Annotated in this window: 44 protein-coding genes and 3 pseudogenes; 22 read left to right on the top strand and 25 right to left on the bottom strand. The window is 65.1% G+C overall.

Annotation, left to right across the window (positions count from 1 at the left end):
• From ADT71_RS33165 to ADT71_RS07305, 3 genes are all read left to right on the top strand, one after another.
• On the top strand, window positions 1–291 hold a 291-nt coding region (locus ADT71_RS33165), incomplete at its 5' end, for a hypothetical protein (protein ID WP_231635681.1).
• A gap of 8 nt (window positions 292–299) precedes the next feature.
• Window positions 300–503, top strand: coding sequence for a hypothetical protein (locus ADT71_RS33160; protein WP_231635680.1), 204 nt, complete (start codon window positions 300–302; stop codon window positions 501–503).
• Window positions 504–530: 27 nt separating this feature from the next.
• Window positions 531–1844: a peptide MFS transporter gene (locus ADT71_RS07305; RefSeq protein WP_054435982.1), complete on the top strand. Its 1314-nt coding sequence runs from the start codon at window positions 531–533 to the stop codon at window positions 1842–1844.
• Window positions 1845–2090: 246 nt separating this feature from the next.
• Here the strand turns inward: ADT71_RS07305 and ADT71_RS07300 are convergent, their stop codons facing one another.
• Entirely contained in the window at window positions 2091–2759 is a 669-nt protein-coding gene (locus ADT71_RS07300) for a helix-turn-helix domain-containing protein (RefSeq protein WP_054435981.1), read from the bottom strand.
• 209 nt (window positions 2760–2968) lie between these two features.
• Here ADT71_RS07300 and ADT71_RS07295 point away from each other — a divergent pair, with 209 nt between their 5' ends.
• The 4 genes from ADT71_RS07295 (at window position 2969) to ADT71_RS07280 (ending at window position 6107) form a co-directional block, all read left to right on the top strand.
• Window positions 2969–3865, top strand: coding sequence for a LysR family transcriptional regulator (locus ADT71_RS07295; protein WP_054435980.1), 897 nt, complete (start codon window positions 2969–2971; stop codon window positions 3863–3865).
• A gap of 128 nt (window positions 3866–3993) precedes the next feature.
• Complete coding sequence (locus tag ADT71_RS07290) at window positions 3994–4971, top strand: alpha/beta fold hydrolase (protein ID WP_054435989.1); 978 nt, start codon at window positions 3994–3996, stop codon at window positions 4969–4971.
• A 24-nt stretch (window positions 4972–4995) separates the two neighbouring features.
• On the top strand, window positions 4996–5625 hold the full coding sequence (locus ADT71_RS07285) for a pyridoxamine 5'-phosphate oxidase family protein (RefSeq protein WP_054435979.1): 630 nt from the start codon (window positions 4996–4998) through the stop codon (window positions 5623–5625).
• On the top strand, window positions 5625–6107 hold the full coding sequence (locus ADT71_RS07280) for a nuclear transport factor 2 family protein (RefSeq protein WP_054435978.1): 483 nt from the start codon (window positions 5625–5627) through the stop codon (window positions 6105–6107). Before ADT71_RS07285 ends, ADT71_RS07280 begins: the two co-directional genes overlap by 1 nt.
• Before the next feature lie 9 nt (window positions 6108–6116).
• On the opposite strand, the gene ADT71_RS07275 is transcribed toward ADT71_RS07280, so the two are convergent.
• The gene (locus tag ADT71_RS07275) at window positions 6117–6527 is read right to left on the bottom strand and encodes a hypothetical protein (RefSeq protein WP_054435977.1); all 411 of its coding nucleotides are present in this window, start codon (window positions 6525–6527) and stop codon (window positions 6117–6119) included.
• Window positions 6528–7154: 627 nt separating this feature from the next.
• On the opposite strand from ADT71_RS07275, the gene ADT71_RS07270 reads away from it, so the two are divergent.
• Together ADT71_RS07270 and ADT71_RS07265 are read left to right on the top strand one after the other, a co-directional pair.
• Window positions 7155–7475: a hypothetical protein gene (locus ADT71_RS07270; RefSeq protein WP_054435988.1), complete on the top strand. Its 321-nt coding sequence runs from the start codon at window positions 7155–7157 to the stop codon at window positions 7473–7475.
• Window positions 7476–7511: 36 nt separating this feature from the next.
• Complete coding sequence (locus ADT71_RS07265) at window positions 7512–7988, top strand: cysteine hydrolase family protein (RefSeq protein WP_197282935.1); 477 nt, start codon at window positions 7512–7514, stop codon at window positions 7986–7988.
• Between the two features lie 195 nt (window positions 7989–8183).
• On the opposite strand, the gene ADT71_RS07260 is transcribed toward ADT71_RS07265, so the two are convergent.
• The 7 genes and pseudogenes from ADT71_RS07260 to ADT71_RS33145 form a co-directional block, all read right to left on the bottom strand.
• Window positions 8184–8561 carry a hypothetical protein gene (locus tag ADT71_RS07260; RefSeq protein WP_369818196.1) on the bottom strand — a complete coding sequence of 126 codons (378 nt, stop codon included), beginning with the start codon at window positions 8559–8561 and terminating at the stop codon, window positions 8184–8186.
• Window positions 8562–8652: 91 nt separating this feature from the next.
• On the bottom strand, window positions 8653–9789 hold the full coding sequence (locus ADT71_RS33155; protein WP_231635679.1) for a hypothetical protein: 1137 nt from the start codon (window positions 9787–9789) through the stop codon (window positions 8653–8655).
• Window positions 9786–11447, bottom strand: coding sequence for a M14 metallopeptidase family protein (locus ADT71_RS33150; protein WP_231635678.1), 1662 nt, complete (start codon window positions 11445–11447; stop codon window positions 9786–9788). The genes ADT71_RS33155 and ADT71_RS33150 overlap by 4 nt, the downstream gene beginning before the upstream one ends.
• Window positions 11448–11583: 136 nt before the next feature.
• Window positions 11584–12861: a M20/M25/M40 family metallo-hydrolase gene (locus ADT71_RS07250; RefSeq protein ID WP_132469203.1), complete on the bottom strand. Its 1278-nt coding sequence runs from the start codon at window positions 12859–12861 to the stop codon at window positions 11584–11586.
• Window positions 12862–12876: 15 nt separating this feature from the next.
• Window positions 12877–14784, bottom strand: a complete 1908-nt coding sequence (locus tag ADT71_RS07245; RefSeq protein WP_231635677.1) for a TonB-dependent receptor — start codon at window positions 14782–14784, stop codon at window positions 12877–12879.
• Window positions 14785–14790: 6 nt separating this feature from the next.
• Window positions 14791–14916, bottom strand: a pseudogene (locus ADT71_RS35515) (TonB-dependent receptor plug); the annotation flags it as partial.
• The gene (locus ADT71_RS33145; RefSeq protein WP_231635676.1) at window positions 14862–15227 is read right to left on the bottom strand and encodes a hypothetical protein; all 366 of its coding nucleotides are present in this window, start codon (window positions 15225–15227) and stop codon (window positions 14862–14864) included. The pseudogene ADT71_RS35515 and the gene ADT71_RS33145, both read right to left, overlap by 55 nt.
• Before the next feature lie 328 nt (window positions 15228–15555).
• On the opposite strand from ADT71_RS33145, the pseudogene ADT71_RS07235 reads away from it, so the two are divergent.
• The 4 genes and pseudogenes from ADT71_RS07235 to bdcA all read left to right on the top strand — a co-directional run bounded on the left by ADT71_RS07235 (window position 15556) and on the right by bdcA (window position 19957).
• Window positions 15556–16217 (top strand): annotated as a pseudogene (locus ADT71_RS07235) (response regulator).
• Window positions 16217–17758, top strand: coding sequence for a sensor histidine kinase (locus ADT71_RS07230; protein WP_082370207.1), 1542 nt, complete (start codon window positions 16217–16219; stop codon window positions 17756–17758). The pseudogene ADT71_RS07235 and the gene ADT71_RS07230 overlap by 1 nt, the downstream one beginning before the upstream one ends.
• A gap of 66 nt (window positions 17759–17824) precedes the next feature.
• Window positions 17825–19138 (top strand): dicarboxylate/amino acid:cation symporter, encoded by a 1314-nt coding sequence (locus ADT71_RS07225; protein WP_054435974.1) that lies wholly within the window; start codon window positions 17825–17827, stop codon window positions 19136–19138.
• 105 nt (window positions 19139–19243) lie between these two features.
• The gene (bdcA, locus tag ADT71_RS07220) at window positions 19244–19957 is read left to right on the top strand and encodes an SDR family oxidoreductase (RefSeq protein WP_054435973.1); all 714 of its coding nucleotides are present in this window, start codon (window positions 19244–19246) and stop codon (window positions 19955–19957) included.
• Window positions 19958–20007: 50 nt separating this feature from the next.
• Here bdcA and ADT71_RS07215 read toward each other — a convergent pair whose 3' ends face one another.
• From ADT71_RS07215 to ADT71_RS07185, 7 genes are all read right to left on the bottom strand, one after another.
• Window positions 20008–20730: an energy transducer TonB gene (locus tag ADT71_RS07215; RefSeq protein ID WP_165913243.1), complete on the bottom strand. Its 723-nt coding sequence runs from the start codon at window positions 20728–20730 to the stop codon at window positions 20008–20010.
• 52 nt (window positions 20731–20782) lie between these two features.
• Window positions 20783–21289, bottom strand: coding sequence for a biliverdin-producing heme oxygenase (locus ADT71_RS07210; RefSeq protein ID WP_231635675.1), 507 nt, complete (start codon window positions 21287–21289; stop codon window positions 20783–20785).
• A 101-nt stretch (window positions 21290–21390) separates the two neighbouring features.
• A complete protein-coding gene (locus tag ADT71_RS07205) occupies window positions 21391–22167 on the bottom strand; it encodes an outer membrane protein (RefSeq protein WP_231635684.1) in 777 nt (258 codons plus the stop codon).
• The gene (locus ADT71_RS07200; RefSeq protein WP_231635683.1) at window positions 22119–24401 is read right to left on the bottom strand and encodes a TonB-dependent receptor domain-containing protein; all 2283 of its coding nucleotides are present in this window, start codon (window positions 24399–24401) and stop codon (window positions 22119–22121) included. The genes ADT71_RS07205 and ADT71_RS07200 overlap by 49 nt, the downstream gene beginning before the upstream one ends.
• A complete protein-coding gene (locus ADT71_RS33140) occupies window positions 24344–24934 on the bottom strand; it encodes an STN domain-containing protein (RefSeq protein ID WP_231635674.1) in 591 nt (196 codons plus the stop codon). The genes ADT71_RS07200 and ADT71_RS33140 overlap by 58 nt, the downstream gene beginning before the upstream one ends.
• Window positions 24935–25053: 119 nt before the next feature.
• Complete coding sequence (locus ADT71_RS07190; RefSeq protein WP_165913241.1) at window positions 25054–26055, bottom strand: FecR family protein; 1002 nt, start codon at window positions 26053–26055, stop codon at window positions 25054–25056.
• Window positions 26039–26647 carry an RNA polymerase sigma factor gene (locus ADT71_RS07185; RefSeq protein ID WP_054435967.1) on the bottom strand — a complete coding sequence of 203 codons (609 nt, stop codon included), beginning with the start codon at window positions 26645–26647 and terminating at the stop codon, window positions 26039–26041. Before ADT71_RS07185 ends, ADT71_RS07190 begins: the two co-directional genes overlap by 17 nt.
• Window positions 26648–26892: 245 nt before the next feature.
• Between ADT71_RS07185 and ADT71_RS07180 the strand changes: the two genes are divergently transcribed.
• From ADT71_RS07180 to ADT71_RS07160, 6 genes and pseudogenes are all read left to right on the top strand, one after another.
• Entirely contained in the window at window positions 26893–27417 is a 525-nt protein-coding gene (locus tag ADT71_RS07180) for an RNA polymerase sigma factor (RefSeq protein ID WP_231635673.1), read from the top strand.
• Window positions 27386–27982, top strand: a pseudogene (locus ADT71_RS33135) (FecR domain-containing protein); the annotation flags it as partial. The gene ADT71_RS07180 and the pseudogene ADT71_RS33135, both read left to right, overlap by 32 nt.
• Before the next feature lie 99 nt (window positions 27983–28081).
• Window positions 28082–28420, top strand: coding sequence for a hypothetical protein (locus ADT71_RS33130; protein WP_231635685.1), 339 nt, complete (start codon window positions 28082–28084; stop codon window positions 28418–28420).
• 91 nt (window positions 28421–28511) lie between these two features.
• Window positions 28512–31553: a TonB-dependent receptor gene (locus tag ADT71_RS07170; RefSeq protein WP_054435965.1), complete on the top strand. Its 3042-nt coding sequence runs from the start codon at window positions 28512–28514 to the stop codon at window positions 31551–31553.
• Between the two features lie 75 nt (window positions 31554–31628).
• Window positions 31629–32594, top strand: coding sequence for an alpha/beta hydrolase (locus ADT71_RS07165; protein WP_054435964.1), 966 nt, complete (start codon window positions 31629–31631; stop codon window positions 32592–32594).
• Between the two features lie 45 nt (window positions 32595–32639).
• The gene (locus tag ADT71_RS07160) at window positions 32640–33701 is read left to right on the top strand and encodes a pectinesterase family protein (RefSeq protein WP_369818197.1); all 1062 of its coding nucleotides are present in this window, start codon (window positions 32640–32642) and stop codon (window positions 33699–33701) included.
• 22 nt (window positions 33702–33723) lie between these two features.
• Here the strand turns inward: ADT71_RS07160 and ADT71_RS07155 are convergent, their stop codons facing one another.
• From ADT71_RS07155 to ADT71_RS07125, 8 genes are all read right to left on the bottom strand, one after another.
• On the bottom strand, window positions 33724–35049 hold the full coding sequence (locus ADT71_RS07155) for an MFS transporter (protein WP_054435963.1): 1326 nt from the start codon (window positions 35047–35049) through the stop codon (window positions 33724–33726).
• Window positions 35050–35132: 83 nt separating this feature from the next.
• On the bottom strand, window positions 35133–35927 hold the full coding sequence (locus ADT71_RS07150) for a hypothetical protein (RefSeq protein ID WP_132469193.1): 795 nt from the start codon (window positions 35925–35927) through the stop codon (window positions 35133–35135).
• A 44-nt stretch (window positions 35928–35971) separates the two neighbouring features.
• Window positions 35972–37201, bottom strand: coding sequence for a Ca2+-dependent phosphoinositide-specific phospholipase C (locus tag ADT71_RS07145; protein ID WP_369818195.1), 1230 nt, complete (start codon window positions 37199–37201; stop codon window positions 35972–35974).
• A 25-nt stretch (window positions 37202–37226) separates the two neighbouring features.
• Window positions 37227–39161 (bottom strand): TonB-dependent receptor, encoded by a 1935-nt coding sequence (locus tag ADT71_RS07140; protein WP_231635672.1) that lies wholly within the window; start codon window positions 39159–39161, stop codon window positions 37227–37229.
• Entirely contained in the window at window positions 39077–39511 is a 435-nt protein-coding gene (locus ADT71_RS33125) for a hypothetical protein (protein ID WP_231635671.1), read from the bottom strand. Before ADT71_RS33125 ends, ADT71_RS07140 begins: the two co-directional genes overlap by 85 nt.
• 87 nt (window positions 39512–39598) lie before the next feature.
• A complete protein-coding gene (locus tag ADT71_RS07135) occupies window positions 39599–40786 on the bottom strand; it encodes a TetR family transcriptional regulator (protein WP_054435961.1) in 1188 nt (395 codons plus the stop codon).
• Window positions 40787–40858: 72 nt separating this feature from the next.
• Window positions 40859–42529, bottom strand: coding sequence for a cation acetate symporter (locus ADT71_RS07130; RefSeq protein ID WP_132469244.1), 1671 nt, complete (start codon window positions 42527–42529; stop codon window positions 40859–40861).
• Between the two features lie 50 nt (window positions 42530–42579).
• Window positions 42580–42960 (bottom strand): DUF485 domain-containing protein, encoded by a 381-nt coding sequence (locus ADT71_RS07125; RefSeq protein WP_231635670.1) that lies wholly within the window; start codon window positions 42958–42960, stop codon window positions 42580–42582.
• A gap of 120 nt (window positions 42961–43080) precedes the next feature.
• On the opposite strand from ADT71_RS07125, the gene ADT71_RS07120 reads away from it, so the two are divergent.
• A complete protein-coding gene (locus tag ADT71_RS07120) occupies window positions 43081–44202 on the top strand; it encodes a zinc-binding dehydrogenase (protein WP_054435985.1) in 1122 nt (373 codons plus the stop codon).
• A gap of 383 nt (window positions 44203–44585) precedes the next feature.
• On the opposite strand, the gene ADT71_RS07115 is transcribed toward ADT71_RS07120, so the two are convergent.
• Window positions 44586–46451, bottom strand: a complete 1866-nt coding sequence (locus ADT71_RS07115; RefSeq protein WP_165913240.1) for a methyl-accepting chemotaxis protein — start codon at window positions 46449–46451, stop codon at window positions 44586–44588.
• 940 nt (window positions 46452–47391) lie between these two features.
• On the opposite strand from ADT71_RS07115, the gene ADT71_RS35265 reads away from it, so the two are divergent.
• Both ADT71_RS35265 and ADT71_RS07105 read left to right on the top strand, forming a co-directional pair.
• A complete protein-coding gene (locus ADT71_RS35265) occupies window positions 47392–48084 on the top strand; it encodes a cold-shock protein (RefSeq protein WP_054435959.1) in 693 nt (230 codons plus the stop codon).
• Between the two features lie 306 nt (window positions 48085–48390).
• Window positions 48391–49722, top strand: a 1332-nt coding sequence (locus ADT71_RS07105) for an RNA polymerase sigma factor region1.1 domain-containing protein (RefSeq protein ID WP_304437735.1), incomplete at its 3' end; no start/stop codon positions are given.

Raw genomic sequence — 49722 nt, 5'->3', positions numbered from 1 at the left:
GACGGCAGGGTGGGAAAACGGCAAGGTCACGCGCGTATTCTACGAACCGGTCGCGCCGTTCATGGTCTGGACCCGGTTCCCTGGTATCGCGACAGCGCATGGCTTCTGCCGCTTTCCGGCGCCGCGCTGGCGATCATCCTGCTCACCGCCCTCGCTTGGCCGATCGGCGCCACGCCCGCAAGCGCCATGGCGCAAAGCAGACGCTGGCAGGCCGCGACCTCATCGCCTGCCGCGCCGTCGCAGCCGGTGCGTGGCTGGTTCCGCTTCTGCTCGGAAGCTGGGGCTTCGTGATCGCCCGCGTGACCAAACTCGTCACCCCCGGTGCACTGATCCTGTTCAACCAGATCGTCGGTGCGCCGCTGTTCCTCGGTTTCGCTGCCCTCACCGCCTGGAACATGCTCCTCGTCTGGAAAGGGAAGCGGGGCTGGTTCCCGAAAACGTGGAGCGTGCTGCTCCTCCTTTCCGCGCTGACCATTCTCTGGCTGGCCGTGGCGACCACCTGATAAGCTTCGGCGCCGACTGGTAAGGTCATGCACGCAAAACCTGCACCCACGGCGGCGACGCGCAACTGGTTCGGCCAGCCACCGGGGCTGACCGTCCTGTTCCTCACCAACATGTGGGAGCAGTTCTCCTACTTCGGCATGCGCGCACTGCTGGTCTACTACATGACCCGGCAACTCATGCTGAGCCAGGGGCAGGCCTCGTTCGTCTACGGCGCCTATACGGCCTGCGCCTATTTCACGCCCATCGTGGGCGGGATGATCGCGGACCGCTGGCTGGGCAAGCGCCGCGCAGTCACGCTGGGTGCCACGATCATGGCGACCGGGCATTTCATGATGGCGTTCGAACCGCTGTTCTACGTGGCGCTGGCAACGATCGCGCTGGGCAACGGCCTGTTCCTGCCCAGCCTGCCCAGCCAGATCAACGACCTCTATGCACCCGGCGATCCCCGGCGCGGCTGGGCCTACAACGTCTATTACCTCGGCATCAATATCGGCGGCTTTCTGGCGCCATTGATCTGCGGCACGCTGGGCGAGATCTACGGCTGGCACTACGGCTTCGGCGCGGCCGGGATCGGTATGTTCGTGGGCCTGCTCATCTACCTCGCAGGCCAGCGCCACCTGCCGCCCGAGCGGTCACCGCAAGCCGGAGCAGACGAGAGCGAGACCGTAACCGGGCCGGCCGACTATCGCCGCACATGGTTGGTCCTGGCCGCCGTGGGCCTTTGCGTGACCGTATTTCGCGGCGCCTACGAACAGGTAGGCAATACCGTTGCGCTCTGGGCCGACAGCGGGATCGACCGTCGCCTCGGCAGCCTGACCATTCCGATGACATGGTTCCAGTCGCTAAATCCCCTGCTGGTCATGATGCTGACGCCGCCGTTACTCTCGATGTGGCGGCGGCGGGCAGAGCACGGCCGAGACACAGCGCCAGCACGGCGCATGATGCAGGGCGCGTTGATCGTCGCCATGGCCTATGCTCTGCTCGCGGCCGTTGCCTGGCAGGCGGGCAGCGGGAAGGCGGACTGGCTTTGGCTGGTGCTGTTCTTCGCGCTGTTCACGGCGGGCGAACTGTTCATCCTGCCGACCGGCCTCGGCCTGTTCGCGCGCCTCGCCCCGCCGCGCCTCGGGGCGACCACCGTGGCGGCTTGGTACCTCGCGATCTTCGCCGGCAGCCTTGGCGCAGGTCTGGTGGGAACGCTGTGGAGCCGCATGGGCCATGGCACCTACTTTGCCCTGCTCGCCGTGATCGCCGTGATCGCCGCAGTGCTGCTTCGCCTGCTCGACCCGGCCGTTCGCCGCGTCGCAGAGGAACACCGCACGGGAGGCCCGACGGATGCATGAGAGATGTCCCGAATAGACCCAGGACATCGACAGGCGCCCCCTCGTCATCCCCCGGCCTGTCTGCTGTTCCCCGGAGATACGGCCGGCATAATCGAGGCTTGCGGCAAATAGCTTGGCGCATGAACTGAGGGCGCTGGAATATGCCTATATTTCAAGGCCAATCGTCGCAACTTAGGCCATTTTTGTAAGTGCCGAAGCGACGCCCAGAATAGCGCCGCTCATGAGTTTACGGTTCAGGCCGGCGCCTCATTCCTTGCGCGAGGCCCGCTTTTTCTGCGCCGTTTCATCGCCGGAAGCCGTTTTGCGCTGCGCCTCGTGGATCAGGCTGGACAAGTCCTCCTCGGCGCTGGACATGACACTGACGATCGTCGTCTCCTTGTGCCCCGGCGCGCAGACATAGGCGTGACCCATGCCGGAATCGATGTAGATCGATTCTCCCGCCTTCAGTTCCAGCGGCTCGTAGAACTCGGTGTGGACAGTGATCGCACCATCGACGACGAAGATGAACTCCTCGCCCGAATGCCGCAGCAATTGGCCGAATTCGCCAAGAGACTGCGCATGGATGCGGGAGATCACCGGCACCATCCGTTTCTGGCGCAGTTCGGTGCAGAGGTAGTAGTATTCGTAGTTGGGCGTATCGACCCGCACGGCCCGGTCCAGCGTTCCCACGCTGCGACGCCCCATGATCGTTGCCGGCGCGCCTTCTCCCTCGGCGAAGAGGTCGGCGATGCTGATGTTCAGCCGCTCGCCCAATTGCTGGAGCTTGTCGTAAGTCAGCGAGAGGCGGTCGTGCTCCACCTTGGACAGGGTGGAAACGGGAATGCCGCAAAGCTCGCTCATTTCCTTGAGAGTCCAGCCATTCCGCGTGCGCAAGTCGGCGATTACCGCGCCCAAGCTTCTACGACCGCCTGCCATCCAAATCGCTCCCGCTCAAAAGCCCATCTAGGCGCATTTTGTCCTAATTGGAAATTACCCCTTATCATCCGCCAGTAGTATTAGACAACGGAGAGGTTGCCGACCGGACATGCATATCCGGGGGGCGCACCTATCCAGTCTTGCACGCGGCATTGACCGTAAAGGCCATTTCCGCGCAACGTCCTGCTCTTTTCCAAAGGGGGGATGGGTTGGACCGCTGGCAGGCCATGAAGATCTTCGTCAGGGTGGCGGAAGCAGAAAGCTTTGCGGAGGCCGCCCGGCAGTTGCGCATCAGCCCACCCGCGGTCACGCGGGCGATATCCAGCCTGGAAGACCAGATCGGGGTCAGGCTGCTCGCGCGGACGACACGCTCGGTAAAGATGACCGAGGCAGGACGGCGATACTTCGAAGACTGCCGCCGCATCCTTGCCGACATTGCCGATGCCGAAGCCTCCGCCGCCGGTTCGCACGGCAATCCCACGGGCGCGCTCATCGTCACCGGGCCGGTCATGTTCGGGCGGATGCACGTGCTGCCCATCCTGCTCGAATATCTCGACCGCTTTCCAAGCGTGACCGGGCAGACCCTGTTCGTAGACCGCCCGGTGAACATCGTGGAGGAAGGCATCGATGTCGCGATCAGGATCGGCAACCTTCCGGACTCGGGCCTGAGCGCCACGCGGGTCGGTTGGGTCCGCCGGACGATTTGCGGAGCCCCGTCCTATTTCGAAAGGCATGGCGTCCCCCGCTCCCCGGCCGATCTTGCGCATCACCGGGTCATCATGCCGACCGGTGCCTGGGTATCCCCCGAATGGCACTTCGGTGCGGATAGCCGCACCAGCGTCACCGTCCACCCGCGCCTGCTCTGCAACACTAACGAAGCCGCCATTACGGCGGCAGAACAGGGATGGGGAATTACCCGCGTGCTGTCCTACCAGGTCGCTCCGGCACTGGCGGCAGGCCGTTTGCAACCGGTACTCGAAGACCATCTGGAAAGCCCGATCCCCGTTCACGTCGTTCATGCCGCAGGGCGACACGCTACCGCCAAGGTACGGGCCTTCGTCGATCTCGCAGTCGAGAGACTGCGCAGCAACAGCCTTCTTCTCTGATCCGATTGTTCCGAATCATGAAATAATGACTTCCAAATCCAGCGAATTAACGCGGGTGATCGCAGCAATTACATCTTTCACCAGAGGCTGACGCAGATCGCGCAGCGGCACTGAACAAGGTGGAAGACATGACCAAGCGACTGATCCTTTCCCTGATGCTGGCGACTGCCGGTATCGCCGCGCCGGCGAGCGCGATGGCTGCCCCCACGCAGGATATCGCGGCGACGAGCATCGCGCCGGCAACCGTCCACTACCGCTCGGCGACCATCGACGGGGTGAAGATGGCCTACCGGGAAGCCGGTCCAGCCGATGGACCGGTCGTGCTGTTGCTGCACGGTTTCCCCACCAGCTCGCACATGTTCCGCAACCTCATCCCGCTGCTCGCCGATCGCTACCATGTGATCGCGCCTGACTATCCCGGCTTCGGACAGAGCGATGCGCCCGATCACGAGCAGTTCACCTACAGCTTCGGCCATTACGCCGAGATGGTGGATGCGCTGATGGGGCAGCTCGGTGCGCAGCGCTATGCCATGTACGTCATGGATTATGGCGCGCCGGTCGGCTACCGGCTGGCGATCAAGCATCCCGAGCGGGTCAGCGGGCTGATCATCCAGAACGGCAATGCCTATGACGAAGGGCTCGGCGCCTTCTGGGACCCGATCAAGGCCTATTGGAAGAGCGGATCGGCCAAGGACCGCGCAGCGCAGGCCTGGCTGGTGACGCAGAAAGCGACCATATTCCAGTACACCGACGGCGTCAGCGACCTGTCGCGCATCAGCCCGGACAACTGGGTGCACGACCAGGCCCTGCTCGACCGCCCGGGCAACAAGGATATCCAGCTCGACCTGTTCTACGACTATCGCACCAATGTGCCGCTCTATCCGCAGTTCCAGCAGTTCTTCCGCGAGCGCAAGCCGCCGACGCTGATCGTCTGGGGCAAGAACGACACGATCTTCCCCGAGCCGGGCGCCCATCCCTACTTGCGCGATCTGCCCGAGGCGGAACTCCACCTTTTCGACACCGGGCATTTCGCCCTTGAGGACAAGCTGGACGAGATGGCCCCGCTCATCCGCAACTTCCTCGACCGCAAGGTTGCGCCCCGCTGACCGCCCTCACATCGGAGACACATCATGTCTTACGGATTTCTGGATATCGCCATGACGCCCAGCGTCCGCGCGGCCCAGGCGGAAATGGGCGCCGACCGGCAGTGGGCCCACTTCGAGGGCGACCGCGAATTCGACCGCTTCACCAGGAACGAGGCCGCCTTCATCGCCGCGCGCGACAGCTTCTACATGGGGTCGGTGTCGGAGGACGGCTGGCCCTATGTCCAGCATCGCGGCGGCCCCGCCGGGTTCCTCAAGATGGTGGATGAACGGACGCTGGCATTCGCCGACTATCGCGGCAACCGCCAGTATATCAGCACGGGCAATCTCGCGGCGAACGACCGGGCCTGCCTGATCCTGATGGACTACCCCAGGCGCATGAGACTCAAGATCTACGCGCACGTCGAAAAGCTGTCGCTTGACGCGGATGCGGCGCTGACCGATCTCGTGCTGGACCCCGGCTACAAGGCGCGGCCGGAACGGATTTTCCGGCTGCGGCTGGAAGCGTTCGACTGGAATTGCCCGCAGCACATCACCCCGCGCTTTACCGAACAGGAAATCGAACAGGCGCTGAGGCCGCTGCATGAGCGCATGGCCGAGCTGGAAGCGGAGAATGCCGCCCTGCGCGGCAGGCTGGAGGAGCAAGGAGAAGCATGATGGACGATACCCTCGCACAACACCGCCCGCCGCTGCCGCCTTTCACGCTCGAAACCGCGACAGAAAAGGTACGCCTTGCCGAAGACGGCTGGAACAGCCGTGACCCCGGCAAGGTCGCGCTGGCTTATACGCCCGACAGTGTGTGGCGCAATCGCGCCGAATTCGTGAACGGCCGCGCGGCCATCGTCGCGTTCCTGGCCCGCAAGTGGCAGCGTGAGCTCGACTATCGGCTCATCAAGGAACTATGGGCCTTTCACGATAATCGCATCGCCGTGCGCTTCGCCTATGAATGGCATGACGACAGCGGCAACTGGTTCCGGTCCTACGGCAACGAGAATTGGGAGTTCGACGAAGGCGGGCTGATGCAAAAGCGCTTCGCCTGCATCAACGACGCTCCGATCTCCGAAGCCGACCGCCGGTTCCGCTGGCCGCTCGGCAGGCGGCCGGATGAACACATGAGCCTTAGCGAACTCGGCATGTGACTGGCTTTCCTAGCGGCAAGTCACATTGCCGCGGTCCAGCTCCCTGCCCAGCAATGCACCGCCGCCCGCAGCGGCCAGCGATTCAAGCGTCCGGCCGCCGGCCAGCTTCGCAAGGATCGCGCCGCCCACGGCGCCCACGACCAGTCCCGTCGTGCCGTCGCTGCGGCGGCAGTAGGCGCGGCCGTCACGCCCCCTGAACACGGTATCGCGGCGCGAGAGGCGGCGCTCCCCGTTCTTTCCCGGGGCATAGGCCCTGGACGGCTCCCAGTCGCGGCGATCGCCGTGCCAACCGCGATCGAGGTTCTCCGTGCGGCCGTGCCGGGCATCGTCTTGCGGGTTCCAGCCCTGCGCCTGCGCGCCGGGCGCTGCGAAACCCAGTCCGAGCATGGCGGCGCACGAAAGGATCTTGAATCGTTTCATCGCATAGTCCTGAAAATCGAAGCGCCGGGGTGAAGGTGCACGAGCGGGCCGCGCGAGCACGGCCCTCTCCGTTGCGAACCGTCCAGACCTTCCGGGCGGACCTTGGTCCGCTGCGACCCGGAAGGCTCGGTGGTGGAGCGGGGAGCAAGGCCTCGGACTATCGCTGACGTGCTCATGCACCTTCACCCCAGAGACACCGCCGGAGAGCTTCATCCTCACGGAAAAATCTATCTCGGCCTCATGGGAAACGACCTGGGGATCGCGGACCGGGCTGAGGCTGGAAGCGGCGTTCCGCTACGTCGGCCCCTCGCGGCTTGGCGTCGGCTCCTACCTCGACATTCCCCAGGGCGATTATCTGGCCGGCGACCTTGCCGCACGCCTTGACCACGACAGGCTGGGCCTGTCGCTGACGATCGCCAACGTCACGGATTCGCACGGCAACACCTTCAGTTACGGCAACCCGTTCGGCGTCGGGCAACGAGACCAGATCACGCCGCTGCGCCCCCGCACGATCAGGATCGGAATGACCCGCGCGTTCTAGGCTTACGACCTCGGCGGCGTGGACGAGTTCCGCTTCGCCCGATTAGCGTGATGGTGTTCGGCCGTAACCATGCTAGAGGCCTCGAAATGCTTCACAACAACAGGCTTGCCGGTTCGGTCATCGTTGACGGGCTTCAATATGACTGGGAACTCCGACGCGAGCCGCAGTGGAGCGATTTCGACGGCTGGAGGGGCATGACCGTGTCCCTGCTACAGAAGAACACCCAGCGCGGCGCACTGCTGGAATTCCCGCCGCCGAAGCGCCTTCTCAAAGGCCTGCAACGGGGTCGTCTCCAGATCAGCGACGCGATCGTCACACGGGGAATCCGCGCTGCCCTGATGGCCGGATGGGAGCCGGAATCCCGAGGAAAACCGATGGTCTTCGTGGTCGACGCCGACGGGAACTAGGGTAGCTTTTTTACGCGGCGCCCGTTAGTCCGGTTCATGGAACAGGCCCTTCTCGTCATCGACATACAGCCAAGCTTCAACCCGCCCCAATGGCTGGTCGAAGGCGCAGCGCAACTCGCGCGCACCATGCGCTCCGTGGCGACGGTCGAGCGGCATGACGAAACCGTCACGCCGTTCTGGAAGCAGTTGGGATGGAAACCGGCGCCCGATGATCAATCGCTGGTCGAAACCGGCAGACTATTCGTAAAGCACGGCTACTCGCCGCCGCCGGAACTGATCCGCCATCTGAAAGACGAAGGGGTCGAGCGCGTGCTGGTGTGCGGCATCCAGGCGGATACCTGCTGCCTTGCCGCGGGCTTCATGTTGTTCGACGCCGGCCTGCATCCCACGATGCTGAAGTGGCTGACGGTCGGATCCTCGCTGGACCGGTCGCCGCGCTGGGAGCCCGGCTTTGGCGGCACCACTTCGGCCAAGGCTCGGTACTGGAATCGCCACAGGAACTCGAAGCCCTGATGCACGGCTAGCGCCGCGCGGCCCGCCATTGCCGGATGGTCATGCCGTTTCCTGAGGACCGGCGATTCCTGAATGGCAATATGGGCCATCGCGGGGTCGGCGTGGAGCCGTGCCCCGGATCACGTCCCGGGTGCCGGTGTACTTCTATATCTCGTTGATATCATAGAATTTTTCCTGAGCGGTGCAGCAGGTTTTTCATCCCCCTGGGCAGCGATCACTGATAGCGCAGGGTCTTCTCGAAACCCTCGTTGCCTTGGTCATCCTGGCCACCTTTCGCAGTTGCCCGCGAACATGCCGCTCGAACCGGGCATCGTCGTAGATGCCAGTGACCCGGTACTCGTCCTGAGCGATCAGTTCCTTCAGCCGCTGCGCGAACGCGGCCTGCTCGTTCGTGCAATCCGCCCCCTTCAGGGCACGGCAGACCCATTCCTCGGCAGCAGCCTTGTCATAGTCGTCCTGCGCCTCGTAGCCGCGCCTGTCCGCCGCAGCCTGATCCAGCTTCGAAGCCTCGAACCGGCGCTCCAGCCATTTGCGGACCTGTTCGCCATCCCATGCCTTCGACGGACTGTTCATCATATTCTCCAAACCTCGCCCGCCATAGCGCAAACCGATGGCACAAGCGAAGCCCGCAAGCCGCAAATCCGCATGAACTGCGCGGCCGGGGTCAGTTCCCCGGAACCGGCCCAGCATCGCTGCCCGACAGCAGCACGCCATTGAACAGGAACTTGAAGGTTGCGAAAGGCTGGCCTCGCTGGGTCACTTCCGGGCCCATCAGGAAGACCCGCCCCTTGCCGAGCCCGGCCTCGACGATGCCCGCCCCGCCGTTGAGCAGCTTCTGGCCCCAGGCCCAGCCGGAAACGAGCGGGTCGTCCTTGTCGAACCAGCTCACCTTGCGCACGGCGGGCCCGTCGGCGCGGAACACCGGGTTGTTGTTATAGAAGAGGTTGACCGTGGGCGCGACACCGAAGGCCAGAGGATCGCCGCTGTCGACTTGCGCGCTCAGGATCGATCCCGGGACGTAGAACGTATTGGCGGACACCCTCTTCGGCTTGCCGTCGCTCCCGCGCGGGGCAAGCAGGTTCGTGACGGGAACGCCGATCTGCTCGCCCATGCGCGTGGCATTGCCTACCGCGATGACGGTGCCGCCCGCCCTTGCGAAAGTGGCGACTTGCGGGAAGGTCTTCTCCGGCGTGATCGTGCCGAGCATCTTGCGATAGGCTGCCGGGATGGTTTCGGCATCGGGCTGCGGGCGCACGGGACCTTCCTCCCGGCCGAGCACGTCGCTCTGGAAGACGAGCACATCGTATTTCGCTTTCAGCCCACCCTTGTCGAGCGCCTGTGGGTAGACCAGCTCGTAAGGGAATTCGTACTGCTCGAAAATCCAGCGCGTCCAGCCCGAGGCCATCGAGCCGCCGTATATATCGACGAGCCCGATCTTCACCGGCCTGATCGCAACCGCCTCTCCCCCTGGCCTGGCCGCGACGGCATGGGCATCGAGCCCGAGCGGGGCGACAGCGGCGGAGACGATGGCCTTCGCGCCGGCCGATGCGGGAATCCACAAGGCACCCGGGGCGAGCGTCTGCCCGTCCACGCTCAGGCCCTCCTTCATCCAGAACACCGGCAACCCTGCCTTCAGCAGACGATTGGTGAGCGTGAAGCTGTTGTTCACCCCGTGATCGACGATCCAGCCCGCCCCGCCCGAGCCCAGCACCCGGCCCGGTGGCGGTGCGGCGATCTCTTCCGGCACGAGCGGGAACGCGGGCGGCGGCGCATCGAGCACGCGGTCGAACGCGACGTTCATCTGCAGGGCCAGGGTATAGCCGGTGATGTCATAGGGCTTGATCGGCGGCCGCCGGCATAGGCGAAGTCCTGCGGATGGTCCTGCGGCTCAAACATGTCGAGCACGTGCGGACGGAACGCCTGATCGCTGCGCACGACATAGCTGCCCGCAGGATAGCTCCTGCCCTCGAAGGTGAAGGCGGACGGCGCCTGCTGCACCTCGATCCCGGTCTTGATGAGCGCATTGAGGAAACGCACCGTCGTCGGCATGTCCTGCTGCCGGTCCGCCGGTATGATGTAGGCGCGCGGCGCGCGTTTGTCGGGGGCGTTGAGCACGGTCTTGTAAAGGCTGGCGGGCACGACCTTCTCATTGCCCCAACCGTAGCTGCCGATCTCGTCCGCCCCCGGCGGCGGCATCGTCCTGGCTGCTTCCCGTACCGCATCCAGCCGCCGGGGGGTGACGACCCATCTGTCGGTGCTGCCCTTGGCGATCTGGTTCCGGCCCATGACATAGCGGTTGTACTGGATCGTTTCCCGATAGCGCGAGGTATAGTCGAGTATCGCCCGGTCCATCTCCTTCACGTAGTCCAGCGATTGCTGGAAGTGCCAGTCCTGCGGGGCGATCGGCAGAACCTCGTCCTGCCTTGGCAACTGGTTTTCGGGAACCAGCGGGATCTTCATCGGAGTGGGATTGCCGATGATCTCGGTCAGAATGCCGATCTGGTTGTGGAAGTAGCCGATGGTGCGGATGCCGCCGTTGAACCAGGTCGAATATGGCGCGGCGGAACGCATCGCCGAGCCGCCCATGCCCTTCGCCACCAACCGCGCATGCATCATCTGGCCGACCACGTCGGTCTGGTTGATGACCAGCGGCTCGTTGTTGAAGTTGTAGGGATCGCGGAACGGCGGAATGAACACCACCGCGCCCAGCGGCCCTGTCTGGTGCTGGTTGTAGAGGATCTGCGGGAACCACTCGCGATAGCCGGCGCGGTTCATGTTGGTCGTCTCGGGCTGGGTCGAGGCGAAGCTGTCGCGGTTGTTATCGTGGCCGATGTACTTCTGGTAAAGCACCGGAATCGAGTCCGTCGTCAGCTTGTGCGGATCGGCCATGTACCAGTCGGCGACGAGTTCCAGCCCGTCCGGGTTGGCGAAGACGAACAGCATGATGTCGTCGCCCAGCAGGCGCAGCGTCTCGGGATCGTTGCGCGTCAGCATCTCGTGGATGATCTGGACATGGCTCTGCGCGTTGACGATCTCGCTGGCGTGGAGCCCGGCGTCCATCCACACCATCGCCTTGCCCTCTGCGGCAAGCGTCTTCGCCGCTTCGTCGTCAAGGCCCTTGGCCAGCGCCAGCTGCTGCGCGATGCGGCGGTACTTGTCGAGGTTGCGGATGTTGTCCGGCGCGGAGACGACCGCCATGTACTGCTCGCGCCCCTCGGCAGTCTTGCCAATGGATACAAGCTTGATGCGATCGCTTTCCCGGGCGACCTGCATGAGCCAGGCTGAAATCCTGGTGTAGTCGGCCAGGAAGTAGTCGGCGCCCACCGTTCCGCCCACGACTTTCTCGGGCGCGGTGACGGCAGCACTCGTCGGCGGCGCATCCTGAGCCAGAACCGGCCCCGAAAGCACGAGCGGGAGCGAAAGACACGTGGCGGCAAGCAACAGGTTGCGACGGGACATGGCGTTACTCCGGATCGGTGAGCAGGCAAGGGACGGCGGCGCTTCGAGAAGCGTGGCCCGAGCGGGTTTCGAAATCTGCGCGAACGAGGGAAAAAGCCGGCGGGCCGCTGGAAAAGGCCCGCCCCGTCAGGATGGGTCAGCGTGCTTCGGCGAGGGCCAGGACCGTTGCCAGACCGACCGCCATGTTCTTCAGGTCCTCGGGCGGGTTCATCTTCATGCCCTCCTCCAGCGAGTGGGCGCGGAAAGTCTCGAACCCGGAACCGAGCGTCACCGCCTCGATCCCCATGCTCATCGGGATGTTGCTGTCCGTTGACCCGGCGCCGTATCGCGGCTCCACCCCCGCACCCCGGGCGACGGCAGCGGCGATCTTCACGATCCGGGCGTCCTGCGCGGTGGTACCGACCGGGCGGTCCCCGATCAGCTTGGCGTCATAGGATATCTTGCCCTTCGCAACCGAGCGCGCGGCATTCTCCGCATCCACTGCAGGCTGCAACAGGGCCAGGAACTGCTTTTCCTCCGCATCCAGTTCAGGTTTTCCGTTGGATCGCATGTCGATGGTCATGGCGGTGGCGAAGGGGATCGAGTTGACCGAAGTGCCGCCCTCCAGGATGCCGACGTTGTAGACGGTCTTGGGCTCCACCGGCGCCTTGATCTTGCCGAACGCGACCATGGCATTGGCCATCGCGAAGGCTGGGCTGACGATCCCGAAGTCCCCCATCGAATGCCCTCCGGGACCATTGAACGTCACCTTGTAGCGGCGCGACCCGGTGCCGGCATTGGTGATACGGCCGGGTTCGCCCGGCTCGAACGAGATGAAGTACTTGATCCTGTCCTTGTACTTGCCCTTCTGGAAAAGATAGCGCGATCCGCGCAGGTCGCCGGGCCCTTCCTCGCCCACGTTGCCCATGAACAGGATGTCGGCCCTGGTGGCGTAGTCGGCATGCTTCATCGCGCGAATGAAGGCGAGCAGGACCGGCAGGCTGGAAGTATCGTCGCCGATGCCAGGTGCGTAAAGACCATTGCCCTCGCGCCGCACTTTCACATTCGTGCCGCCGGGGAACACGGTATCGAGATGCGCGGTGACGACGATCAGCGGACCGCCACCCGTCCCCTTGCGCAGACCCATGACATTCCCGACCTCGTCACGCTCCACGTCGGTCAGGCCCTCGGCCTTGAGCATCGCCATGTAGGCGGCGCCGCGCGCGTCCTCCTTGAACGGCGGAGCTTCGATCTCGGTCAGGGTAATGATGTCCTGGATGATCCTGTCGTAGTCGGCCTCGAGCGAGGCCCTGGCCTTGGCGAATTTCGCCCCGCCGAGCAGCGTGGCGGCAGCCTTGTCCTCCGCGGTGGCCGCGTGAGCCCCCGGTGTGGCCAGCGCGAGCGCGGCAGTTGCCGCCAGCAATGTGATACGCATCCCAAGTCCCCTGGATTAGAAGTTGCTGTATATCGTCGCGCCCATCGTGCGCGGTGCGGTGGTCGCCCAGTAGTCGGGCACGCCCGACGCGCTGGAGATCGTGTTCACGCCGATCTTGTCGAACAGGTTGCGCACATAGAGGAACATGCCCAGCCGGTCGTTCTGCACGCCGACGCGCAGGTTCACCATCGAATATTTCCCGAACTCCCGGTAGAGCGCATTGGTAGGCCGGATCTGCGAGGTCATCTTGCCGGTATAGGTCCAGTCGGCGCGCAGCAGCCCCGTGAAGTCGTTGAAGGCCGGGAAGCTGTATTCGGCGCCGGCGCTGGCCGTGGTGCGCGGGATCAGCGGCAGGATATCGCCCTTCCGGCCCGCGGCCGTCACCTCGGCGCTGATCTGGTCGGAGGTCAGGCGCGGCTTGAGATAATGGAACGCGGCGTTGAGGTAGAGGCCGGAGAACGGCGTTGCGCTCGCTTCCACCTCGACGCCTTCGATGCGTGCCGAACCGACGTTGCCGATATAGGAGAAGTTCCCGTACGTCGCCTGGACCGAGGTTTGCAGGTTGTTCCAGTCGATCCGGTAACCGTCGATATTGAAGGTCAGCCTGCGACCGAACCACTGGGTCTTGAAGCCCGCCTCATAGTTCCACAGGGAATCCGCCGCGTAAGTCTGCGCCGATTCCGGGATGCCCGGCGTCAGGTTCGCACCGCCGGGGCGGAAGCCCTGCGAAGCGGTGGCGTAGAACATGATGTCCGGCGTGAGCTTCAGGTCGACATTGAATTTCTTGATAAGGCCATTGGCGTCGGCAGTAACTTCCCGATAGGCGCTGGGCGCCTGGCCGTTGAAGTAGTTGTAGCCCAGGTTCTCGCCGCCAACGGTCTTCTTGTAGTCGTAATATCGCAGGCCCGCCGTCACCGTCAGCGGCTCGAAGATCCGGTAGCTGATTTCGCCATAGACGGCGGACTGCTTCACTTCGTCCGTCACATAGCGCGAGCCGAGATCGACGACCGGCTGCTGCGGCTCGCCCGTGGCGGGGATGCCCGCGAACACCAGCGTGTCGACGCGGTCGTTGCGGTCCTCCCGGAACAGGCCGACGGTATAGCTGAACGGCCCCTTCCCGCTGGAGCTGAGCCGCAGCTCATTCACGAAGTTGCGCACGAAACGCGGCTGGTAATTGCCGATCGGCTGCTGTGCGGCCGCCCAGTTCTGATAGTCCTGCCGTAGCTGCGCCGATGTCAGCCCGCCGGCATCGGCCGCGCATGTGCCGGAGCTGGTCGTCGCCCCGGCGCTCGTGCCTTGCAGCAGCGAGCCGGCGTATGTGTTCTGGAACAGGCCGCAGTAGCGGTTGGAAGCGGCGATGCTGGCATAGTTGTCCGAATTGTCGTTGGTCTGCCGCACATCCCAGCGATAGAACGAATTGTTCAGCGCCAGGGTGCCCACAGGCGTTTCCCACTTCGTTTCCAGCGCATAGAGCTGCAACTTGTCGTAAGCCGGCGAAGCCACCTTCTGCGCCGAGATGAACGCGCCCTCCGAGGGTGCCCACTGCGAAGTCCCGCCGAACTTCTGCGTTTGCAGGATCGTCATGAAGTTCATGCTCAGGTTGCCGGTGGGCTGGAAGCCCAACTGGAAACGCCCGCCTTCGAGCACCGAGCGGTTGAGGTCCTTGCGGCCGATCGTCGGATCGTCGACATAGCCCGGATTCTGCTGGCGATAGAGCACCAGCCGTGCGGCCAGCACGTCGTTCACGATAGGTACGTTGACCGCGCCTTTCAGCGAATAGCCGAACTCGCCGTGCTCTACCGCTTCGGCTCCCATCTCGGCAGCGCCCTCGTACTTGGCGAGATCGGGCTTCTTGAAGATCACCCGCAGCGTCCCGCCCATCGAACCCGACCCGTACAGCGTTCCCTGCGGCCCGCGCAGCACCTCCACCCGCTCCACGTCGAAGAGGTTGAGGTTGGGCGTTACGCCCGAAGGATCGGAACTGGTGCCCGACGGTCCGGTCAGCGGCGTCTCGCCATAGTAGAGGCCGACCGTGCTTTCGCCGGCAGTCTGGATGCCGCGGATCGAGATGCGCGTGCGGCCGGATTCGCCGCGATGAGGTTGAGACCGGGAACCTGCCGCACAATGTCGGCGATGCCGGTGGCGCCGAGGTTCTGAAGCGACTTTTCCGATAGCGCGGTGATGGCGATCGGAGTGTCCTGCACGCGCGAGGCGCGGCGCAGGGCGGTGACGACGATATCGCCCACCCCTTCGGGCGCAGCCTGCTGGGGCGCCGCGGCATCCGCCCCCTGCGCCTTGGCGACACCCGGCAGCGCCAAGGCGGAAACAGATAGGAAAAATGCAGCGCGACCGTAGTGAGTGGCCATGATTGCCCCCTGTTGCAGCCGATCCACGCCCCGCCCGCGCCGTCGCCGGTAATGGGCGATCTTCTGCGCGGAACGGACTGGATTCGGTTCGTTGTCGAGGTTTCCCCTCCCGACACAGGGAAGCTGACGGCACCCACCTGTCACGAAGCTGTCATTGCATGCTGCGCTGCAAAAAGAATCTTGCCCATCGCGACAGGTTGATGACAGGTTCGGTTCACAGAGTGCCGAATCAAACGGAAGAAAGTTGCGCCGGATCAGGGCCGGCGCCCATGACAACAAGACGGCCAACCGGAAGAGGATGCTGCAACTCGTACGAGGGAGTGAGTTGTTGCGTATATTGATCGTGGAAGACGACGAGCGTCTGGCGCGTGGGATGGATGCCTCGATGAGTGCGGCGGGATTTGTCGTCGACGTTGTCGGCAGCGGCGAGGAAGCGCTCGATGTACTGGCCGCCGAAACCTACAACGCGACCATCCTCGACCTCGGCCTGCCGGACCTGGACGGGCTGGAGGTGCTCCAGTCGCTGCGGCGAAGGGGCAATGCCACGCCGGTCCTCATCCTCACCGCGCGCGACGCCGTGAGCGACCGCATCGCCGGGCTGGACCGGGGCGCGGACGATTATCTGTCCAAGCCGTTCCATCCGCGCGAACTGGAATCGCGCCTTCGCGCGCTGATCCGGCGCAGCCAGGGCACGGCGGACCCGGTGCTGCGCGTCGGCGGCCTCAGCCTCGACCTTCGACCCGCGTGGTCGAACTCAGGAGCGCCGTGGTGGACCTGCGGCGGCGCGAACTGGCCGTCCTGGAAACCCTGATGGGCCGCCCTGGCAAGGTCGTCACCAAGCAGAGGCTCAATTCCGAGGTATTCAACTTCGCCGATGCGGTCGCGCCCAACGCACTGGAAGTCTATGTAGGCCGCCTGCGCCGCAAGCTCATGCCGGACGGCCCGACCATTCGCACGATCCGCGGCCTCGGCTACATGTTGGAGGCCTGATGGCCTCTCTGCGATCCCGTCTCACCGCAGCGGTCATGGTGCCGCTGCTGGCTCTGGCGGTGACCTTCGGCGGCATAACCTGCTGGATGATCCAGCGTTCCGGGGCGATGACCTCCGATCGCATCCTCGTCGGTTCGGTAAGAGTCCTCAGCCAGGCCACCGATGCAGACGATACCTTGCGCGATCGGTTGCTGCCGCTTGCGGTCCATCTGCTGCAACGCCGCTCCGCCCCCGTCACTCACTACAGCATCTGGGACGGCGACCGGCTGCTTGCCGGGGAACGCGACCTGGCGCCCCCGCCTCAGTACGATACCCGCACCGGCAGCACGACCAGACGCCTGCCCGCCGCCAGCTTCCCGCGCACGTATCGCAATACCCCGCTCACCGGCGGCTATGTCGACCCGCGCGATGCCGGCGGCGTGATCCAGCCCGCCTACCTTCGTGACGGCCGCCTGCGCGACAAGCCCGTGCGCATCGCCACCGAAATCCGCCGCCTCCACCGCAACGGTCGCGCGGTGGTGGTTCAGGTGGCAGACTTCGTGGACGATCGCTGGGCCTACCAGCAGACCTACTTCCTGCGCGTGCTGGGCGCGGGCGTGCTGATCGCGATGACGGCGGTGCTGCTGTTCTACTGGGCGATCACATGGGGGCTCAGGCCCTTCGCCTCACTTGCCGGGCAGATCGAGACCGCGCGCCGCGAACCACCGCCGCAGTTCCGGCTCAGGCTGGAGGAGAACGCCCCGCGCGAAGCCCGTTTGCTGGCGAATTCGTTCAACGCCCTCCTTGCCCGCACCGAGCGCGCCGTGGATTCGCTGCGCCAGTTCACTGCCAATGCCTCGCACCAGATGCGCACCCCGCTCGCGGTGGTCCGCATCCATCTCGACGTGCTGGAACGCTACGGCCCCGGTTCGCCGCGCGGGGCGACCGCGCTTCAGGATATCGGCAATGCCGTGCTTTCGCTGGAGCGCCTGCTGATGCAGCTCATCGCGCTTGCCCGCACCGAGGAACAGGGCATTGCCGAGGACGCGAGCTTCGATCTTGCCGCCGTCGCCGCCGATCTCGCGCGGCCCGGCGCGCAGCCGGGAGCAGCCAGTCTCGACATCGGCTTCGAGGGGGCTGATGACGGCCCTCTCCGCGCAGCCGGCCATCCCGTGCTCGCGGCCGAGATGATCGGCAACCTGCTGGACAACGCCGTGCGCTACAACCGCCCCGACGGCACCGTTACCGTGCGCGTGCTGCGCCGCGCGGGGCGCGCCCGCGTCGAGGTGGAGGACGATGGCCCCGGCATTGCCCGGCAGGACCGGGAGCGCGTGTTCGAACGCTTCTATCGCGCGCCGACAGAGAACGGGGCGACCGGCAGCGGCCTTGGCCTTTCCATCGTGCGCGCCCTTGCGGAGCGCATGGGCGCGCATGTCCAGCTTGAACCGGGAGCGGGCGGACGCGGCGTACTGGCGAGCATAGACTTCGCGCGCGCGCCGGCATCCGCAGCCACCGAAATCGAACAGGAAGCGCAACACTTCGCCCTCGCGACAGCTTGCTGACAGGGTTTTCGCTCCAGCATCAGCGCCATGAGCCAAGCGCTTCCGGGCGCGGCAACAGGATCACCGATGTCCGCAAAACCTCCTTCGATCAACCCGATGATCGAGACAGCCAACCCGTCCCTCCCGCCTTCCGGCATCCGGCCGCGCAACCGGTTCAAACCGCATCTGCAGGTGTGGCTGCTGGGCGGCTTCCTCCTCGGCATGGGCGGCGGCACGCTGGCCGGGCTGTTCGCCGGAGATTCGCCCGCCACGGCGCTGCTGATGCACTGGTTCGTCAGGCCGGTGGAGCAGGCGTTCCTTTTCGCGCTGTTCCTGCTGATCGTGCCGCTGCTCGTATCCGCGATCGTCAGCGGCATAGCGCGAATCCGCAACATGGCGGGAATGCGGCAACTGCTGGTGTCGACGCTGGCGCACATGCTGGCCGCGTCCGTCGCCGCCGCGCTCATCGGGCTGGCCATGGCCAACCTCTTTCGCCCGGGCGACGTGGTGCCTGCCGAGATCGGCCAGCAACTTCTGGCGGCAAGCCATGCCCCCGCTTCGCCGGGCATGATCGACACGCTGTTCTCCTACGCCGCGGTCGAGCGGCCCATAAAGATCGTCATCATCGCATCGGTACTGGCCGGCATGGTCCTGACCTTCCTGCGCACGCGGCGGACCGGCCACGTTCTGGCGACCAGCGAGCGGGTGTTCGATGCCGGTATGCACGTGCTCGCCCATGTGGCGCGGCTCGCGCCCGTTGCGGTCACCTGCTTCATGTTCGACCTGACGCTCGTGTTCGGCTGGCACTTGCTGCTGTACCTCAGCGCCTATGTTGCGGTGGTAGTGGCGGCGCTCCTGCTGCAGATCGCGCTGACATTCTTCGCCGTCGTCTGGATGCGCGGCGAAGTGACGCCGCTGGCGTTCCTGCGCGGCGTGCAGGAGCCAGCCGTCATCGCCTTCTGCACATCCTCCTCCAACGCCACCCTGCCGAGCGCGCTGCGGGCCGCCGAGCTTGACTTGCGCCTGCCGCCGCGCGTCGCCCGGCTGGTGCTGGGCACCGGAACCATCGCGAACCAGGGCGGCACCGCGATCTACACGGCCGTGACCGTCCTTTTCATTGCCCAGTTCTTCGGCATGGACCTTTCGCTCGGACGGCAGGGCCTTGTACTGGTGGTCGCCGCCCTGGCGGGCATGGGCACGATCGGCGTCCCTGCCGGCTCGCTGCCGACCGTCGCCGCCGTCCTCGCGCTCACCGGCCTCCCGGCAGAAGGCATCGGCCTTGTCATCGGAGTGGACCGGCTGCTCGACATGTTCCGCACGATGGTCAACGTGGTGGGAGACATCGCCATCGCCACCGCAGTGTCGCACGACCGGCGCAAGCGCAGCCTGCCGAAGATGTAGCAGACTGGCGCGTTCTTGTGTTGACGGAATGGATTTCCAAGCCGCTTATCTTGCGGCTCTTCCCCGGAACCAAGGCATCCCATCGCACTCGAAAGGAATTTCGTAATGGCTCGCTTCACTGGAAAGAAGGCGCTCGTCATCGGCGGCAGCCGCGGCATCGGCGCCTCGATCGTCCAACGCCTGGCCGGGGAAGGCGCATCGGTGACATTCACTTACGCCGGATCGCGGGACGCGGCCGAGGCACTGGCCGCGGAAACCGGCTCCACCGCCGTACGATCCGACGCTTCCAACCGCGATGCGCTGATCGCCACTGTCAGCGAGGCGGGCGCGATCGACATCCTCGTCGTCAGCGCCGGTCTTCTGGTCACCGGCGATCCGCTCGAACTCGATCCCGACGCCATCGACCGCATGATCGACGTGAATGTGCGTGCGCCCTACTTCGCCTCGGTCGAGGCGGCACGCTCCATGCCCGAAGGCGGGCGCATCATTGTGATCGGTTCGACCAACGGAGACCGCATGCCGTTTGCCGGAGGCGCGGCCTATGCGCTCACCAAGTCGGCGATCCAGGGCATGGCGCGCGGTCTTGCCCGCGATTTCGGCCCGCGCGGCATTACCGTCAACGTCGTCCAGCCCGGCCCGGTCGATACCGAGATGAACCCTGCCGACGGCGGCATGGCAGAGGCTCTCCACGGCTTCATGGCGCTGCCCCGCCACGGCAAGCCGGACGAAATCGCGAACCTCGTCGCCTGGCTGGCGAGCGAGGAAGCCGGTTTCGTCACCGCGGGGCTCTACACGATCGACGGCGGCTTCGCGGCCTGACCCAAGAGGCGCGGCGCTTTCAGGTGCCGCGCCTGCCGCCATTTCCGGCCTTATTGCGTGAAGAATTCCACCGGAACCGTAAGCCTCTGCGGATCGGGCCTGTCCGCGGGTATCGCAGGCAAGGGCTGAGCCCGGCGGATCGTAGCAAGGGCTGCGCCGTCCAGCAAAGCCGAACCGGACGATCGGCCGATTCTCGCCGAAAGCACGCGCCCCTCGCGGTTCATGGTGAACTGGACATAGGCGATCCCCTGCTCTCCGCGAGATCGCGCCGTCGCCGGATAGCGGCGATATCTTTCCATATGGGAGAGCAGCAGGGCTTCCCACGTCACCTTCGCGTCATTCGCCGCCCGTTCGGCAGGCGGTGCGGGAAGCGATCGCGGGGCGGTGGTTTCCGGAACGGCCTCCGCCACCGAGGCGGGTTCGGCCGGGGGCCGGGCCGGCGATGAGGGGACCGACGGATTGCTTTCCGGCTCCAGCGGCGGCGGGGCCTCACTGCTTTCCGGTTGTGCCTGCGCTTTCTGCTCCACCTGCCTCGGACCTTCCGGCACTTGCATGTCCGGCTCGGGCGGAGCGGCGGGAGGCTTGAATTCGAGCAGCAGCGGCCGGGAGGATTCCGCCGCCGCGGGAACGATCCGCCAGGTCACGAAACCGAGCGCCAGTACGGCAAGGATCAGGAAAGTCGTGCTGCCAAGCCCCATGCACCGGGTCAGCCGGTCCGGCGGCAGGTCGGCATAGCGCGTTCGCCCCGGCGTGGAGTAAGATTCCTCCGCCAACGCGCAGGCTCTTTCGCCGCGCGGCTCCCGGTGGCCGCAGTCGTCCCGTATCTCAGGCGAAGCTGGCATCGGCAAGGGCCTGCACCCGCGCGAAGGCGGCATTGGCTCCGGCAATGGTGCGCGCCTCTTCCCCTTCGGAGAGTTCAACGGCATTCAGCGCGGCCGTGAAGGCGCGCCAATGTGCGGCGGGCCCCTCCGGTGCAGGCGCAAGATGGCGTGCCCCGTGCGTATCCGACATCCCCAGCCTTGCCGCCTCCTTGCGCAGCAGCGCCGCCCCCATGTTCGAACCCTCGGCAACATAGAGCCAGCCCAGCGCGGTGGGCACGTCCGGCTCTGCATCCGGCAGGAAGACCGGCGGCGCCTCTGCCCGGGGGAGCGGAACCTTCAGGTCATGCAGGTCCGCCGCGATCAGCGCCAGCCGCCGCCGCCCGTCCAGCCCCGGCAGCAGCACTCGCAGGCGGGGGACATCGTAAAGCGCATCGATATCGCGGTGAAAGCCATGCTGCATCGTCGCGAAGCGAATATAACCGTCGAGGCTGGCGAAAAAGGCCGCTTCCATGATCGAACGATCCAGCCTGTCATGCGTGGCATGGGTTGCGCCTTTGAGCGGGCGGCGCGGGTATCTTCAAGGGTTCTGGTGGTCATGGGCATGTCCTTCGATCAGAAGCGGTAGCTGACGCCGAGGCGGATATTGTGAAGGTCCGCGTCCGAGCGCACCTTGCGGCCGTTGGCGATGTTCGAGCTGCCCGGGCCGTTGACATATTCCCAGGATACGGTCCCGTCGTCGTGCCAGGTGACGTCGAAGTCGCTATAGGCGATGCTCACGCCTTCGCGGGCCTTTGCGAAGCTGAAGGTCTTCCGCTCGAAGCGGGCGTAACTGTATTCCGCGCGGACCGACCAATGATCGCCGATCGCCCGCTCCACCCCGCCGCCCAGCACGAACCCTTGCCGGTTCTTGCGATCCTCTTCGGCGAAGAGATGCTCCAGCGCGCTGCCGATGCCGCGATTCTGCGCGTCGACGGAACGATACTGGTTGCGGGTCTGCGTTTCGCGCAGCCAGCCGATGCCGCCGGTGCCGTAGATCAGCGTGCGGCCGAGCGAATAGCCCAGCTTGCCGCGCAGGGTGATCATGCGATCCCAGTTGTAGCGCGTGTCCGATTCAAGCTGGTGGTTGTTGCGCAACCACTGGGTCGCGGTGCTTTCCTCCGAAACCGGCACGCCCGACCAACTGCCGAGGTTGCCCGCCGAAATGTCAGCCTCCACGCCCAGCACGAGGTTGCCGGGCAACTGGTAGTTGTAACCGGCGTGGAGCCCGCCCAGCACGTTGCGCATCTTCTGGTCGATGCGGCTGCCGTTCTCGATGTCGGCGGCATTGCCCATGCTGTCGGTCACGCTGCCGCTGGTCTTGCCGAGGCCGTAGCCGAAGTCGGCGCCGATATAGGGCCCGGTCCAGTCGGCAGCATCCTCGTTGGCCCATCCGCTGAACCAGTTCGCCGGCCACAGCGCCGTTTTCGAGCCGAGCTTTCCGGTAAGGCCGATACGGAAGGTCCGCCCCGCGCCGGGATATAGCCCAGGCTCATGGCCTCGGTGTAATAGCGGTCGGTGACGTTATCGAGGCTCCAGTCGAGCGAGAGCGCGTCCGTCACCTTGAACTGCCCGGTCAGGTCCAGCAGCACATAGGGGTTCCACGCGATCGCCGAGATCAGCGGCATGTAGCCGCTCTGCGGGACTTGCGCGCCGACCGCGCGCTTGCCCGTGTAAGTCAGGCGCCCGCCCAGCATGGCGCGCTCGGCCAGGAACTTCTGACTGACCGCGAGATTGGCGGACCACCGGGGCGGGATGTAGTTTGTGGCATAGTCCGAGGCGAGCGAGCTTTCCACGCAGCCCGTGGCCGCGTCCTTGCAAAAGGCGATATGATCGTAATAGGTCGCTCCCGCATCCACCGAGAGGCCGCCGATACGGTAGCTCAGGCTGCCTTCCACGCCCCGGAACTGCGCGCGGTCGATGTTGAACATCTGCATCGCGAAGAACGCCGAGATGTATCGCCGGGCGATATAGCCGTCGATGTCGTTGTCGAACCATGCCAGCTTGACGCCCAGTTCGTCACCGTCCGCAAGAACGCCCTTGCGCGAGTAGTTCATGCCCGCTTCCCAGTTATGGGCCTCTTCCTTGTGCAGGTCGGGGTTGGCGATCATGAAGAAGCCGGTGGTCGCCTCCATCAGCGAGGGCAGACGCGCGGCCTGCTTGTAGCTGGCGAAGAGCTGCAGCCCGTCCACCGGCATGAGCGTGGCACCTAGCGAGAAACTCACCGCGTCCTCGCTGCGATCGAAGATATCGGTGTGGTAAGTGGTGCCAGACTGTTCGTCCTGCAACTTGTACTTCTGGTAGCGCAGGCCCGCATCGAGGCGCAGCCAGGTCATGGGCTCCAGCGCAGCCTGCCCGAACACGCTCGTTTCCCGCCGCGTGCCTTCACGCCCGGGTGCGAGCGAACCGTTGTTATTCCAGCCATCCACTGGGCCGGTCCGCTCCCGCAGGAACGAGGCGCCATAGTCAGCCGAAAGCAGGCCCAGCGGCGTCAACACGCGTGAACCGTTGCCGATGTCCACGCCAAGCCCGTTCACGAAGCGGCGCGTCTGGTCGGTCTGGAGCAACGAGGCCGCGCTTTCGCGAAGGTTCGATATCCAGCCATTCAGCTTCAGGTCCACCAGGTCGGTCGCCGGGTTCCAGCGATAGCGCGCGGTCACGCGGTCGAGGCCGGTGTGCGAGAGCGGATAGGTTTGCAGGACCGTGCCGGAGGCGGAGCCCGTGGAACCGGGATAATTCTCGCCGAAGTCGCTCCAGTAACCGCCGTAGCCCAGTTCGAGCACATGGTCTGCGGCCGGGCGCAAGGTGGCCTTGAGCAGCACCGATTCCGCATCGGTAGAGGTGTTGAGCACTTCCTCGCCGCCAACGAAAGGCGTCGAGCCGTAGCGGTCGTAGAACTGCACCGCACGCTCGCAGAGCGAGGCGAGGCTGCCGGAAGCTGCCCCTGCGGCGCAGAACGCAGAAGGCGTGCCGGTCGCCTCGGGCGCATGCTTGCCGTTGGCGCCGGCATGGTAGTTACCGGTGCGCCGGAACGAATAGCCCGCCACCAGGTCCACGAAATCGCCCTTGCGCGCGAAGACCAGACTGCCGGCGCCGCCCGTGGGCGAGAAGAAACCTGGCCGGTTGCGTTCCCGCGTGGCCGCCAGCGTATCGCCGTTGTAGGACGAGGGCGCCAGCAGCGAGCGGGTCATGTTCGAGCCGGGCTCGGTGCTGTTGTTCGACAGCGAGGCCTTGATGCGAAGGCCCACGGTCTCGCCTTCGGGAACGATGTCGTCGGCGGAAAGAGTCGTCATGCTGACCGACCCACCGATGCCGCCGGCAATCGGATTGCCCATTGAGAGGCCCTTCTCGATAGCGACGTGGCTGATGAAATCGGGGTCCACGAAACTGCGATTGCTGGTGCCCTGATATCCGCGATAGACCGTGGTGCCGTTGATCGCGCCGTCCACTGTCACCGGCACACGGCCCTGCCCCTGAAGGCCGCGGATGTTCACGTCCAGCCCGCCGCTGGTGCGCGCCTCTCCGGAGATCACGCCGGTCGCGCCGCGCAGCATGTCGGCTGGCGACTGGCCGGGATAGGCCTCCAGCGTCTCGCGGGTGATGACGCTGACCGAGCCGGGCGTGGAATAGACGGTGCCTGCCGTGCCATCCCATCCGGCCACCCTGCCATTGCCGCCGCTAGCACCGTCGCCGTTCCCCCACCAGCCGATCCCGAGGCGCCCTCGACACGCAGCGTGCCGAGCTGGACCACACCGGCCTCCGCCTGAAGCGCCCGCTCGACCGTGAAGGTGTTGGCGCTCGTCCGCCGTGCGGTCAGGCCGCTCCCGGCGAGCAGGCGCGAAAGCGCGGCGGCCGGGTTGTGGCGGCCCTTGATGCCCCCGCTCGTGCGGCCTGCCACGAGCGCGCTGTCGTAGACCAGTTCGACCCCGCTCTGCTCCGCGAAATCGTTCAGCGCATCGGCGAGGCTGCCCGCGGCAACGTCATAGCTGCGGGCGGACTGCGCCGCCGCAGGCGTGCTCGCGGCAAAGATGCCGGAGAGACTGGCCGAAGCCAACAGCACGGCCTGGACCATTGTCCGCATTTCGCCCTTGCGCGCACGGCGCGCTTTGGAATTGTCCATCGTCATTGCCCCCTTCATTCACCCGACAATCGCTATTGCGACGCATATTCACAAATGAAGACGAAGGCGGCGCGCGATAGGAAACCTCGAACGTTCAAAAAAATTCGCGGCCTGCAGGATTAGTCGTGCAGGATGGTCACCATCCCGCCGATGCGGGTGCTGCGGATGCCCAGCGACCGGCCAATCGCATCGATCGAACGATCGGGATCGTCGAGCCGGAACACCCCGTTGACCCGCCGCTGCGAAAGGCCGTCCCCCAGCACGAGGATGTAGCCGCTGCGATAGCGGCCAATCTCGCGCACGACATCTGCTAGCGGGCGGTTCACCACGCGGATCACGCCGCGAGTCCAGCCGTCGGTATCGTGGACCGACTGGCCCGCGAGGGGCGAGATCCGGTCCCGGCCATATCCCGCCTCCTCGCCCTCGCGGACGAGACGCGAGACGGCGTTCAGGTCGATGCGCACGCTGTGCTCTGTCACGGCCACGCGGGTCTCATCGCCGTCCAGCCTGACGAGGAAGCGCGTACCCAGCGCCGTGACGGTACCCCCGCCTGCTTCGACCACGAAGGGGCGCGCCGGATCCGGCGCCACCGTGAAGGCCGCCTCGCCGCGAAGCAGACGGATGTGGCGGCCATCGGCGAAGTCCACGGCGACGGCACTGTCGGTATTGAGCAGGGCAATCGAACCATCGGGCAGCGCAAAGCTGCGCCGCTCCCCGGTGTTCGTGATGGCATCGGCACGCAGGCGCAGTGCAATGTCCGCCGATTGCGTGGCGATCAGCAGCAGGACGCTGGCGGCAACGAGCCCCCGCGCCCATCCCGATGCCTTGTGCACCGGCGCGGAAACGCCGTGCTGCGTCCCGGCCGGGCGCCAGCGTGCGAAGCGCCTGCTCCACGGCGCCGTGCCGCGCACCGGGACCGGCGGCATCGTCGTTTCATCGATCGCCCGCCATGTCCGCTCCACGGCGGCGAAGGCGCGGGCATGGCGCGGGTCCTCGGCCAGCCACTGCGCCAGACGCGCCTCGTCGGCTGCGGACATGACACCCGCGACATGGTCACCGAAAAGGCGGGCGGCTTCCTGCCGCATTTCCGGCGTGATCGTCGTTTCAGGCACGTTCGTCATCATCCGGTTCCAGAGCATCCTGCTCGCGGCGCATCCCTACACCGTCCGACGTCTGCGGCAGCACTTCCGAAACCCGCCCCTTCCAGTTTTCATCGTCCAGCCGCTCGCAGCAATGGGCCATGCCCTGCGCGATGTAGCGCCCGACCATCTGGCGGCTGATCCCCAGCCTTGCCGCAATGTCCGTGATCGACACACCCTCTATCCGGTTCATCCTGATGATCTGCTGGCAGCGCGGCGAAAGTTCGGCCAGCGCCGCGGTCAGCCGAGCCAGCGCCTCGCGGTCGAGCATGGCGGTTTCCGCAGAGGGCACGGGCGCCGCGATGTCTCCGGGCAGTTCATCGCCGCTGGTGATGTGTCTGCTGCGCCGCTTGTCCGAGCGCACCATGTCGATCGCGACATTGCGGGCCATGCGGTAAAGGAACGCCTTCTTGTTGGCGATCGGCGGATGATCGTGGACGGCGTGGATCTTCAGCCAGAGCGCCTGCGCCACATCTTCTGCGCCCTCGTGTCCGACCAGTCCCTGCAAATGGCGCAGCAACGACGGACGTTCGCGCAGCAGCAGCCGGAAAAGGGACAGGGCGTTGGTCGTCACCCGCGCCCCCTAGCTTTATTGCGATCAATTCGCAACTGCACGCAAAGCGGTCGCCCTGCCTGCCCGTCACCAGAATTATTTTCCGTGGCCGGAAGGAATATCGCGCGCCGTGTCTCTTACGTGGCAGAACGGGAATCCAATCTCGGCAAATTCGATATTCGGTTGGGGAGGGCGTTACGCCAGGGGAGGCTGAAAAGGAGTTCGCGCGCAGGCGCCGCATCGCGGTCTGGGTCGCGCGCGAAATCGTGCCCCACGAGGCGCGGGTCCGGCGCTGGCTGGCCCGTTCGCGCCTCTCGCCAGAGGATGTCGACGAGGTGATGCAGGAAGCCTATTGCCGCATAGCCATGCTCCCCTCGGTCGATCACATCGACCGGCCGCTGTCCTACATGTTCGCGATCACCCGCAATCTCATGCTGCGCCGGATGAAGCGCCAGCAGGTGGTCGTTCTGGAAGCCTTCAGCGATGTCGAAAGCTGGTATGACGATGAAGCCCCCTCACCCGAGGATCAGGCGTCCAGCCGCATGAACTACGCCCGCGTGCTGCAGATCATCGCCCGCCTGCCCGAGCGTTGCCGCCGCGTGGTGGAACTGCGCAAGATCGAAGGCTGGTCGCAGAAGGAAATTGCCGCGCACCTGGGGATGACCGAGAAGGCCGTGGAAAAGCAGGTCTGGTCGGGCGTTCGCGCGATCCGCGCCGCCTGGGACGCGGCAGAGGCGGAGAACGAGCAACGCCTCACGGGTGCGGAGCGCCGGGAGGCCCGCCCATGGTGAGCACGCACGATCCCCGATCCCGCGAGCGGGAGGCGGCGCACGATGCCGCCGCCGCCTTCGTGGCGCGCATGGACGGCGATGCGTGGAGCGAAGCGGACGAGGCGCAGCTTCAGGCCTGGCTGGCCGAAGACCCGCTTCGCCAGGGACTGCTGCTGCAAGTACAGGCCCAGTGGTATGCCCTCACGCCCGCCGCCGTGCCGGAAGAAGAATCTGCTCCGCCCGCACAGGACGGCGAGGAAGCCGCGCCTGCCCGCCCTGCGCTGCTGGCGCGGCGCGGGCTGCTGGCGGGCATCGCCGCCTCGGCCGCGGTTGCCGTGACCGGCGTGCGCTGGAGCAGCGCGCCTGCCGTCTACGAAACGAAGCTCGGCGAAATCCGCCGCCTGCCGCTGGCCGATGGTTCGGTCATGACGATGAATTCGGGAAGCGAACTGGTCGTCGACATGGCCGGCGCAGCCGGGACATCGAACTTGCGCAAGGGGAGGCCTGGTTCGAGGTCGCCAAGGACGCCAAACGGCCCTTCGTGGTGGCCGCGGGCGACGTCCGCGTGCGCGCGGTCGGCACCGCCTTCTCGGTACGGCGGCGCGAAACCGGTGTGGAAGTGCTCGTCACCGAGGGCGTGGTCGAAACCTGGAGCGCGGCCCCGGCGGGCGGGCCCGATCTGCACATGCGCCTTGAAGCGGGCGACCGCGCCACGCTCAGCGCCCATGCCGTGATCGACTATGAGGCCGGAATTCCCACCTCGGTCGACCGTTCGCTGGCCTGGCGCAGCGGCATGATCGATCTTGACGGGCGCACGCTTTACGAAGCTGCGAACGAATTCAACCGTTACAACGCCCGCCAGATCGTGATCGCCGACCCGCGCATCGCCCGCGAACAGTTCGACGGCCTGTTCCGCATCAACGACCCGGAAGGCTTCGCCGAAGCCGTGAAGGCCAGCCTTGGGATAACGCTGGATACCAGCAATCCCGACCTCATCAGAATTTCTCTCAATTCTTCGGATTAAAACAAATTCAGGGGAAGGATTTTTCGGAGGAATGACTCTCTGACAATACGGGTTCGAAGAAACCCGCAATAAATATTTGGGGTGGATAATAATGCACAAAAACAAAGTGCGTAATGCGCTGTTCGCGACTACGGCCATCGTCTGCACGATCGCATCGCCGGCGCAGGCCGCGGCGCAGACCAGAGAGTTCGTCATTGAAGCCCAGCCTGCCGAAACCGCCATTACCCAGCTCGGCCGGCAGGGAGACATCCAGATCATCGCCGCCCGCCGGCTGACCCACGAAATCCGCACCAATGCCGTGCGCGGCGAGATGACCGTAGACCAGGCGCTGGCGCGGCTGCTCGCAGGAACGGGGCTTTCGGCACGGCGCACCGGCCCGGCGTCCTACGCCATCGTTGCCGGCAGCCGAATGCCCGCCGGCAATCCCGCCCGCATGACCGTGGCGACCGTTCCAGTGGCTCTTGCACCCGCGCTTTCGGCCGAGCCGCCTGTCGCGCTCTCCGCCAGCACGGATGCCGCCCCCGCCGCCGAAGCCATGCCGACCGCCGAGGAAATCATCGTCACCGGCTTTCGCGGCAGCCTCCAGCGGGCCCAGGACGTCAAGCGCCAGGCGATCAACGTGACCGAGAGCATCATGGCCGAGGACATGGCCAAGATGCCCGACCTCAACCTCTCGGAATCGATCCAGCGCCTGCCGGGCGTGACCATCTCGCGCGAGGGCGGCGAAGGGCGCAACATCACCCTGCGCGGCTTCTCGCCGGACTTCACGCGCACCACGCTCAACGGCATGGAAGTGCCCGCCAGCAGCGACGGGCTCGATTCCGGCGGCTTCACGATCAACGCAGGCCGCGCGTTCGACTTCCACGTCTTCGCCTCCGAACTGTTCAACCGCATCGACGTGCAGAAGACCCAGCGCGCCTCGATCGAGGAAGGCGGCATCGCCGGCACGGTCGATCTCTATTCGGCAAAGCCGTTCGATTCCCCCGGCTTCCACGTCGTCGCCTCGGGCCAGGCCGGCTACAACACGGTCTCGCGGAAGGTCGATCCCCGCGCCACGGTCATGATCTCCGACACGTTCGCGGACGACACCATCGGCGTGCTGCTTTCTGCGGCCTATTCCAAGCGCACCGTCTATCAGGAGGGCTTTTCCAGCGTCCGCTGGACCTCGCCCTTCGTTAACGGCGATAGCTGGGCCGATACCGATCCCGAAGTCTCGGGCACCCCCGAGAACTGCGGCGCGGCGGATTCGCTCGACTGCCTCTGGGCCCCGCGCCTCCCCCGCGCCGACTTCTTCGGCAACGACCAGAAGCGGCTCGGCCTTGGCGGCTCGATCCAGGCCCGCCCGCTCGACGGGCTGAAGCTCACGTTCGACGCGCTCTATTCGCAGCTCGACAACGATCGCTACAGCTACAACTCGATGGAATGGCTGCTCACGCACGGGTCTGCGGGCAACTATGTCGGGCAGACCCCGCTTTCGTTCACGATTGCCCCCGATGGCAAGCAACTGGTCGCCGCCGCGTTCGATGACGTCACCTCATGGTACGAGAGCCGCCACCAGACCTCGACCTCGAAGTTCACCCAGTTCGTCTTCTCGGGCGAATACGAGGCGAGCGACAACCTCACCTTCGACGGCATGATCGGCAAGGCCCGCGACAGTGCCGACCGCAGCGAACTGCGCTTCTACGCGCGTTCGATCCCGCACTACTATTCCTATGACTATACCGGCAGCCGCGACGTGGCGGTGGTGGACTATGGCGACTACGACCCCAACGATCCGGAAAACTACATCAACGCGCTGACCGCGGCCAACCGGCTGAACAAGGTGGTGAAGGACAATTTCACGACCAAGGCCAACGCGAAATTCCAGCAGGGCCGCTTCACCGCGCTGGCCGGCGTCGCCTACAGCCGCCGCATGGTGCGCTATTCCGAAGCGCAGGGCGCGCTGCCGAGCTTCGAGCCTCAGGCCTATATGACCGATTTCCCGATCGGCCACTTCGGCGACGGCGTGGTCTCGGGCGGGCTGCCCACCTTCGCCGTGGTCGATTTCGACGCCATCGCCGGCTCGGGCCTGTTCAACGACGGCTACACCGCCAATGTCGCGGCGGGCTGGAAGGTCGTGGAAAAGACCACGGGCGGTTATGGCGAGGTGATGGGCGATTTCGACATCGGTTCGATGACCCTGCGCCTCGATGCCGGGCTTCGCTATGTCCGCACCGACGTGGAATCCAGCGCGGTCATCGCCAGTTCGCCGGTGGAGGTGAAGCGCCATTACGACAACCTGCTGCCCTCGTTCAACGCCGCGCTCAACCTGACGCCCGAGCTCGTCGCCCGCTTCGCCTATGCCCGCTCTATGACCCGGCCCGGCCTTGCCTCACTCAACATCGCCAGCCCGGTGTTCGAATATACCACGCGCACGGTGAGCAACCTCGGCAGCCCCGACCTCAAGCCCTACCTGTCGGACGACTTCGACCTCGGCCTCGAATGGTACTTCAGCAAAAGCGGCCTGTTCGCGGTAGGGCTGTTCCAGAAGAACATCATCCGCTCGCTCAAGACCTCGGTGATCGAACAGATGGTGCCGCAGGAATACTGGGCAGCGATCTATGCCGACCCGCGCTACGATCCTTCCTACAACGCCGATCCCGCCCAGGTGCCCTACACTTTCTACACAGCGGTCAATTCCTCCGACGGGGACAAGGTGAAGGGCGTGGAAGTGACGCTGAACCTGCCGTTCACGTTCCTGCCGGGAGTCTTCTCCAACTTCGGCATCGCGTCGAACTACACCCATGTCACGGCGCACGATTCCACCGGGCTTTCGCCCAATTCCTACAACTTCACCGGCTATTTCGACACCGGCAAGCTGGGCCTGCGCGTCTCGGTCAACAAGCGCGACGACTATCTGCTGAGCGAACCGGGCGGCAACGGCCATGTGCAGGAGCGCAAGTACGGCCCGACGCAAGTCGATCTCTCGGCCTACTACAACCTGACCGAGCGGCTCAGCCTCAACGTGCAGGGCATCAACATCACCAACGAGCGCGAGCGGATCTACGGCACCGGAGACGGCACGCAGTATCTCACCCGCGAATTCTCCCGCACCGGCGCGCAGTGGTTCGTGGGCGCCAGATACCAGTTCTGACGCTGCAAAAGTTGCTCCCTGGGCCGCCGTCCTCCCCCGGACGCGGCCCCTTTTCCAAATTCGAGAAGCTGAAGGATGCGCGATGCCCAAGCTGTTCCGATCCGGCCTGACGTTCGCGATGGCGCTGATCGCCCTGCCGGGCTCGCGCGCGAGGTGGACGAGAGCTATACCGTGGACCAGCGTTTCGCACAGTATCGCGACGTCTACCCCGGCATCGCATGGCCCGCCGTGACATGGCGCGAAGGGCAATCGGTGCTGTTCGATCGCCCTTACAAGACCCTGGCAGCGCGGACGCTCCATCTCGACATCTTCGGGCCGGCGACAGCCAACGGACAGGGCATCGTGCTGGTCCATGGCGGCGCATGGCGTTCCGGCGCGAAGACGCATTTCTACGCGCTTGCCAACCTGCTCGCTCAGCGGGGCTATACCGTGTTCCTGCCCGAGTTCCGCCTCTCGGTCGAAGCGCCCTACCCCGCCGGGATGGAGGACGTGGCGGACGCACTGGCATGGGCAAAGAGCCATGCCGGCGAATTCGGCATCAGCGCCGATCGCATCGCACTGGGCGGTGCCTCTTCGGGCGGACAGATGGCCGCGCTGCTTGCCTATGCGGGACCGGGCGGCCTTTACGGAGAGACGCGCAAGACAAGGCCCAACGCCCTCATCGACCTCGACGGCGTGCTCGATATGGCCGATCCCGAAGCCCTGCGCTTCGAGAATGCGGCAGGCCCCGATTCCCCCTTCGCCCGCTGGCTGGGCGGCAGCTTCGAGGCGATGCCGCAGCGCTGGCGCGAGGCCAGCGCCGCCAGCCATGTGGGGCCGCAATCGCCGCCCACCCTGATCGTCGGCAGCGGCATTGCCCGCTTCACGGTGGGCAAGGACCGGGTGATCGCCGCGCTTGACCGGAACCACGTGGCGCACCGCGAATTCGCCTTCACCGGCGCTCCGCACGACTTCTGGCTGTTCGATCCCTGGCTCTCCCGCACCGCCGGGGAGATCGACATCTTCCTCCGCCGTCTCGCCCCTGCCGAGAGCCCGAAATGACACGCCTCCGCTTTCTCGCCCTGCCGCTCCTCGCGGCGATCGCACATCCCGCAGCGGCTGAGGCCCCCGCCACCGAACTGGCGGTGCGCCGCGATTGCACGGGAAGCGCCGCGCCCTGCTACACCTCCATCGGCATGCGCTCGGTGCCGCAGCGCGCGATACGAGCGGGCGCTGGATCACGATCCGCGTCAGCGCGGGCGACTATGCGGAAAAGCCCGTCATCGCCCGCGACCGCATCCGCCTCGTGGGCAGCGGGCGCGAGAACACCCGCATCCATTTCGGCGCGTCGCGCAGACCGCCAAGGCCTATCACCGCAACGGCTGGGGCACGCCGGGATCGGCCACGCTCACCATCAATGCGCGGGAGATCGCCGTCCGCGACCTCACCATCGAGAACACTTACGACTATCTCGCCAACGACCGCCTGCCTGATGGCGCCGAGAGCAAGATCGGAAACCCGCAAGCCGCCGCCCTGCTGCTCGACATCGAGAGCGACCGCGTGCGCCTCGACCGGGTGGCTCTGCTCGGCTATCAGGACACGCTGTTCGCCAATGGCGGCCGCGCGCTGATCCGCAAGAGCCTGATCGCCGGCAATGTCGATTTCATCTTCGGCAACGGACAATTGCTGATCGAGGATAGCGAAATCCGCACCCGCACGCGTGCAGCACCCTATACCCCCGGCGAATTCCAGTCCTTTGTAGCCGCGCCATCGACGCCGCTGTCACAGGCCCACGGGATCGTCTTCCATCGCTGCCGCCTGACGCGCGAGACGGGCGTGCCCGACCATGCCGTGGCGCTGGCCCGCCCGTGGCACCCCACCACCCGCTTCGCCGACGGCCGCTATGCCGATCCGCAAGCGGTCGGGCAGGCGCTGTTCGTCGATTGCTTCATGGATCGCCACATCCATCCAGACCACTGGACCGAAATGAACGGCACCGCCCGCGACGGCACGATGACGCAAGTGTTCCGGGCGCAGGATTCGCGTTTCGCCGAGCTGTCCTCCAGCGGCCCCGGCGCACCGGCCCGCGACATCGGCATGCGCTGGAAAAGCCCCATGGGGATCGCGGCGATCCGCCGGGAGATCATGGCCGGAATGCCGCAGGACTGACCGGAAGCCGCCGCTGCGGCCCTTATGCCGGTCGGCCCGGGGACCGGCCAAGGGAGTGGACGAGCAACAGGCAGGCAGAGCCGATAGCGGGAAGGCCGATAGAGGCCGCCAGCACCGGGTTTCCCACGCCGCCACCCGCTGCCGCGCCCTCGCACGCGGAAAGGACGGCCGCCAGCAGCATGGTGCCGATGCCGGAGGCGACTTTGAGCGTGGCGAGAAACAGCCCCACCGGCAGCGCTTCTCCTCCGGCGCCCGAAAACCGGCCGGACTGCACATAGGAGGCCAGAAGCGCCCAGACCGCCATGCTCATGCCCGCCAGGCTCGCGCCAAGCAGGAACAGGCACGCCGTGGCGGCGGGCTGCCGGAAAGCGAGGGCGAACCCGGCCATGGCCGCGATGAAGCCGAGATGTGCCAGCGCGAGGATGTCCCGCGATGAGCGCCACCGCGCGGCGCTCATCCAGAGCGGAAGCGAGACGCCGTGGCCAAGCGTGATCGCGAACAAGGCCCATCCCGGCCATGCGGGCTCGCTCATGGTGGCACGCCCCAGAAACGGCAATGCGCGCATGAAGAACGGCACCAGCGCGCCCTGAACGGCGACGATGCCCAGTATCTGCCGATAGCCGCTGTCTGCAAGCAAGCTGCGTACCATCCGTACCGCGCCGCCTCGTGAAGGTTCGCGCCCGGTCGCGGGGAGATGCCGCGTCACCCCGCGGGCGATGAGCAGAGTTGAAAGATAGATCGTTCCCCCCGCCACGCCGAACGCAACGAAAGCGCGGCGCTGGTCCGAAGGATCGTGGATCGCCAGCACTTGCGCCAATGCCAGCCCGGTGCATCCCGCGCCGAGGGCACTGAATATCAGGCGCAGCGCCGAAATTCCGGAACTGTCCCGTTCGCTCGCCGCCATGCGGACCATCAGCGTGTTGTGGCCGACATCGCAAAGCGTATAGCCGATCCTGCTGCCGATCACGGCGGCCACCACGATGGCCGTTCGCGAAAACGCCGTGCCGCCCAGCACCGGCGCGGCGAAAATCAGCGCGAAGCAGGCGCCGCAAAGCGGTGCCCCGATGCCGATCAGCCGTGCCAGTCCGTCCTGCCTCCCGGTCCGGTCGGTACGGTAGGCTATGGCGAGATCGGCCAGCCCGTCCCACACCATGAGCAAGGTTAGCAACACACCGGCATGAGTGACGGGAACCCCGCCATGCAGCACCAGGAAATAGAGCAGCACGCTTTCGAAGCTGCTCCAGACAAGGCTCTTGCCCATGTTGCCGCTGCTGTAACCAAGCCTCATCGCCGTGGCCGCGCCGGGCCGCGCTGGCGGCGGGATGGAGGATTCGAACGCGGTGGCCATGCAGGTTGCCCTAGCCGCGATTGGCTTCGCTTTTTTGACGCCGTGGAAACAGTGACCCAGCCGCATGAGCGGTGCCCGCGTGCTCAGCCCGGCAGGTCAGACAATATCCGCGCCCGCGCCATCGTGAGCTGGGCGATCACATCGCTGAGCAGGTAGGCGTCACGCCGCCGGGTCCAGGGCTGGGCGGAGCGAGGGTCGTAATCCACCGGAAGCGGCACCTCGCGGGCGGCGGCGGCCGCCATGCCGTTGGCGCGAGAGACCAGGATGCAGCGCTTCACATGATCGCGGTGCCCGACGACGGCGACCTTGCCCAGTGCCTGCGCCGTGCCGGCATGAGCGATCACGCCGCGCGCGACCCCATCGGTGCTGAGGTAGGTCTTGCGGCCATCCTCGCCCTTGGCCGGGTAGATCGGCACGACATCCTTCATGCCGTGCCTGTCGGCGAGGACTTGCGCGATTTCCCATTGCGCGTAGACTCGCACCTTGCGCAACCGCCGAATGGCCTGCACGGCATCGGCCAGCATCGCATTGATCGGCCCCGGTTCAGGCGCTTCCTCGCCGTCGGTAAGGCCGGTATCGGGATTCACCTTCCCCGTCGCCGAACGATAGCCGAAACTGTAGGCCACGACGCTGTCCGCCTCGCGAACCGGAAACATCGGATAGCCCCAGCGGAAACCGGCATCGGCGACATGAGCGGCAAGCTCATGGGCCAGGGCCTCGTCGCCCAGCTCGCCCTTCAGCGTCTGCGCCATGAGCCGTTCGAGCGCGGACAGGTCGCCGCCCGAAACACCGGCTTCGCCAAGCGCCTGCGCGAAAGCGGACGGAGCGGCCAGCAAGGTCGTCGGAGCACCGACAAGAAGCGCCCTGCGCGTGGTCATGATGTTCTCCAATGAATGCGGATATCAGGGGCGCGGACAACCGGTCACGACCGGATTGCATCGCCAGCCGCGCGCCGACGGGGCAAGGTGATAGCCATTGCCGTAAATGTTGGGCGCCGTGAGATAATCGGTCGACACGATCTGCGCGCCACTGGCCAGTGCCGCATCCCGGCGGCGGCGTCGTCGCGGCGGGCATCGCCGGTGTCGATATCGGCACGGGTGCGGACGAGATAGCCCTTGCGCACGGCATCTCGGATTTCGGCGCCATGCGTCAGCGCGTTATCGTAAAGCATGAACGCGGCATGGGCCATGCCCGGCTTGCCCTGCACGAAGGCCATTCGTCCTTCCAGCGAGGGCCGACCATCGAGATAGGGCCTGAACGCCGCCAGGTTCATCGCGGGCACCAGGAACAGGAAGACGAACTTGCCCCGCGCCTCGCCCAGCGTTGGCCAGCGCCCGGCGAGCACGGCGTCTTCCAGCCGCGGCATCGCGCCGCGCACGTCGTCGGGCGCGATCACCCGTTCCCGGCCGAGAACCTCGCGGATCGCCGCGTCCACTTCCTCGAACTGCGCCTTGTCGAACGGCGGCACCCGGGTGGCGCCCGGAATGACGCGGTCCAGTCCGGAAAGCTTGGGTTCAAGCAGGACGAAGACAGGGCTGTGGTTCGGTTCCGCGTCCGACCACTGGCGCAGCAGCGTCAGGCAGGACCGGAAGGTGGGGCACTGGCTGCGGAAGTCGAGGTCCGCCAGATGCAGCACTTTCAGGCCGGGCCGGGCCAGTTCGTCACGGTAGATCGGCGAAAGATCGGTCACGCCCCGGGCCCGCAGTTCGCGATAGGGCAGCGGATCGGCATAGGCCCCGCCCTGCGGATCGGGCTGGAGATCGATCTCCACGCTGCGCACGCCGCTGCGAAGCTGGGCCTGAAGCGGCATCTGCACATAGTCGAGCGCCTGCGCCATCCCGCCGAGGCCGCCGGGATGCTCGTCCTCCATGGCGGCGCGCTGCTCGGCGCTCATGCCGCCGGTCATCGCCTGCATGAGCGCACTGAGGCGCGGGGCCATCACCGCCATCGCGCGCGGGTCGGCCGGAAGCGCATAGCTGTTGTGCGTGCCCACCACCTGCAGCGCATTGATCGGCAGCCTTTCCCCTTCGGCGGCCGGTGCGTTTACCGGCGGCGTGCCGAGCGGGGCGGCTTCGTCCGCGCTGACCATGGCCGCGCTGGCCCAGAGCGCGGCCATGGCGGCGATCGCCATGGCCGGTTTCATCCGTTTCATGCGTGCTCCTTCGGGTTCGCGCGGGTCAGAAGCTGACGTTGACGAAGCCGCCGACCGTGCGGCGCGCATTGGGCGACGTGTAGTGCAACAGGCCCAGCACGCCGTACTGCTGCCAGCCGGTGGAGAAGTACTTGTCGAACAGGTTGCGGGCGTAGACGCCGATCTCCACCGGGCGATCGGGCAGCTTCACGCTCACCCGGCCGTTGACCAGTCCGTAGCCCGGCACATGCGAATAGGCAGGCTGGCCCACCACGGTCCAGTATTCACTGCGATAGGCATAGTCGGCATGGGCGCGCAGGCCGAGGCCGGAGCCGAACTCGTGATCGTAGTCGACCGCTGCCGTACCGGACCATTCGGGCGAATTCGTCAGGCGCGAGCCGGTGTAGTTGGTGGTCGCATTGTAGACGTAGTCCGTGAACTTGGCATCGGTGTAAGTCACCGCGCCGGACAATTGCAGGCCGCGCATCGGCTGGACCACAAGGTTCCCTTCCACGCCCTGCGTACGCAGGCCGCCGGCATTGCCGATGACCGTGGCGTTGATCGTGCCGCCCGATCCATCGGGTATCTGCGTCAGGATCGTGGCCTGGAAGTCCTTGAAGTCCGAACGGAACACGTCGAGGTTGAAGCGCAGGCGGCGTCCGAACCATTCGGACTTGATGCCGGCTTCCCATGCCTTGACCGTCTCGTCCTCGTAAGGCGCGTACTTGTTGCCGACGAAGGCGATCCCGGCCGGCTTGTAGCCGGTGGAATATGTCGCGTAGACCATGACATTGTCGGCAAGCTGATAGGTCGGCGCGATGCGGAAGGAGAAGTTATCTCCCTTCACGCGGCCGAAATCATAAGCCGGAGCCGCGCTGGAAGCCACGAAGTTCGGCGTGTACCCGGCAATCGCCTGCGGGTTTACATAGACGTAATCGATGCTCTGCGAATTATTGTCGTGCGTGTAACGGCCGCCCAGGGTCAGGCTGAGGCGCGGAGTGAAATTGAACTTGAGCTGGCCGAACGCGGCCACGGTTTCGTTCACGGAATCGAACAGAGAGGCGTTTCCATCCTTGCCGATCGCCCCCGTCAGCGCGATCAGCGTGGGCAGCGGCGTGCCGGCGGCATCGTAGAGCGGCTGCCCGCCGGTCGACCACTGAAGCTGTGTCTGGCGAGCATGAAGCCGGTTGTAGAACGCGCCGACCAGATATTCCACGAAGCCGCCGGTCGGCGAGGCCAGGTGGATTTCCTGGCTGAACTTGTCGGTATCGAGCTGGCCGAGATTGAACGGGATGTAGGCGTAGCGATCGTAGGGCGTGAGGCTGGCGGGCGTCCAGTTGTCATAGCGGGTCGCGCGGTAGGCGGTGATGGAGGTCAGCTCGTGGTCACCCAGCTTCGCATTGGCACGCAGCGAGGTGCCGTATTCCTCGGTGATGATCTGGCCGAACGAGGAATCCGCGGTATCGGCGCTCTTCGGTCCGGGAACGACGCCCAATTCCTTGAGGATCGCGGTCACTTCCGCCGACTGGCCGGAAACCGGCGTGCGCACGCTGCTGTCCCAGTGGTAGGCATAGTCGCCCGAAAGCGTCAGGTTGAAGCTGTCCGACGGTTCCAGATAGAGCCGCGCCCGGCCGCCGTACTCGTGCTGCGATCCCACCTTGCGGTTCAGCGTCACGTTGCGGCCGAACCCGTCGAAGGCCTGGTCGAACCCGGAGACGCGCAGCGCTGCGATGGGGCCGAGCGGCACGTTCACGGTAGCGTTCAGGATGCGCTCGTCATGCTCGCCAAAGCTGGCGCTGCCGCGCAGCGACCATTCGCCGATCTTCGGCTTTGTGGTGGTCACCGCAATCACGCCCGAGGTGGCGTTCTTGCCGAACAGCGTACCCTGCGGCCCCATCAGCACGTCCACCCGGTCGATATCGACCAGCCCGGTAAGGCCGTTGGCACGCTGGCCGTCCATGACCACGTCGTCCACGACCACGCTGACCGACTTGGCGTTCGAGAAGTCGAAAGAGGTGCTGCCGACGCGCGGATCTGGAACGCGGCGCCCTGGGTCGGGTCGAACTGCACCCCCGGCATCGTGTACTGCAGATCGGTGACCGAAGTGTAGCCAGTCTTGGCCAGCGTCTCGCCGTCGATGGACTGGATCGCCAGCGGCACCTTCTGGCTGCTTTCCGCGCGGCGCTCGGCCGTGACGGTGATTTCGGGCAGCGCGTCATCGCTGACGGGGGCTTCGGCGGCCTGCGCCGTCATCGCCCAGCACGGCGCGATCGCACCTGCCAGAATGGTCGAGAGAAGGTGGATACTGCGATTGCGCTTGAAGGCAGACATAGGGGCTCCGTCCTGTTGACCACGGGTCTTCAGGACGCGCCTCTAAGCGCGCTTCATGACTCTTTCAGGACAATCGTATTGGTTATTTCACTGCATTTTTCGTTCAATTAAAACACTCGTACTGCTGCCAGTGAAAGCATGAACGAGATCCGGCGCGGCCTGCCATTCCGCCTCGGTCGCCAGGCTGCGCAGGCCGTTTCCGATGGAAGCCATGACGATCGCCTGGATGCGCGCCCGGTCGCTGTCCGTGGGAATTCCCAGCCATTGCGCATATTGGCCATGGACATTTTCCGCCCGCCTGCGCCGCATGTCGATCGCGAAAGGCCGGAATGCCGGATCGCCCAGCGCCGCCAGCGCGCATTCGTGCGTAAGACGGATGATGTCGCTGCTGCCCAGCCTCGCACCGCTGGCATGGATGCGGCTGCGCAGGCGGCGATAGACGGCCTCCACCCCTGCGAACAGGATATCGCGGTGCGTGGGAAAGTGGTGAGCGGCGCTGGAGGTCGCCACGCCCGCCGCCTGCGCCACGGTGCGGTGGGACAAGGCACCCACCCCCTGCTCCACGATGATATCGGCAATATTCTCCGCAATGGCACCCTTGGCGCCCTGCGGCGGCACCGCGGTTTCGTCATAAGCGGCCGAGGCCGGCACCGCGAGCCGTTCCACCAGCGCCATGTGCCACCGCGAACCGGCGGGATCGCCGGACGCCCCGCTGCCGCGCAGCATCGCACGCACGGTCGAATGGCGCAGCAGGCGGTAATCGGTCTCATCGGCCAGAAGAATGGAGAAGACCTGTTCGTCCAGACAGTAGCTGGCGATGAAATGGGCCAGTCGCCCGCCCAGCGGGGTGGGGGGCAGCACGTCTCGCCAGAGCCCCTCCCCCTCATCCAGCAGCGCGTCGATCGCGCGAAGCGATTGCGGCTCGCGGCTGGCCAGCAAGGCCAGTTCGCACGTGACGATCGCGGACGTGCGCCGGGAATGCGCGCCCTGGTCCAGCCATTCGCAGATGAGATCGGCCAGGCTCCCGGCGCCGAAAGGGTCGTGATCCCCCACCCGCTCACGCCATTCACGGCGCGCTTCGGCCATGAGTTCGACTTCGCGATCGAGCACTGCGGCGATCAGCGCCGCGCGGTCACCGATACGATAGCTGATCGAGCCGACCGAAATCTGCGCTTCCTCTGCGACGGTGCGCAGGCTCATGCCCGAGATGCCCCTGGCCGCAATCACCGTCCGGGCAGCATCGAGGAGGCCTGTGATATCGCTTCGAGATTTCATTCCGGCACTTCATATCGTCGTCCCCGGCCCAGTCCAGACGACGCTTCCGGTTTTCCGAAGGAGCCGGGGAGATCAGTGCGCGCTTGCCCCGGCGGCACCGATCCCGGTCTCGGAACGGACACGCTGCGCAAGATAGCCTGCACGATCCACTGCCGCGCGGCCGCTCCTGTCAAGCCGGGAAACGATCCAGATCGTGAAGAACGCCAGCGGCATCGAAAACAGCGTCGGCGAAGTGAAGGGGAACACCGGGTCGGCATGGCCAAGCACCGAGACCCAGACCGCGGGTGACAGGATCGTCAGGACAAGCGCCAGCGCAAGGCCGATCGACCCGCCCCACACGATCCCGCGCGTGGTGCAGCCTTTCCACAGCACGGACAGCAGCAGCACCGGAAAATTGCCCGAGGCGGCCAGCGCGAAAGCCAGGCTGACCATGAACGCGACGTTCTGGTTCTCGAACAGGATGCCCAGCAGAATCGCGACGAGCGCGAGGACCACCACCGTTCGCCGCGATACGCGCAGTTCATCCTCGGAACTCGCCTCTCCCTTGCGCAGCACCGACGCATAGAGATCATGGCTGACGGCCGACGCACCGGCCAGGGTCAGCCCGGCAACGACCGCAAGGATCGTGGCGAAGGCGACCGCGCAGACGAAGCCGAGGAACAGGTTGCCACCAACCGCATCAGCCAGGTGAAGCGCGGCCATGTTACCGCCGCCTCGCAAGGCGCCCGTCGCCGGATCGAGGAAGGCCGGCTCGGTCGCGACCATCACGATCGCGCCGAAGCCGATGATGAAAGTCAGGATGTAGAAATAGCCGATCCAGCCGGTGGCCCAGAGTACGGACTTGCGCGCGGCCCGGGCGTCGGGAACGGTGAAGAAGCGCATCAGGATATGCGGCAGGCCCGCTGTCCCGAACATGAGCGCCATGCCGAAGGAAATCGCGGAAACCGGGTCCTTGATGAAATTGCCCGGCCCCATGATCGACCGCCCCTTGGCCGCCGCCGTCGCCGGGTCGGCGCCGGCATCGAGTGCCAGCGCCGTCTTCACTTCTACCGCGCGCGCGAAGAGGGCATCGGGCGAGAAGCCGAAGCTGGCAAGCACGGCGAAAGCCATGAGCGTGGCGCAGCCCAGGAGCAGTACCGCCTTGATGATCTGGACCCATGTGGTCGCGATCATGCCCCCGAACAGGACATAGAACGTCATCAACACGCCCACGATCACCACGGCATAGGAATAGGGCAGCCCGAACAGCAGCTTGATCAACTGCCCCGCGCCGACCATCTGGGCGATGAGGTAGAACAGCACGACGGCGAGCGTGCTGGAAGCGGCAAAGAGACGGACCGGGGTCTGGGCGAAACGGAAGGATGCCACGTCCGCGAACGTGTAGCGGCCGAGATTGCGCAGGCGTTCCGCCAGCAGGAAGAGAATGATCGGCCAGCCCACCAGAAAGCCCGTCGAGTAGATCAGCCCATCGTAGCCGTCGGCGAAAATCTGGGCGGAGATCCCCAGGAACGATGCCGCCGACATGTAATCGCCGGCAATCGCCAATCCGTTCTGGAATCCCGTGATACCGCCTCCCGCCGTGTAGAAATCCGCCGTCGTACGGGTCTTTCGTGCCGCCCAGCGGGTAATCCCGAGAGTTGCCAGCACGAACACCCCGAACATGAGGATCGCAGGCCAGTTCGTCGGCTGCTGCTGCGTCTGCCCGGTCACGGCGTCGGCGAATGCCGGCACGGGAACAGCCATGCCAAGCACAGCCAGAACCGATCCGGAGCGCACTGCGGCAAGGCGGCCGCTCACTTCGCGGCATCCTTGCGAATGGCTTCGAGCAGCGGATCGAAATCGCGATTTGCGCGGAAAACATAAAAGCCGGTGAGCGCGATCCCTACGAGGATCACCCCGAGACCCACCGGAATGCCCCAAGTCGTGGTCGCCTGGCCGATCGGTTCCGCCAGCAGGTCCTTGCGAAAGGCTATCACGAGAATGAAGCCGAAGAAGACCGCCAGCATTATTCCCGCCAATTGCCAGCCAAGGCGAGACCGGCTTGCAACCAACTTGCGGTAACGCGGATCGGAGGCAATCGCGGACAACGACGTGGTCGTATCGGCTTCGTTCTGCACGTCCTCTACCCTTCCCATCTTCTCGTTGGCGCCAACTATGACCTCGGCAAACTGCAAGGCAATGTTATTGTTGGAAGCAGGCCGTTTTCTTGTCCGATCCTTGCGCGGGCCGGCGCACTGCCTATGTTCCGCCGACTGGCAGCAAATTCGGCCGCGGCCAAACAAGCGGAGAAGGTCATGGGCTTCACGGGACGCGAACTGCGATCCACGATCGATGACGGCAAGCTGACACTGTCGCTGGAACAGGTGCGGATCGACGATCCCGCAGACGACGAGATCGTCGTCCGCGTGGAAGCCGCGCCGATCAACCCGAGCGACCTGGGACTGCTGCTCGGCCCTGCCGATATCGCGACACCCGAACGGCGCGATGGCAGAGGCGGAAGCCTGACTTTCGATATTCCGCCGGCCCGTCTGGCCGGTGTCGCGGCGCGGCTTGGCCAGTCGATGCCCGTGGGCAACGAAGGCGCCGGAACCGTCGTCGCAGCCGGACGGAACGCCGCCGCGCTGGAAGGCAGGCGGGTCGGGATGATCGGCGGAGGGATGTATGCCGACTATCGCCGTATCAAGGCGAGCGAGGTGATCCCGCTGCCCGAAGGCGCGACGGCGGCAAGCGGCGCTTCGATGTTCGTCAACCCGCTCACCGCGCTCGGCTTCGTCGAAACTGCGCGGCGCGAGGGGCACAAGGCGATCATCCATACCGCCGCCGCATCGAACCTCGGGCAGATGCTGCAGAAGGTATGCCTGCGGGACGGCATACCGCTGGTCAACATCGTCCGTTCCACGCAGCAGGCCGACATTCTGAACGAGATCGGCGCCGCGCACGTGGTCAACAGCAAGGACGACGACTTCGCCGCCCGGCTTGCGGAAGCCGTGGAGCAAACCGGCGCAACCCTAGCCTTCGACGCCATCGGCGGCGGGACGCTGGGCAGCGACATCATGCAGGCCATGGAACAGGCGCAGGTCCGCGCGATGCCCGAATACAACCGCTACGGCTCACCCGTGTTCAAACAGCTCTACATCTACGGCGCACTGGACACTTCGCCGACGATCCTCAATCGGCTGGCTTTCGGCTTCCAGTGGGGCGTGTCGGGCTGGCTACTGTTCCCGTTCCTCCAGAAAGCCGGCCCCGAAGTCGTAGCCCGCCTGCGCCGCCGCGTGATCGACGAACTGACAACGACATTCGCCAGCAAATACACCCGCGTGATCGGATTGGCGGAAGCCCTGGAGCCGGACGTCCTGCAAGCATACGAGCGCAAGGCCACAGGCGAGAAGTTCCTGATCGACCCTTCCGCAGGTTAGCCCGCGATAGCAGATTCTGGCGCAGCGAGGCGGGTCCGCTTAGCGCCCATTGCAGCCTCAGGACCCATTGATTGGCAGGCCGCTCATGCTCAGTCTCCTTGCGGAGCCTGAATCACATCGACCTCCGTCAATCAATGGGTCCTGAGCCTAGTCTCTCCCTTTGAATAACCGCGCACTATCTTGCGCTGTTTCCTCGGGATTGCGGCATCGCACCTCATATCAAAAATCAATAGATATGATGATTTTTCATTCACATAATTGATTATCGGCTATCGCACAAATCCGGGAGAACCTGCGACAGGCACAAGGTTGATGGAGGTTGCCGCCCATCCAAAGAACGGCAACCCTCCGATCCGCGCCTTCTTCGCGCCCTCACATCCCGGTCAGAAATCCATCCAGTCATCGTCCTGCCCGGTTGCCAATGCGGCCACCTTGGGGCTTCGAACTGAGATGGAAGGGATCGCCGCCCCTGCGCCGCGCGGCGTAGCGGCAGGAAACGAGCGCGGGGAATGGGACACGCCACCATTTCCGGTGCGGAACATTGCAGCGCGGTCCGAAAGAGCGGTGACTTCGCTGTTGAGAGTGCGCGCCGCTGCCGAAGTCTGCTCCACCATCGCCGCGTTCTGCTGAGTCGCCTGGTCCATCGTGCCGATCGCTGCGCTGATCTGCGTGATCGTCGACGACTGCACCTGATTGTCAGCCGCGATGTCACTGAGCAGTGTGTGCACCTCGGTCACGTCGCCCGAGATGTTCTGGAGCGCGCCGTCCACGCGCTGCACCGCTCCGACAGCAGTACCGATATCGGTCTGCGTCGCCGTCAATTGCTCCCGGGCTCGTTTAGCTTCCTCTTCCGAGCGCATGGCGAGCGCGGAGACGAGATCGGCCACCACCGCGAAACCGCGCCCTGCGTCGCCTGCGCGGCCTGCCTCTACGGCAGCGTTCATCGCAAGGACGCGGGTCTGGAAGGCGATCTTGTCGAGCCCCTCGATCACCGAATCGATACCCTTGGCGCTCTCGCTGACGCGGCCCATGGCCTGCACGGCCTCATCGGCGATCGAGCGGCCGGTCTGAACCACACCCATGGCCCCATCGGCCCGCTGTACAGTGCGACCGGCGGCTTCGGCAGTGGCGCGCAGGCGCTGATCCATCTGGGTGATGGCCGCCGAAGTCTCTTCAAGGCTGGCCGCGTTGCTTTCGGTACGACGAGCCAGGTCCTCGGATGCCTGGGCGATTTCGCTGGAGCCGGTGCGGATCGTAACGGCGCTTTCAGCGACCGCACCGATGAGATCGCGCAGCGCTCCCACAGCCGAATTGAAGTTGTTCTTGAGTTCGCCATAGGCCGGCGGAAAATCGGCGTTGATCGACCGCGTCAGGTCGCCTTCGCTGATGGCCTGAAGGCTGGCTCGCAGCGTCGAGGTGACGACTTGCTGCTCCTTGGCGTGGCGCGCATCGATCTCGGCACGGGCTTCGGAGGCGACACGGAACTGCTCGACGGCTTGCGCTATCTCGCCGATTTCATCACGACGCTCACGATAGGGCACCGCCTGGTGGCCGCCTTCGGCAAGCGAGGTGGTGACCTCGGTGATCCGGCTCATCGGCGCGGCGACGGTGCGCACGAGCACGCGCCAGATGAGCAGAATTCCCGCGATTCCGATGATAGCGAGGCCAGCCGAGAGCCAGGTCGTCAGTTCGGCAGTGGCTTGCCCCTGCTCGGCTCGGCGGCTCGAAAGCTCGCGAACCTTGTCCACCAGAGCATCCGTGCGCGTCGTCACATCGCGCGAGGCAGCGCGACCATCGGTGTTCATCAATGCCAGCGCGCCCTCGAGATCGCCCGCGCTTCGCAGGTTCAGGGTGCGCTCGTTCACTGCATAGAGGCTATCGATCCCGCTCTTGAGCCGGGTAAGGTCGCCTGCCAGACTGACATCGGCTACCTGGCTGTATTCTTCCACCGCCTTGTCGAGATCGGCCCGCGCGGTGTCATAGCGCTGCTTGAGATCGCGCGCTTCGCCGGCGTCTTTCGCGATGTAGCTGGCATAGACCAGCGAGCGAAGCGCCTGCGCATTGCTGATCACCGCTTCCAGCGCCGACATGCTGGCGATGCCGTGATCGACGTGGCTTTGGGCGATAGAGTTCATGGTCCTTGTCGAAACAAGGCCATTGATACCCACTACGCTCAGAAGCGCGATGAGCAGGCTGAAGGCTGCCAGCAGCTTTTTAGGAAGCCGCCAATTGTTCAGAAAATCGAGCAAGGTAAATTCCTCGGGCCGGGGGGAGAACGAGCGCTTCACCGAACGCCTATATATCCCGCCGTTATAGACACTTGGACTTGCCCGTTCGGCCGCCCCTCCTTCACCGTACACGGGAATCATCGGAATTCAGGATCCGCGGCATTCATTCTCCTGCCGGGAAAACCGCGGAAATCCGCCCATTCACCGGCGGCGATTGGAAATCCTGCATAGCCATTCAATATGGTTTCGCATCACAGGCATCCCCCGCCGTGCCCTGCCGCATGGCAAGGCCTGACCATCGATCCGATCGATCAAAGTCCGCCGAGCGGCCCCTTGCCCGTCCTTTTCTCATTCTCAAGACAGAATTCGGGCGGCTGCGATTCCCTTCGCCCCGCAAGCGCAAGCTGGCACCATGGCTCGCCACACCAAGATTTTCACCGCGATGCGAAGCGACGGAGTGTTGCAGGTATCGTATTTCCTGCCCCGCCGAGCCCGATTCAGCCGGATTTTTCAAGGATTCCCGGTAAACTGCCGCGCCGATCTCGGAAAACCTTACTGTACGAGGCTCTCGGATGGTCTGACGGGAAATTCGGTGCTATGGGGCAGCGATGCAGCGAGACAAGTCCAAAAAAGCGCGCCAATCATGATGCACGCGCCGTGATGACCGTTAAAGGAATCAAGACATCGATCGCCGCGCCCCACAATACGCACTGCAATTGCAGGAAATATTTTCGAACCCAAAGGCAAAATTGCCCGGGATTTTGGCAAATGCAGCATTTACGTGCCAAAATATTTCGAAATAGATATACATCATTAAATTTTTATCTGACAATCAGCCATAGGGTATCACAGCCCTGTCAGAACACTTCGTATTGTAAGCTGATTGTTATTACGCCCGGCGCGCCGCGTTCAAGCGCATGGGCCATTTTTTCACCGAGCGCAACGAAGGTACGTTTTAGTCATGTCTTTTGACAGAGGAAATCGCGGTAACGGCCGTGACAGGTTCGGTGGTGGCAATGACCGTTTCGGCGGCGGCAATGACCGTTTCGGCGGCGGTAACGACCGCTTCGGCGGCGGCAACGACCGTTTCGGTGGCGGGCAGCGCGGCGGCTTTGGCGGTGCGCGTAGCGGCGGTTTCGGCGGCGGCGGCCCTCGCGGCGGCGCTCCTGCTCAGGTCATCGGCGAGGGCAGCGGCGTGGTCAAGTTCTTCAACGCGGATAAGGGCTTCGGCTTCATCCAGCGCGAAGATGGCGGCGACGATGCCTTCGTTCACATCAGCGCCGTTCAGGACGCCGGCCTCACGACGCTTGCCGAAGGTCAGCAGCTTGAGTTCCAGCTGGTCGACCGTGGCGGCAAGGTCTCCGCAACGAATCTCTCGATCGTCGGCGAAGTCATCACCGCCACTCGGCGGGAATCCGCGCCGGCACAGCGCCAGTCCACGGGCGAACGCGCCAGCGGCACGGTCAAGTTCTTCAATGCGTCCAAGGGCTTTGGCTTCGTCAATCGCGATGACGGCCAGCCCGATGCCTTCGTGCACATCAGTGCCGTAGAGCGCTCGGGCCTGTCCGGCCTGCATGAAGGCGATCAGATCGAGTTCGAAATCGAGATCGATCGCCGCGGCAAGTCCTCGGCGGTCAATCTGGTCCTTCGCTGAGGTCCGCGGGCCTTGGCCGGTTTCCACCGGCCAAGGCCATGCTCTGGCGGCTGATCGGAATCACGAACTACAGCCTTCTTTATGCCCCGAGACATGAAAACGCATGGGCGTCATTGCCTGCGGCCTGCTTGATACCCATGATAGAGACGGGAAAGCTGTCGGCGTTCAAAATGGCCCTTGCCGGTTTGCCGTGTGACAGATCGCTGGCGCTTTGCCGCTGTGTCAGGCAATGCACTTTCAGACCGACGTCTTTGCCTGGCGGAGCAACGCCGCCGAAGGCGCACAATGGATAAAAAGCGAACAAGAATGAGCAACGAAGATTATGGCGCGGAGAACGACGCACCGCTGATCGATTCCGGCCGGGGCTCGGTCGAGCGATTGATCGCGCGGGCCAAGCGCCTCGGTGTCATATCCGTCAGCGAATTGAACGCTGCGCTGCCGCAGGACCAGATGTCTTCCGAACAGATCGAGGACATCATGGCCGCGATCTCGGAAATGGGCGTCAAAATCGTCGAAAATGAAGACGATGACGATGCGGCCGATGCCGAGCCGGAACTGGACGCGGACGAGGATCGCGACGGAGACAGCGGTTTCGCCGAAAGCGGCGAAGGCACCCGACGCCGCGCGGCCGACAGCAAGAGTGCGGAAGCCCTCGGCCGGAGCGACGATCCGGTTCGCCTGTACCTGCGCGAAATGGGCGCGGCGGAGATGCTCAGCCGAGAGGGCGAAGCCGCCATCTCCAAGCGAATCGAAGCCGGTCGCGACATGATGATCCTGGGCCTGTGCGAGAGCCCGATCACCTTCCACGCCATCATCCAGTGGTCGGAAGCGCTCAACAACGGCGAGATGCAGCTTCGCGAGATCCTCGATCTCGACGCGATGCTCTCGAAGGAGCCCGCGCCTGAAAGCCTGACGGAAGACGGCGACGACGACGGCGAGATCAGCGAAAAGACCGCCGGTCCCTCCTTCAAGGACGAGGACGACGTCGAGGAGGAAACCTCCGAGGTCGACGAGGACGGCAATCCGATCCCCAAGCGGCAGGCTGAGGAAGAGGAAGAAGACAACACCCTCAGCCTCGCGCAGATGGAAGCGGCCCTCAAGCCCGAAGCGCTTGAGAAGTTCATCCTCATCACCGAGCTGTTCCAGGCCTTCGAACGCCTCCAGTCCGAGCGTCTCGACGCGCTGGCGCTGGGCATCGATTTCCCGGCCGCCAAGGAAGACCAGTACCAGCAGCTTCGCGAAGACCTCACCGCGCAGGTCGAATCGGTGAAGTTCCACGCGTCGAAGATCGAGTATCTCGTCGACAACCTCTACGCCTTCAACCGCCGCCTCACCACGCTGGGCGGCCAGATGCTGCGCCTTGCCGAGCGTCACAAGGTCAAGCGCGCAGACTTCCTCGAAACCTACATGGGCCGAGAGCTGGACGACACCTGGCTCGCCGACATGGCGAAGAAGGACAAGAAGTGGGCCGCCTTCGCCGAGGCCGAGGCCGATCCTGTCGAACGCATCCGCTCGGAAGTCTCGGACATCGCCGCCACCACCGGCATGGCGCTTCCCGAGTTCCGCCGCATCGTCAACATGGTCCAGAAGGGCGAGCGCGAGGCGCGCATCGCCAAGAAGGAAATGGTCGAGGCGAAC

The sequence above is a fragment of the Novosphingobium sp. ST904 genome, from assembly GCF_001298105.1.
GTDB lineage: Bacteria > Pseudomonadota > Alphaproteobacteria > Sphingomonadales > Sphingomonadaceae > Novosphingobium.
Note: the sequence above shows the minus strand (reverse complement) of the source record. Positions and strands in the feature narration are given on the sequence as shown.

Coding starts and splice junctions, on each gene's coding strand:
- ADT71_RS33125 (WP_231635671.1), bottom strand. CDS start 39,511: ATGTCTGCCTTCAAGCGCAATCGCAGTATCCACCTTCTCTCGACCATT.
- ADT71_RS07250 (WP_132469203.1), bottom strand. CDS start 12,861: ATGCGTATCACATTGCTGGCGGCAACTGCCGCGCTCGCGCTGGCCACA.
- ADT71_RS07270 (WP_054435988.1), top strand. CDS start 7,155: ATGCTTCACAACAACAGGCTTGCCGGTTCGGTCATCGTTGACGGGCTT.
- ADT71_RS07120 (WP_054435985.1), top strand. CDS start 43,081: ATGGGCTTCACGGGACGCGAACTGCGATCCACGATCGATGACGGCAAG.
- ADT71_RS07165 (WP_054435964.1), top strand. CDS start 31,629: ATGCGCGATGCCCAAGCTGTTCCGATCCGGCCTGACGTTCGCGATGGC.
- ADT71_RS07225 (WP_054435974.1), top strand. CDS start 17,825: ATGTCCGCAAAACCTCCTTCGATCAACCCGATGATCGAGACAGCCAAC.
- ADT71_RS07230 (WP_082370207.1), top strand. CDS start 16,217: ATGGCCTCTCTGCGATCCCGTCTCACCGCAGCGGTCATGGTGCCGCTG.
- ADT71_RS07305 (WP_054435982.1), top strand. CDS start 531: ATGCACGCAAAACCTGCACCCACGGCGGCGACGCGCAACTGGTTCGGC.
- ADT71_RS07145 (WP_369818195.1), bottom strand. CDS start 37,201: ATGAAACGGATGAAACCGGCCATGGCGATCGCCGCCATGGCCGCGCTC.
- ADT71_RS07135 (WP_054435961.1), bottom strand. CDS start 40,786: ATGAAATCTCGAAGCGATATCACAGGCCTCCTCGATGCTGCCCGGACG.
- ADT71_RS07290 (WP_054435989.1), top strand. CDS start 3,994: ATGACCAAGCGACTGATCCTTTCCCTGATGCTGGCGACTGCCGGTATC.
- ADT71_RS07265 (WP_197282935.1), top strand. CDS start 7,512: ATGGAACAGGCCCTTCTCGTCATCGACATACAGCCAAGCTTCAACCCG.
- ADT71_RS07280 (WP_054435978.1), top strand. CDS start 5,625: ATGGACGATACCCTCGCACAACACCGCCCGCCGCTGCCGCCTTTCACG.
- ADT71_RS07275 (WP_054435977.1), bottom strand. CDS start 6,527: ATGAAACGATTCAAGATCCTTTCGTGCGCCGCCATGCTCGGACTGGGT.
- ADT71_RS07170 (WP_054435965.1), top strand. CDS start 28,512: ATGCACAAAAACAAAGTGCGTAATGCGCTGTTCGCGACTACGGCCATC.
- ADT71_RS33130 (WP_231635685.1), top strand. CDS start 28,082: ATGCGCCTTGAAGCGGGCGACCGCGCCACGCTCAGCGCCCATGCCGTG.
- ADT71_RS07130 (WP_132469244.1), bottom strand. CDS start 42,529: ATGGCTGTTCCCGTGCCGGCATTCGCCGACGCCGTGACCGGGCAGACG.
- ADT71_RS07285 (WP_054435979.1), top strand. CDS start 4,996: ATGTCTTACGGATTTCTGGATATCGCCATGACGCCCAGCGTCCGCGCG.
- ADT71_RS07150 (WP_132469193.1), bottom strand. CDS start 35,927: ATGACCACGCGCAGGGCGCTTCTTGTCGGTGCTCCGACGACCTTGCTG.
- bdcA (WP_054435973.1), top strand. CDS start 19,244: ATGGCTCGCTTCACTGGAAAGAAGGCGCTCGTCATCGGCGGCAGCCGC.
- ADT71_RS33155 (WP_231635679.1), bottom strand. CDS start 9,789: ATGAACGTCGCGTTCGACCGCGTGCTCGATGCGCCGCCGCCCGCGTTC.
- ADT71_RS33145 (WP_231635676.1), bottom strand. CDS start 15,227: ATGGCCACTCACTACGGTCGCGCTGCATTTTTCCTATCTGTTTCCGCC.
- ADT71_RS07155 (WP_054435963.1), bottom strand. CDS start 35,049: ATGGCCACCGCGTTCGAATCCTCCATCCCGCCGCCAGCGCGGCCCGGC.
- ADT71_RS07300 (WP_054435981.1), bottom strand. CDS start 2,759: ATGGCAGGCGGTCGTAGAAGCTTGGGCGCGGTAATCGCCGACTTGCGC.
- ADT71_RS33150 (WP_231635678.1), bottom strand. CDS start 11,447: ATGTCCCGTCGCAACCTGTTGCTTGCCGCCACGTGTCTTTCGCTCCCG.
- ADT71_RS07190 (WP_165913241.1), bottom strand. CDS start 26,055: ATGACGAACGTGCCTGAAACGACGATCACGCCGGAAATGCGGCAGGAA.
- ADT71_RS33140 (WP_231635674.1), bottom strand. CDS start 24,934: ATGGACAATTCCAAAGCGCGCCGTGCGCGCAAGGGCGAAATGCGGACA.
- ADT71_RS07260 (WP_369818196.1), bottom strand. CDS start 8,561: ATGAACAGTCCGTCGAAGGCATGGGATGGCGAACAGGTCCGCAAATGG.
- ADT71_RS35265 (WP_054435959.1), top strand. CDS start 47,392: ATGTCTTTTGACAGAGGAAATCGCGGTAACGGCCGTGACAGGTTCGGT.
- ADT71_RS07210 (WP_231635675.1), bottom strand. CDS start 21,289: ATGGAAGCGGCCTTTTTCGCCAGCCTCGACGGTTATATTCGCTTCGCG.